Origin of the sequence: Sporichthya polymorpha DSM 43042 (genome assembly GCF_000384115.1) — a bacterium.
In the GTDB taxonomy this organism is placed as follows: Bacteria; Actinomycetota; Actinomycetes; order Sporichthyales; family Sporichthyaceae; genus Sporichthya; species Sporichthya polymorpha.
This window is the reverse complement of sequence record NZ_KB913029.1, coordinates 4,897,969-4,955,639: the sequence shown is the minus strand read 5'-3', so window position 1 is coordinate 4,955,639 and position 57,671 is coordinate 4,897,969. Positions and strand designations below refer to the sequence as shown.

At 73.3% G+C, this 57,671-nt stretch carries 50 protein-coding genes (2 of these 50 only partly in view); 37 read left to right on the top strand and 13 right to left on the bottom strand.

Going from position 1 to position 57,671, the window contains the following annotated elements:
• The 5 genes from SPOPO_RS0123905 to SPOPO_RS0123885 form a co-directional block, all read left to right on the top strand.
• Positions 1-31, top strand: partial view of an SRPBCC family protein gene (locus tag SPOPO_RS0123905; RefSeq protein WP_019877686.1) — the 3' end only. Its footprint begins 407 nt before the window's first position; 31 of the gene's 438 nt are visible here — the last part of the coding sequence; its start codon lies beyond the left edge, outside the window; the stop codon is at positions 29-31.
• A gap of 33 nt (positions 32-64) precedes the next feature.
• Positions 65-1,258: an ArsA family ATPase gene (locus tag SPOPO_RS0123900; protein WP_019877685.1), complete on the top strand. Its 1,194-nt coding sequence runs from the start codon at positions 65-67 to the stop codon at positions 1,256-1,258.
• Positions 1,255-1,605, top strand: a complete 351-nt coding sequence (locus SPOPO_RS0123895; protein ID WP_019877684.1) for a hypothetical protein — start codon at positions 1,255-1,257, stop codon at positions 1,603-1,605. The genes SPOPO_RS0123900 and SPOPO_RS0123895 overlap by 4 nt, the downstream gene beginning before the upstream one ends.
• 83 nt (positions 1,606-1,688) lie before the next feature.
• Positions 1,689-2,630 (top strand): ROK family glucokinase, encoded by a 942-nt coding sequence (locus SPOPO_RS0123890; protein WP_019877683.1) that lies wholly within the window; start codon positions 1,689-1,691, stop codon positions 2,628-2,630.
• Between the two features lie 26 nt (positions 2,631-2,656).
• Positions 2,657-3,376 (top strand): endonuclease/exonuclease/phosphatase family protein, encoded by a 720-nt coding sequence (locus SPOPO_RS0123885; RefSeq protein ID WP_019877682.1) that lies wholly within the window; start codon positions 2,657-2,659, stop codon positions 3,374-3,376.
• Between the two features lie 7 nt (positions 3,377-3,383).
• Here the strand turns inward: SPOPO_RS0123885 and SPOPO_RS0123880 are convergent, their stop codons facing one another.
• The gene (locus tag SPOPO_RS0123880; RefSeq protein ID WP_019877681.1) at positions 3,384-4,259 is read right to left on the bottom strand and encodes a hypothetical protein; all 876 of its coding nucleotides are present in this window, start codon (positions 4,257-4,259) and stop codon (positions 3,384-3,386) included.
• Positions 4,256-5,017, bottom strand: coding sequence for an alpha/beta hydrolase (locus SPOPO_RS0123875; RefSeq protein ID WP_019877680.1), 762 nt, complete (start codon positions 5,015-5,017; stop codon positions 4,256-4,258). The genes SPOPO_RS0123880 and SPOPO_RS0123875 overlap by 4 nt, the downstream gene beginning before the upstream one ends.
• Positions 5,018-5,086: 69 nt before the next feature.
• Between SPOPO_RS0123875 and SPOPO_RS0123870 the strand changes: the two genes are divergently transcribed.
• Positions 5,087-5,794 carry a lysophospholipid acyltransferase family protein gene (locus tag SPOPO_RS0123870; protein WP_019877679.1) on the top strand — a complete coding sequence of 236 codons (708 nt, stop codon included), beginning with the start codon at positions 5,087-5,089 and terminating at the stop codon, positions 5,792-5,794.
• 7 nt (positions 5,795-5,801) lie between these two features.
• Here the strand turns inward: SPOPO_RS0123870 and SPOPO_RS0123865 are convergent, their stop codons facing one another.
• Positions 5,802-7,118, bottom strand: a complete 1,317-nt coding sequence (locus tag SPOPO_RS0123865) for an MGH1-like glycoside hydrolase domain-containing protein (RefSeq protein ID WP_019877678.1) — start codon at positions 7,116-7,118, stop codon at positions 5,802-5,804.
• 128 nt (positions 7,119-7,246) lie between these two features.
• Positions 7,247-8,740 carry a glycerol kinase GlpK gene (gene glpK, locus SPOPO_RS0123860; RefSeq protein WP_019877677.1) on the bottom strand — a complete coding sequence of 498 codons (1,494 nt, stop codon included), beginning with the start codon at positions 8,738-8,740 and terminating at the stop codon, positions 7,247-7,249.
• A 91-nt stretch (positions 8,741-8,831) separates the two neighbouring features.
• Here glpK and SPOPO_RS0123855 point away from each other — a divergent pair, with 91 nt between their 5' ends.
• On the top strand, positions 8,832-9,596 hold the full coding sequence (locus SPOPO_RS0123855) for a methyltransferase domain-containing protein (protein ID WP_019877676.1): 765 nt from the start codon (positions 8,832-8,834) through the stop codon (positions 9,594-9,596).
• Positions 9,597-9,814: 218 nt separating this feature from the next.
• Positions 9,815-10,219, top strand: a complete 405-nt coding sequence (locus SPOPO_RS0123850) for a DUF3040 domain-containing protein (RefSeq protein ID WP_019877674.1) — start codon at positions 9,815-9,817, stop codon at positions 10,217-10,219.
• Positions 10,220-10,318: 99 nt separating this feature from the next.
• Here the strand turns inward: SPOPO_RS0123850 and SPOPO_RS0123845 are convergent, their stop codons facing one another.
• From SPOPO_RS0123845 to SPOPO_RS0123835, 3 genes are read right to left on the bottom strand one after another with little or no spacing between them, the layout of a single operon-like run.
• A complete protein-coding gene (locus tag SPOPO_RS0123845; RefSeq protein WP_019877672.1) occupies positions 10,319-12,763 on the bottom strand; it encodes a transglutaminase TgpA family protein in 2,445 nt (814 codons plus the stop codon).
• Positions 12,760-14,055 (bottom strand): DUF58 domain-containing protein, encoded by a 1,296-nt coding sequence (locus SPOPO_RS31395; protein WP_051098440.1) that lies wholly within the window; start codon positions 14,053-14,055, stop codon positions 12,760-12,762. Before SPOPO_RS31395 ends, SPOPO_RS0123845 begins: the two co-directional genes overlap by 4 nt.
• Positions 14,056-14,107: 52 nt before the next feature.
• Positions 14,108-15,076: an AAA family ATPase gene (locus tag SPOPO_RS0123835; RefSeq protein ID WP_051098700.1), complete on the bottom strand. Its 969-nt coding sequence runs from the start codon at positions 15,074-15,076 to the stop codon at positions 14,108-14,110.
• Positions 15,077-15,424: 348 nt separating this feature from the next.
• Between SPOPO_RS0123835 and mraZ the strand changes: the two genes are divergently transcribed.
• The 18 genes from mraZ (at position 15,425) to SPOPO_RS31380 (ending at position 34,769) form a co-directional block, all read left to right on the top strand.
• The gene (gene mraZ, locus SPOPO_RS0123830) at positions 15,425-15,856 is read left to right on the top strand and encodes a division/cell wall cluster transcriptional repressor MraZ (protein WP_019877669.1); all 432 of its coding nucleotides are present in this window, start codon (positions 15,425-15,427) and stop codon (positions 15,854-15,856) included.
• 155 nt (positions 15,857-16,011) lie between these two features.
• Entirely contained in the window at positions 16,012-16,974 is a 963-nt protein-coding gene (gene rsmH / locus SPOPO_RS0123825) for a 16S rRNA (cytosine(1402)-N(4))-methyltransferase RsmH (RefSeq protein WP_033385178.1), read from the top strand.
• Positions 16,971-17,678, top strand: coding sequence for a cell division protein FtsL (gene ftsL / locus SPOPO_RS33250; protein WP_051098433.1), 708 nt, complete (start codon positions 16,971-16,973; stop codon positions 17,676-17,678). The genes rsmH and ftsL overlap by 4 nt, the downstream gene beginning before the upstream one ends.
• A 101-nt stretch (positions 17,679-17,779) precedes the next feature.
• Positions 17,780-19,672, top strand: a complete 1,893-nt coding sequence (locus tag SPOPO_RS0123815; protein ID WP_211210954.1) for a peptidoglycan D,D-transpeptidase FtsI family protein — start codon at positions 17,780-17,782, stop codon at positions 19,670-19,672.
• A 36-nt stretch (positions 19,673-19,708) separates the two neighbouring features.
• Positions 19,709-21,277 (top strand): UDP-N-acetylmuramoyl-L-alanyl-D-glutamate--2,6-diaminopimelate ligase, encoded by a 1,569-nt coding sequence (locus tag SPOPO_RS0123810; RefSeq protein WP_019877666.1) that lies wholly within the window; start codon positions 19,709-19,711, stop codon positions 21,275-21,277.
• The gene (locus SPOPO_RS0123805; RefSeq protein WP_019877663.1) at positions 21,274-22,734 is read left to right on the top strand and encodes a UDP-N-acetylmuramoyl-tripeptide--D-alanyl-D-alanine ligase; all 1,461 of its coding nucleotides are present in this window, start codon (positions 21,274-21,276) and stop codon (positions 22,732-22,734) included. Before SPOPO_RS0123810 ends, SPOPO_RS0123805 begins: the two co-directional genes overlap by 4 nt.
• Positions 22,731-23,801, top strand: coding sequence for a phospho-N-acetylmuramoyl-pentapeptide-transferase (mraY, locus tag SPOPO_RS0123800; protein WP_019877662.1), 1,071 nt, complete (start codon positions 22,731-22,733; stop codon positions 23,799-23,801). Before SPOPO_RS0123805 ends, mraY begins: the two co-directional genes overlap by 4 nt.
• Entirely contained in the window at positions 23,801-25,258 is a 1,458-nt protein-coding gene (gene murD, locus SPOPO_RS0123795; protein WP_019877661.1) for a UDP-N-acetylmuramoyl-L-alanine--D-glutamate ligase, read from the top strand. Before mraY ends, murD begins: the two co-directional genes overlap by 1 nt.
• Before the next feature lie 26 nt (positions 25,259-25,284).
• Positions 25,285-26,544 carry a putative lipid II flippase FtsW gene (gene ftsW / locus SPOPO_RS0123790; RefSeq protein ID WP_019877660.1) on the top strand — a complete coding sequence of 420 codons (1,260 nt, stop codon included), beginning with the start codon at positions 25,285-25,287 and terminating at the stop codon, positions 26,542-26,544.
• A 10-nt stretch (positions 26,545-26,554) separates the two neighbouring features.
• Positions 26,555-27,769: an undecaprenyldiphospho-muramoylpentapeptide beta-N-acetylglucosaminyltransferase gene (gene murG / locus SPOPO_RS0123785; protein WP_019877659.1), complete on the top strand. Its 1,215-nt coding sequence runs from the start codon at positions 26,555-26,557 to the stop codon at positions 27,767-27,769.
• Positions 27,766-29,178 (top strand): UDP-N-acetylmuramate--L-alanine ligase, encoded by a 1,413-nt coding sequence (gene murC / locus SPOPO_RS0123780; protein ID WP_019877657.1) that lies wholly within the window; start codon positions 27,766-27,768, stop codon positions 29,176-29,178. Before murG ends, murC begins: the two co-directional genes overlap by 4 nt.
• Positions 29,175-29,981: a cell division protein FtsQ/DivIB gene (locus SPOPO_RS31385; protein ID WP_019877656.1), complete on the top strand. Its 807-nt coding sequence runs from the start codon at positions 29,175-29,177 to the stop codon at positions 29,979-29,981. The genes murC and SPOPO_RS31385 overlap by 4 nt, the downstream gene beginning before the upstream one ends.
• A gap of 240 nt (positions 29,982-30,221) precedes the next feature.
• Positions 30,222-31,388 carry a cell division protein FtsZ gene (gene ftsZ, locus SPOPO_RS0123770; protein WP_019877655.1) on the top strand — a complete coding sequence of 389 codons (1,167 nt, stop codon included), beginning with the start codon at positions 30,222-30,224 and terminating at the stop codon, positions 31,386-31,388.
• Positions 31,389-31,585: 197 nt separating this feature from the next.
• On the top strand, positions 31,586-32,344 hold the full coding sequence (gene pgeF, locus SPOPO_RS0123765) for a peptidoglycan editing factor PgeF (protein ID WP_019877654.1): 759 nt from the start codon (positions 31,586-31,588) through the stop codon (positions 32,342-32,344).
• The gene (locus SPOPO_RS0123760; RefSeq protein ID WP_019877653.1) at positions 32,344-33,063 is read left to right on the top strand and encodes a YggS family pyridoxal phosphate-dependent enzyme; all 720 of its coding nucleotides are present in this window, start codon (positions 32,344-32,346) and stop codon (positions 33,061-33,063) included. The genes pgeF and SPOPO_RS0123760 overlap by 1 nt, the downstream gene beginning before the upstream one ends.
• A 66-nt stretch (positions 33,064-33,129) precedes the next feature.
• Positions 33,130-33,639: a cell division protein SepF gene (locus tag SPOPO_RS35980; RefSeq protein WP_019877652.1), complete on the top strand. Its 510-nt coding sequence runs from the start codon at positions 33,130-33,132 to the stop codon at positions 33,637-33,639.
• 65 nt (positions 33,640-33,704) lie between these two features.
• Positions 33,705-33,989: a YggT family protein gene (locus SPOPO_RS0123750; protein WP_028985060.1), complete on the top strand. Its 285-nt coding sequence runs from the start codon at positions 33,705-33,707 to the stop codon at positions 33,987-33,989.
• Between the two features lie 48 nt (positions 33,990-34,037).
• A complete protein-coding gene (locus SPOPO_RS31380) occupies positions 34,038-34,769 on the top strand; it encodes a DivIVA domain-containing protein (protein ID WP_019877649.1) in 732 nt (243 codons plus the stop codon).
• A gap of 178 nt (positions 34,770-34,947) precedes the next feature.
• On the opposite strand, the gene ileS is transcribed toward SPOPO_RS31380, so the two are convergent.
• Positions 34,948-38,094 carry an isoleucine--tRNA ligase gene (gene ileS, locus SPOPO_RS0123735; RefSeq protein WP_019877647.1) on the bottom strand — a complete coding sequence of 1,049 codons (3,147 nt, stop codon included), beginning with the start codon at positions 38,092-38,094 and terminating at the stop codon, positions 34,948-34,950.
• A gap of 356 nt (positions 38,095-38,450) precedes the next feature.
• On the opposite strand from ileS, the gene SPOPO_RS0123730 reads away from it, so the two are divergent.
• A complete protein-coding gene (locus SPOPO_RS0123730; RefSeq protein WP_033387266.1) occupies positions 38,451-38,720 on the top strand; it encodes a DUF167 family protein in 270 nt (89 codons plus the stop codon).
• A gap of 95 nt (positions 38,721-38,815) precedes the next feature.
• Here SPOPO_RS0123730 and SPOPO_RS35355 read toward each other — a convergent pair whose 3' ends face one another.
• Entirely contained in the window at positions 38,816-39,262 is a 447-nt protein-coding gene (locus SPOPO_RS35355) for a hypothetical protein (protein ID WP_211210953.1), read from the bottom strand.
• Here SPOPO_RS35355 and SPOPO_RS33980 point away from each other — a divergent pair.
• The 5 genes from SPOPO_RS33980 (at position 39,243) to SPOPO_RS0123700 (ending at position 48,895) form a co-directional block, all read left to right on the top strand.
• The gene (locus SPOPO_RS33980) at positions 39,243-39,980 is read left to right on the top strand and encodes a TraR/DksA family transcriptional regulator (RefSeq protein WP_211210952.1); all 738 of its coding nucleotides are present in this window, start codon (positions 39,243-39,245) and stop codon (positions 39,978-39,980) included. The genes SPOPO_RS35355 and SPOPO_RS33980 overlap by 20 nt on opposite strands.
• A 155-nt stretch (positions 39,981-40,135) precedes the next feature.
• Complete coding sequence (locus SPOPO_RS31365; protein ID WP_019877643.1) at positions 40,136-40,756, top strand: signal peptidase II; 621 nt, start codon at positions 40,136-40,138, stop codon at positions 40,754-40,756.
• A 44-nt stretch (positions 40,757-40,800) separates the two neighbouring features.
• The gene (locus tag SPOPO_RS0123710) at positions 40,801-41,742 is read left to right on the top strand and encodes an RluA family pseudouridine synthase (RefSeq protein ID WP_019877642.1); all 942 of its coding nucleotides are present in this window, start codon (positions 40,801-40,803) and stop codon (positions 41,740-41,742) included.
• Positions 41,743-41,834: 92 nt separating this feature from the next.
• A complete protein-coding gene (gene dnaE / locus SPOPO_RS0123705) occupies positions 41,835-45,356 on the top strand; it encodes a DNA polymerase III subunit alpha (protein WP_019877641.1) in 3,522 nt (1,173 codons plus the stop codon).
• Positions 45,357-45,397: 41 nt separating this feature from the next.
• Positions 45,398-48,895 carry an ABC transporter ATP-binding protein gene (locus tag SPOPO_RS0123700; protein WP_019877640.1) on the top strand — a complete coding sequence of 1,166 codons (3,498 nt, stop codon included), beginning with the start codon at positions 45,398-45,400 and terminating at the stop codon, positions 48,893-48,895.
• A gap of 108 nt (positions 48,896-49,003) precedes the next feature.
• Here the strand turns inward: SPOPO_RS0123700 and SPOPO_RS34560 are convergent, their stop codons facing one another.
• Both SPOPO_RS34560 and SPOPO_RS0123690 read right to left on the bottom strand, forming a co-directional pair.
• The gene (locus tag SPOPO_RS34560; protein WP_019877638.1) at positions 49,004-49,156 is read right to left on the bottom strand and encodes a hypothetical protein; all 153 of its coding nucleotides are present in this window, start codon (positions 49,154-49,156) and stop codon (positions 49,004-49,006) included.
• 27 nt (positions 49,157-49,183) lie between these two features.
• Positions 49,184-51,451 (bottom strand): MMPL family transporter, encoded by a 2,268-nt coding sequence (locus SPOPO_RS0123690; protein WP_019877637.1) that lies wholly within the window; start codon positions 51,449-51,451, stop codon positions 49,184-49,186.
• Between the two features lie 202 nt (positions 51,452-51,653).
• On the opposite strand from SPOPO_RS0123690, the gene SPOPO_RS0123685 reads away from it, so the two are divergent.
• Positions 51,654-52,364, top strand: a complete 711-nt coding sequence (locus tag SPOPO_RS0123685) for a hypothetical protein (RefSeq protein ID WP_019877636.1) — start codon at positions 51,654-51,656, stop codon at positions 52,362-52,364.
• On the opposite strand, the gene SPOPO_RS0123680 is transcribed toward SPOPO_RS0123685, so the two are convergent.
• On the bottom strand, positions 52,260-52,964 hold the full coding sequence (locus SPOPO_RS0123680; protein ID WP_019877635.1) for an LON peptidase substrate-binding domain-containing protein: 705 nt from the start codon (positions 52,962-52,964) through the stop codon (positions 52,260-52,262). The two genes, SPOPO_RS0123685 and SPOPO_RS0123680, sit on opposite strands and share 105 nt — an antisense overlap.
• Positions 52,965-53,047: 83 nt before the next feature.
• Between SPOPO_RS0123680 and hisD the strand changes: the two genes are divergently transcribed.
• The 4 genes from hisD to hisH are packed head-to-tail and all read left to right on the top strand — an operon-like array spanning position 53,048 to position 56,719.
• On the top strand, positions 53,048-54,379 hold the full coding sequence (hisD, locus tag SPOPO_RS0123675; RefSeq protein ID WP_033385176.1) for a histidinol dehydrogenase: 1,332 nt from the start codon (positions 53,048-53,050) through the stop codon (positions 54,377-54,379).
• Positions 54,379-55,476, top strand: a complete 1,098-nt coding sequence (locus SPOPO_RS0123670) for a histidinol-phosphate transaminase (RefSeq protein ID WP_019877633.1) — start codon at positions 54,379-54,381, stop codon at positions 55,474-55,476. Before hisD ends, SPOPO_RS0123670 begins: the two co-directional genes overlap by 1 nt.
• Entirely contained in the window at positions 55,473-56,084 is a 612-nt protein-coding gene (hisB, locus tag SPOPO_RS0123665) for an imidazoleglycerol-phosphate dehydratase HisB (protein WP_019877632.1), read from the top strand. Before SPOPO_RS0123670 ends, hisB begins: the two co-directional genes overlap by 4 nt.
• Positions 56,081-56,719 carry an imidazole glycerol phosphate synthase subunit HisH gene (gene hisH, locus SPOPO_RS0123660; protein ID WP_019877631.1) on the top strand — a complete coding sequence of 213 codons (639 nt, stop codon included), beginning with the start codon at positions 56,081-56,083 and terminating at the stop codon, positions 56,717-56,719. The genes hisB and hisH overlap by 4 nt, the downstream gene beginning before the upstream one ends.
• A gap of 47 nt (positions 56,720-56,766) precedes the next feature.
• Here hisH and SPOPO_RS31360 read toward each other — a convergent pair whose 3' ends face one another.
• Positions 56,767-57,671 carry the 3' portion of an ABC transporter ATP-binding protein gene (locus tag SPOPO_RS31360; RefSeq protein WP_342672921.1) on the bottom strand. It continues 4 nt past the right edge of the window, so only the last 905 of its 909 coding nucleotides appear in the window; its start codon lies beyond the right edge, outside the window; its stop codon occupies positions 56,767-56,769.

Genomic DNA, 57,671 nt, shown 5'->3' with positions numbered 1-57,671 from the left:
GCGCGAGCTGAAGAAGCGCGTCGAGGGCTGATTCCATGCCCCTCACGGCCTCCGGCGCCGCCCGGTGAGGGTCCTGCTCTTCACCGGCAAGGGTGGGGTCGGCAAGACGACCGCCGCGGCGGGGACGGCGACGCTCGCGGCCGCGCGGGGCCGCAAGACCCTCGTCCTCTCCACGGACGCGGCGCACTCGCTCGCGGACGCCTTCGGGGTCCCGCCGACCGCCGAGCCGGCGGAGGTCGCACCGAACCTGTTCCTCGCGCAGGTCGACGCCCAGCGCACGTTCGAGCGGACCTGGACCGAGATCCGGCGCTACCTGCTCGGCGTCCTCGACTCCGTCGGCGTCGACCCGATCGAGGCCGAGGAGCTCACGGTCCTGCCCGGTGCCGAGGAGGTTCTCGCGCTGCTCGAGGTGCGGGACCAGGTGCGCTCGGGCCGGTGGGACGTCGTGGTCGTCGACTGCGCCCCGACCGCCGAGACGCTGCGCCTGCTCGCGCTGCCCGAGGCGCTGAACTGGTACATGGACCGCGTGTTCCCGACGGAACGGCGGATGGTGCGGGCCCTGCGGCCCGTGCTGAACCGCGTCACCGGCGTGCCGATGCCCGCCGACGGGGTCTTCGACGCCGTCGAGCGCCTGCACGCCGAGCTCGCCGCGGTCCGGGAGGTGCTCACCGACCCGGGGACCTCGGTGCGGCTCGTGCTCACCCCGGAGTCCGTGGTGGTCGCCGAGGCGCGCCGCACGCTGACGTCGCTGTCCCTGTACGGCTACCGGACCGACGCGGTGATCGCGAACCGGATCTTCCCGGCCGAGGGCGCCGACTCCTGGCGGACCGGCTGGGTGGCGGCACAGACGGCGATGCTGGCCGAGATCGAGGCCTCCTTCGCGCCGCTGCCGGTGCTGCGCTCGGGGTACCGGGCGGCCGAGCCGGTCGGCCCCGAGGAGCTCGGCGCCCTCGCCGCCGAGATCTACGCCTCGCTGCCGGCGGGGACGGACCCCGACCCGTGCGCGCTGCTCTCACAGTCCGAGCCGATGACGATCCGCGCGGTCGACCCGGGCCGGTACGTCCTCTCGCTGGCGCTGCCGCTCGCCGACAAGCGCGACATGGACCTGCGGCGCAAGGGCGACGAGCTCGTGCTCACCGTCGGCGGCCACCGGCGCCTGCTGGCGCTGCCGAGCGCGCTGGCGCGGTGCACCGTCGGCGGGGCACAGCTCGCCGGGGACCGACTGGAGATCTCGTTCACCCGGGAGACCCCGGCATGAGCGAGCGTCCGAACGGCGACGCGTTCGGCGCCGCCGCGGAGGAGGCCGCCCGGCTCGTCGACGCGCTCGGGCAGTGGCTGGCGGCCCGCGCCGCCGCGCGCCCGTCGGGCCCGATCGACCCGGAGTACCTGAACTCGCACATCGCCACCGGCTCGGCGGAGTGCACGGTGTGCCCGCTGTGCCAGCTGATCGCGCTGATCCGGACCAGCAGCCCCGAGATCGCACACCGACTCGACGAGGCGATGGAGGCCCTGCTCGCGCTCGCTCGCACGGCTCTCGACGGTTTCGAGTGCACCCGGGCCGGGAAACCGACCGGATCAGGGTTCGAGACGATCGACATCACCTGATCGTCCGGACCGCGAGCTGATCCGTCGTCAGTTGCGTTCGCTGTAACGTCAGGGCGGTCGCCAGGTTTCGGGGAGGAACGTCCGTGAGTGTTGCGGTCGGTGTCGACCTCGGGGGGACGAAGATCGCGGTCGGCGTGGTGGACGCCGACGGCGCCGTGCGGTCCGAGTCGCGGCGCGAGACGCCGGACGGCCCGGACGCGGTCGTGGCGGCGATCGCGGATGCGGTCGCCGAACTCGGGGACGAGGCGCGGGGCCGGCCGGTCGGGATCGGGGCGGCCGGGTTCGTCGACGCGGCCCGGAAGCGGGTGCTGTTCGCCCCGAACCTGCAGTGGACCGACGTTCCGCTCGCCGGGCAGCTGAGCGATCGGCTCGGGACGCCGGTGATCCTGGAGAACGACGCGAACGCGGCCGCGTGGGCCGAGGCGCGGTTCGGGGCCGGGGTGGACGCGGACTCGATGGTGCTCGTGACCGTCGGCACCGGCATCGGCGGCGGGATCGTGCTCGACGGCCGCCTGGTGCGGGGCGGCTTCGGCGTCGCGGGGGAGTTCGGGCACCTGCCGCTCGTGGCCGACGGCCGCCCGTGCGGGTGCGGCCGGTCCGGGTGCTGGGAGCAGTACGCGAGCGGCACCGCGCTCACCCGCGCCGCCCGTGACCTGGTGGCGGGCGGCGCGTCCGGAGCACTGGCCACGGCCGCCGGGGGGAACCCGGAGGCCCTGGAGGGCACGGACGTGTCGGACGCGGCGGCCGCGGGGGACCCCGCCGCCCTGGAGCTGCTCGCCGACCTCGGCCGCTGGCTCGGCCGCGGGCTCGCGGCCGTGGCCGCGGTGCTCGACCCCGGCGTCGTCGTGATCGGCGGGGGCGTCGCCGGCAACGGCGACCGACTGCTGGAGCCGGCCCGCGCCGAGTTCCGCCGGCGGCTGCCGGCCGCCGGTCATCGGCCCGAGGCCGAGATCCGGGTGGCGCGCCTCGGCTCGGCCGCCGGGCTGGTCGGTGCGGCCGACCTGGCGCGGGAGGCCGCCACCTGAGCGGTTCGGCGGCCACCGGAGTGGGAGTGCGCGTCGTCAGTTACAACGTGCGCTCGCTGCGGGACGACGCCGACGCGGTCGCGGCGATCCTGCGCGGCCTGGCCCCGGACCTCGTCTGCGTCCAGGAGGCGCCGCGGTTCCTGTTCTCGGCGCGCACGTGCCGGGCGCTCGCCGCGGCGGCCGGGCTCTCCGTGCTCGCCGGCGGGCGTTCGGCCGCGGGCAATCTGCTCCTCGGCGGCCCGCGGGTGCGGCTGGTCTCCGCGTCCCGGGTCCGCCTGCCCCGTTCGGGCCGGCGGCACCGGCGGGCGCTCGCCCTGGCGGTGGTCGAGGTGGGACGCAACGCGGACCCGGCCGACGGCGGTGCCCGTCTGCTGCTGGGCGGCACCCACCTCTCGCTCGACCCGCTGGAGCGGGAGCAGCAGACCCGGCGCGTGCTCGCGCACCTGGAGACGGCGGACGCCCCGCACCGCGTGCTCGGGGCGGACGTCAACGACGTCCCCGGCAGCCGGGTCTGGACGCTGCTGACGGGGCCGCTGCGCGACGCCTGGGCGCTCGCGCCGACCGGGGGCGAGCTCACCTTCCCCGCGCGCGGCCCGAACCGCCGGATCGACGCGCTGCTGGTCTCGCCCGGGGTCGCCGTCCGGGCGGCCGGGGTGCCGGCCGACCTCGCAGCCGACCCGGCGGCCGCCACCGACCACCTTCCGGTGCTGGCGGAGCTGGAACTACCGCTGGAACAAGGAACCTGACGAAGCGTCAGACCACGGCGCCGTTGTCCCCGTCGTCCGGGCCGTCGTCCTTCATCCGGTAGACGAGCGAGGCGAACCCGCCGACGAAGGCCGCGATGGCGAGGAACGTGGCGCCCTCGATCGGGTACCAGTCCAGCGAGGTGAACAGGACCAACAGGATCGGGCCGCCGACGACCCCGAGCCAGGAGAGCTTGGTGTAGAGGTCCATCCGCGGCAGCGGGGGAGGCGGCGGGGGCACGTAGTGCTCCTCCGGCTCCGCGGGTTCGGGCTCCTCGGTCGGGGTCGCCCCGCCGGGCAGGCCCCACGCGGCGTCCGGGTCCTCGTCCTCGCCCTCGGGACGGCCCTCGCCGCGGCGCAGCACCCGCCACGAGCCGCTCGCGCTCGGTGCGTCGGACTCGACGTCCTCGGCGGGGGACCAGGGCGCGACCGGTTGCTCGGCGGAGGTCTGGCCGTACCCGGCCACGATCGCCCGCCAGGCCGCGTCGAAGTCCTGCTCGTTCTCCTCGGCGGCGCCCGCACCCCCGGCCGCGGTGCCCGGGGGCACCACGTCGGGCGGGGCGGCGCCGGACGCGCCCCCGGGTGCCGCCGGGCCCGTCGCCGGGGCGGTCGGGGTGTCGCCGGGACCGAACTCGTCCCGGCGGGCGTCGAGCACGGCCCGGGCCGCCGTCGCCGCGCCGGCGTCGACGAAGACCCGGTCGGTCGGGCGGTTCGGGAGCTGGATGTCCATGTACGGCCCGCGGATCCCGGGTGCCGGGGAGGCGTAGGCGGCGACGCCCTCCTCCCGCAGCGCCTCCAGCAGGGCGTCCGCCAGCTGGGGCTCCAGGTCGACCAGGGGCACCCACCGCTCGGCGGAGAGCCCGTTGGTCCGGTGGGGGGTGCTCACCCCGCCGCCACCGTGGGCCGGATGCGGCGGATGAAGTCCAGGCTCTCGGCGAAGATCCGGTCGGCGTCGTTGTCGAGCGTCGCGACGTGGTAGCTGTCCTCGAGCACGATCTCGGTGACGTCGGTCGACGAGACGCGCGCCAGGACCAGGCGTGAGCTCTCCGGCTCGACGACGTGATCCTCCGCGCTGCGCAGCAGGAGCAGCGGCTGGGTGACCTTGGGCAGGTCCGCACGGACGACGTCCCAGGCCCGCCGCAGCGAGTGCAGCGCGCGCAGGGGGACGCGGGTGTAGGCCAGCTCGGACACGCCCGGCTTCTTGATGTCGCTGCCGATGCCCCCGAGCGACGGGACGACCCGCTGCAGGACCGGCAGGACCTTGAGCCGGGGGTCGAGGCCGATCACGGAGGGATTCACCACGACGACGCCGGTCAGATCGCGGCCGTGCTGTTCGGCCAGGCGCAGGCTGAGCGTCCCGCCCATCGACAGGCCGCAGACGAACACTGCCTCGCAGCGCTCGCGCAGCGCCAGGAACTCACGCTCGATGCAGGCGTACCAGTCGTCCCAGGTGGTCATGTTGGCGTCCTGCCACCGCGTCCCGTGGCCGGGCAGCCGCGGCAGGGCCACGGTGAGGCCGGCGGCGGCCAGGTGCTCGGCCCAGGGCCGCATCGACTGGGGGCTCCCGGTGAAGCCGTGGCACATCAGGGCGCCGACGGGGCCGCCCGCGTGGTGATAGGGCTCCGCCCCCGGCAGAATCGGCACGAGGGGAATGGTACGTGGCGCGGCTCTAGGCTTCCGGAGGCGACGACCGGTCTTCTGGGAGGGGCGCGGGTGCTCTACTGGTTCCTCAAGCACCTCGCGCTCGGGCCGCTGCTGCGCGTGCTCTACCGCCCGGAGGTGGAGGGCCTCGAGAACCTCCCGGTCGAGGGCCCGGCGATCCTCGCCAGCAACCACCTCTCGTTCTCGGACTCGTTCTTCCTGCCGCTGGTGGTCCCGCGGCGGATCACGTTCGTGGCCAAGGAGGAGTACTTTACGGGCAAGGGCCTCAAGGGCCGGTTGAGCGCGGGCTTCTTCCGTGGGGTCGGTCAGATCCCGATGAACCGCTCCGGCGGGTCCGCCTCCGACGCCGCGCTGAATGCAGGCCTCGAGGTCCTGCGCCGGGGCGAGCTGTTCGGCATCTACCCCGAGGGCACCCGCTCCCCGGACGGTCGGCTGTACCGGGGGCGGACCGGCGTCGCCCGGCTCGCGCTTGCGGCGGGGGTCCCGGTCCTGCCGGTCGCGATGGTCGACACCGAGAAGATCCAGCCTCCGGGGAAGGTCGTCCCGAAGATCGCCCGCGTCGGGGTGAGGATCGGGGCCCCGCTCGACTTCTCCCGCTACGCCGGGCTCGAGGACGACCGCTTCGTGCTGCGGTCGGTCACCGACGAGTTGATGTACGAGCTGATGCAGCTCTCGGGCCAGGAGTACGTCGACATCTACGCGAGCGCGGCCAAGGCGGCGTCGGCGCGTCCGTCGACCGCCGGAGGCGCCGCGACCTGACGGTGCTTCAGGCGAGCAGGTCGAGGACGAGCGCGGCGGTCCAGGAGAACTCGGTCGTCCCCGCCCCGGCGCCGGTGTCGGCGTCGTAGTACTCGCGGAATCCCTCGGCGCGGACGGCGTCGAGCAGGCCCGCGCGCAGCGCCTCGGCGCGGGCGTAGTCGCGGTGGCGGCGCAGCCCGCGAATCACCAGCCAGGTCGTGTTCGCCCAGGAGGGGCCGCGCCAGTACCGCTGCGGGTCGTAGTCCGGGCTGGTGCGGTCGAGCGTCGGCAGCAGCGCACCCGCGAAGCCGGGGCCGTCGAGGTGGGCGCGGGTCCGCGCGACCGCGTCGGCCGGCACGCCGGGCGCGAGCAGCGGAACGAGGCCGGCAACCCCGGGCACGGGGATCCGGCGGTCGCTGCGGACGTCGCGGGGGACGAACAGCCCGAGGTCGGGGTCGAAGAGCCGCTCGGCCAGGGCGGCGCCGAGGGCGGTCGCGCGCTCGGTGTGCCAGCACGAGTTCGCGCCGACGACGGCGGCGATGCGGGCGAGCGCCTCCTCGGACCAGGCGAGGACCGCGTTGAACAGCGGGTCCTCGACGACGAACCCGTGGCCGGGGAGCAGGTCGACGTCGGCGTACCCGCGGTCCCGGTAGCGGGTCGCGAGGTCGAGATAGGCCGCGTAGTCGGCGTCACCGGGCCGCTGCGTCGCGGGCACGTGGCGGAGGTCGGCGCGCGTGGTGGGCACCGCCGCGCCGGCGGCGCAGATCGCGGCGACCGCGGGGTCCCAGGCCGGGTTGTTGTCCATCCCCGACTCCCAGGGGTGGACGATCGCGGCGAGGCCGGCCCCGCCGAGGTCGCGGGCGGTCAGCAGGTAGTCGTGCCAGGCGCACAGCGGCTCGTACATCCGGCGCAGGAAGTCCGCCGCGGCGGCGCGGTCGCCGGCCCGGCGGTAGATCTCCCAGGCCGCCTGCGCGTGCACCGGGGGCTGGACGATGCCGGACGTCGCCCGGCGCGGCAGTACCGGCGCCCCGGGCGCCCAGAACCGCGGGCCGGGGAAGTACGCGTCGGCCGGGGTGTCCGGGTCGAAGACGATGTGCGGCACCCGGCCGTCCCGCCACTGCGCGCCGAACAGCGTCGCGAGTTCGAGCTGGGCGCGGTGCTGGTCGACGTGGGCGAGCCCGATCGCGATGAACGCCGAGTCCCAGCTCCACTGGTGCGGGTACAACCGCGCGGACGGCACCGTATGCCGGCCTCGCCAGTTCCCCGCCAGCACCGACCGCGCGGCCGCGACCAGGTCCGTCCCGACCGGCAGGGCGGTCGACGGGGCGGCGGGCAACGTCTCCATGACCAGACGGTAGGGACGCCCGCCCCGCCCCGCGGGCGATTTACCGAAGGGATGACGTCCCGTAGCGCGCCGTGTCGGCCCGCAGGAGGGCTGACAGGGGCCCCGTGCGGGATGTCATCCCGGGGAAGTCAGGCGGTGGCGCTCGCCCAGCCCCGCGCGCGGCGGACGGCTTCGAGCCAGCGGGCGTAGCCGGCGTCGTCGCGGGGACCGGGTTCGAAGCGGCGGTCGAGACGCCAGGTCCGCGCCAGTTCGTCCCGGGTCGACCACACGCCCGCGCCGAGGCCGGCGAGGAAGGCCGCGCCCAGGCCGGTCGTCTCGAGGATCTCGGGGCGCTGGACCGGCACACCGAGTTCGGTCGACTGCAGTTGGCAGAGCAGGTCGTTGGCCGCGGCGCCGCCGTCGACGGTGAGGACGGGGACGTCGAGGCCCGCGGCGGCGGTCATCACCTCGATGACGTCGCGGACCTCGTAGGTGATGGCCTCAAGCGTGGCGCGGACGAGGTGGGCCCGCGTGGTGCCGCGCGTGATGCCGACGATCGTCCCGCGGGCGTCCGGGTCCCAGTGCGGGGCGCCGAGACCGGTCAGGGCGGGGACGAAGACGACGCCGCCCGAGTCGGGCACGGTGCTCGCGACGGCCGCCGTCTCCGCGGCCGAGGAGATGACGCCGAGGCCGTCGCGCAGCCACTGGACCGCCGCGCCGGTGACGAAGATGGCGCCCTCAAGGGCGTAGGTCAGCGTGCCGTCGGGGTCCTGCCAGGCGACGGTGGTGAGCAGGCCGGCGTCGGAGCGGACGAGGTCGGTGCCGGTGTTGATGAGCAGGAACGACCCGGTGCCGTAGGTGCACTTGGAGTCGCCGGGGGAGTAGCAGGCCTGGCCGAACAGCGCGGCCTGCTGGTCGCCCGCGATGCCGGAGATGGGGACGTCGAGGCCGAAGAACTCCTCCGGGTCGGTCCGCCCGATCCCGCCGAACGACGGCACCACCTCGGGCAGGGCCGACCGCGGGACGCCGAGCAGCTCGCACAGCTCGTCGGACCACGCGCCGGCGCCGATGTCGTAGAGCAGGGTCCGCGACGCGTTCGAGGCGTCGGTGGCGTGAACCTGACCCCCCGTCAGACGGGCGATCAGGTAGGAGTCGACGGTCCCGATCGCGAGCGTCCCGTCGCGGACCCCGTCCCAGGTGCGGGTGTCGTGCTCGGCGAGCCAGGTCAGCTTCGTCCCGGTGAAGTACGGGTCGAGGCGCAGACCGGTCAGCTCCGCGACGCGGGGCTCGTGGCCCGCGTCCTTGAGACGGTCGCAGATCGCCGTCGTGCGCCGGTCCTGCCAGACGATCGCCGGCCGCGGGGAGCGGAGGCGCTTGCGGTCCCAGAGCACCGCGGTCTCGCGCTGGTTCGTGATGCCGACGCAGGCGATCGGGCCGATCCCGGCGGCGGCCGCGGCGTCGAGGCCGTCGCGACACGCGCGCAGCGTCGCCTGCCAGATCTCCTCGGGCACGTGCTCGACCTGGCCCGGCGAGGGGAAGTGCTGGGGGAATTCGGCGTAGCCGCGCGCGGCGACCCGTCCGTCGGGGGTGACCACCAGGGCGGTGACCCCGGTCGTCCCTGCGTCGATCGCGAGTACAGCCATGGCGCAGACCCTAGGGTGATTCCGGGGCCCGTACCGGCAACCGCCCGGCGACGAGTCCGACCGCGAGTTCCGCACCAGCGAGGAGGCACCGATGGCCGATCTGACCCGGGCCCGCAGCTCGGTGCGCACGGCCGTCGTGTGGGAGGCCCTGCGTCCCGCCCTGGACGACCTGCTCGCCGACCCCCGGGGCGGCGGCCGCACCGAGCTCGAGGTCCTCGACGTCGGCGGCGGCACCGGCGGGTTCGCGGTGCCGTTGGCCCAGTCGGGCCATCGGGTCACCGTCCTCGACCCGAGCCCGGACGCCCTCGCCGCCCTCGGACGCCGGGTCGCCGAGGCCGGCGTGGCCGCGCAGGTCCGCGCCGTTCAGGGCGACGCCGACAACCTCGCGGCCGTCGCCGCGCCCGGTTCGTTCGACCTGCTGCTCTGCCACGGGGCACTCGAGCACACCGACGACCCGGCCGCGTCCCTGGCCGCGGCCCTGACGGCCGTCCGGCCCGGCGGAGCGATCAGCCTGCTCGCGGCCAACCGCAACGCGGCCGTGTTCGCCCGGGCCGTCAGCGGCCACGTCGTCGGGGCCCGGCACGCGCTGGAGGACCCGACGGGCCGCTGGGGGAGCTCCGACCCGCTGCCGCGCCGCTTCGCGCCCGACGACCTGGTCGCGATGCTGGAGGCCGCCGGCGCCCGCGTCCTCGCCATCCACGGCGTCCGCGTGTTCTCCGACCTGGTGCCCAGCGGGGTCATCGAGGGCGAGGCCGCGGCGCGGGAGGACCTGGTGGCCCTGGAGTCCGCCGTCGCCGAACTCCCGGCGTTCCGGGCCATCGCGACCCAGCTGCACGTCCTCGCCGTTCGGCCGTGACCGTCCCGGGCGGCGGGATCCGGCCCGGATCGCGGCGTGGGATGCCTCGCGTTCGGACCCGGTTTCCGCTCGTTTTCGGCGCAATTCGGTGTGGTGCGGCAAAGATCTCTGCGCCATCCGAGGGTGGATCTGCACGGTCGGGTTACAAGCACGCGGTTCGCTGCTTATCCTGGCGGGTACGCGGTAGCCGTGGGGTGGCTGCCCAATAGGAGGATTCCGTGCCGCTCTCCGACCACGAGCAGCGCCTGCTCGAGCAGATGGAGCGGGCCCTCTACGCAGAGGACCCGAAATTCGTCTCCTCGCTGCGCGGCACTGACCTGCGCTCGCACTACCGGCGCCGGGCCCTCGCGTCCGCGGTCGGATTCCTCCTCGGCGTCGTCCTGCTGATGACCGGCGTGGTCTCCACGATCTGGATCGTGGGGATCCTGGGCTTCGTGCTCATGCTGGCCTCCGCGCTGTTCGCGGTGACCAGTTGGCGCAAGGTCTCCGGCAGCGCCGAGCCGGTCCGCTCCAACGTGACGCCGCTCAAGGGCCGGTCGAAGGGCCGCCCGAAGGGCCCGAAGCGCGGGATGACCGAGCGTTTCGAGGACCGCTGGCGCCGCCGCCGCGAGGAAGGTCGCTGACCGCTCCTCGCCGGGCCGAACCGCCCGACCGCACCACCCGGATCTTCGAGAGCCCCGGCCGCACCGGCCGGGGCTCTCGCGCGTCCCCGGGCCGGCGGGTCAGGCGCGGCGGAGGCGGAGGGTGCGCAGGACGGACCGGCGGGCGGCGACGGCGCGCTGCCGGGTCCGGAGGGCGACGCGGCCGAGGAGCGTCGCCAGCGACCGGGGGAGGAACGTCGCGCGGAGGCGGCGCTGCTTGCCCGCGGTCTCGCCGAGGTCGCGGCGGACGTCGTCGACGGCGGATCGCAACTCGTCCCGGCTCGGGCCGGCCGGGGCGCCGGCGCCCGTGGGGGCGTAGCGGACCCGCTCGACGTGCTGGGTGATCATCGCCAGGGCGTCGGCGGCGCGGGGGCCGAGCTTGCCGTCGCCGACGAGCTCCGCCGAGGTCTGGCGCGGGGTCCGGGCCTCGGGCCAGGTGTAGCCGAGGTCGACGGTGCTGTCGCGCAGCTCGGCCCACGCCCACTCGGCGGCGGCGCCACCGGCGCCGGCGGTGCCCGCCAGTGCCCAGCGGCGGCGCCGGACGGCCTCGCGGGCGGCCCAGGGCACGAGCAGGAACACGAGGCCCAGCAGGACCGGCAGGACCCACGTCAGCCAGCCCCAGCCGCCGCCGGAGCCCGAGGTGAGATCCGTGTCGTCCGGGGGCGGCGGGAGCTCGGTGCAGGGCACGTCCGGGTCGGGCGGGCACGCGGTGGAGGTCGGCGCGGCCGCCGGGTCCGGCGGTGCGGTGGCGCCCGGGGCGTCGGTCGGCTCCGGGTCCGGGGTGGTCTCCTCGACCGGGCCCTCGTCGCCGCCGGGGGTCTCGTTCTCGGGCTGCGGGGCGAGCCAGTTCGGCACGTCCGGGTTCGACTGGGCGCTGCCCGGGGTCGGCTCGAAGCGCGTCCAGCCGACGCCCGGCAGGTAGAGCTCGGGCCAGGCGTGCGCGTCGTGGGCGCTGATGATGCGGCTGCCGTCGGCGGCGGGGGAGCCGGGGGTGAACCCGACGTTCACGCGGGCCGGGATGCCCAGGTGCCGCGCCATCACGGCCATCGTGGACGCGAACTGCTCGCAGTAGCCCCGGCGGTCGTTGAGGAACGCGAGGATCGCGTCCTTGCCGGTGCCGGGCCGCTGGCGCAGGTCGTAGGCGAACTCGTCCGGGTCGCGGAACCACTGCTGCAGGGCGATCGCGCGGCCGAGGACCGTGTCCGCGCCGCGGGCGACGCGGTCGGCGAGTTGCTTCACCCGGTTCGGCAGGTCGGCCGGCAGCCGCAGGTACGGCTCCAGGTACGGCTCGAGCTGGATCGAGGGCAGGACGTCCGTCGGCTGCGGGCTGATGTCGTAGCTGCGCACCGAGTAGGTCGACCCGGAGATCTGCTTCGGCCCGTCGTGGCTGACGACGTTGCTGGTCAGCGGGTCGACGCGCCAGCCGCCCGCGATCTCCAGCCGGGTCGCCGGGAACGGCATCGGGACGTAGTCGGACTCCAGGGCGTCCAGCGCCTCGACGGTCGTGGTGACCGCCGCGGTCGCGAGCGCGTCCGGCAGGCCGACCGGCTTGGGCAGGCCGGTCTCGAAGCGCCGGACCTCCCGGCGCCCGGCGCGCCACTCCTCGCCGTCGAAGGTGTCGAGGGTGACCGCGCGCAGATAGAGCTCGTCGGCGTTGACCGAATCGGTCCGGACCCGCATCAGGTCGACGTCCTGCGGCCGGACCAGGTCGCGGCGCATGCTCACGAGCGGGTTCAGCGTGGAGATCGTCCCGCCGCCGTCGGGGTCGTTGCCGATCCCGCCCGACCCGAAGGCGCCGTCGGACAGGCGCGGCGCCAGGGCCGGGATCACGATCGAGAGCGAGAGCACCGTGACGCCGATCCGGCGCGTCATCTGCCCGAGCTCGCCGGACGCCCGGGTGGCGCGGGCCCCGTCGGCCCGCCCGGAGACGGCGACACCCCACCGCAGCAGCCGTTCGCGGCTGTCGGTGATGAGCAGCAGCAGGTAGCCCAGCGCGGGCAGCAGGAACAGCGCGCCGTGCAGGCCGTCGGGCAGCACGGCCGCCGGGACGATGTACAGGACGAGCAGCGGGATGCCCGCCAGCGCGGTCTGGCGGAGCCCGGCGGCCAGCAGGTCGACCACGATCGCCATCGCGGCCACACCGGCGACGACGAGGAACGTCAGCGACTCGGACGGGGTCAGGGGCGGCGTGACGGTGTCGATCTCGGTGAACGCGGCGTCGGCGAGGTCGCCGAGCGTCCGCAGCGTCGTCTCGCCGGGCAGCCAGCCGCCCTTCGCGTCGTCCGGTGCGTAGGTGGACGTCAGGTAGACGAGCACCCCGGCGACCTGCAGCAGCGGGACCGAGAACCCGGGGAAACGGCCGGCGCGCGCGAGCGCCCCGATGCCGAAGACCAGCACGATCCCGCCGACGCTGCGGGCGAACCACTCGTCGCCGTCGAAGACCGAGTACAGCAGCGACGTGGTGAGGACGCACGCGACGAAGCCGGCGAGCGTCAGCTTGAGGGCGGTGCGCAGGTCGGTCTTCACGCGACCCCCACCGGCCGGATGCCGGTGATCGGGCCGCCGCGGGCGACCCCGAGCCAGACGTCCGGCAGCCGGTCGCCGGCCGAGACCGGGACCGCGCGCCAGCCGCCGTTGCGCAGCAGTGCGATGTTGTGCTCGAACCGGCGCTGCTCCTCGGTCTGCGCCTCGGCGCCGCCGGGCGTCCAGCTCAGCGGGCGCAGCATCAGGGCGATCGCGGTCTGGGTGCCCTGCCGACGCCGGCCCAGGGCGGCCGCGTCGGCCTCGGTGAGGTCACCGAGCAGGGCGATCACCAGGCTGTCGCTGCCGGCCCGGTGCAGGCCGCGCAGGGCGTCGTTGAGCGTCGGGGTGTGCGAGGGCGTCAGCATCGCGAGCGCGTCGAGCAGCAGGCCCTCGACATCCGGGGCGGGGGAGACGATGTCCCCGGCCATCCCGGCGAGCGGCTGGCCGGTCTCGGTCAGCAGGCGCAGGGAGAACCCGCGCCGGATCAGGTGGATCGACAGCGACGCGGCGGCCGAGACCGCCCACTCCAGCGAGGAGTGCAGCCCCTCGCCGGCGTGTGCGTCCGCGCGGACGTCGACCAGCAGCGTCGCCTGGCTCTGCCGGGGGTGCTCCTCGCGGCGGACCATGAGCTCGCCCCGGCGCGCTGTCGAGCGCCAGTGGACGCGGTGCAGCGCGTCGCCGTGGCGGTACTCGCGGGTGCCGATGTCGTCCTCGCCGGCGGAGGGGATCGAGCTCGGGTGGCTCTCGGTGCCGCCGGTCCACTCGCCGCCGAGCACCACGAACGGCACGGGCTCGACCACGGGGATCACGATCAGGTCGTCGGTGCCGGCGTAGGAGCGGGAGATCTCGCACATGCCGAACGGGTCGGCGAGGCGCAGCCGCAGCGGCCCGATCGGGAACTTGCCGCGGACCTGGCTGCGGACCCGGTAGAACACCTCGCGCTTGCCGCGCGGCTCGAGCCGGTCGATGACGAACCGCGGCCGCGCGCTCATGCCGCGCGGGAGGCTGTCCTCCGCCAGCAGCAGGCCGCTCGGGGCCAGCGAGGTGTTGTGGACGCGCAGGGAGACCCGGGCCTCCTCGCCGGCCGGCACCCGCACGGGCTCGATGACGCGGGAGGTCGAGAGCTTGTGCTGCGTGCGGAACACGACCGCCGCGCACACCAGGGGCAGGCTGATCAGCAGGATCGCGACGCGCAGGACGTCCTGCTGGCCGAGCACCAGGGCACAGCCCAACGCCGCGACTCCGGCGACCAGGAAGCAGCGGCCGCGGAGCGTCAGCCCGGAAAATATCCGCACGGTTGCGAAAGTACCTGCCGTCGTGGTCGGCGGGGGTCGGCCGCGGAGGCTCTCAGCGTCCCGGAAGCGGGACGCTGCGAACGATGTCGCGGACGATCGCCGCCGCGGTGCGGCGGGCGATCTGGGCCTCGGCCGTGGTGATCAGCCGGTGCGCGAGCACCGGCATCGCCAGGGCCTGGATGTCGTCGGGGAGCACGAAGTCGCGTCCGTCGAGCGCCGCCGCGGCCCGGGCGGCCCGGACCAGGTGCAGCGTCGCGCGCGGTGACGCCCCGAGCCGGAGCTCGGGGGAGGAGCGCGTGGCGCCGACGAGGTCGACCGTGTACTGCTTCACGGCCGGCGAGACGTGGACGGACCGGACGATCTCGATCAGCTTGACGACGGTGTGCCCGTCGGTGGCCGGCTCGAGGAAGTCCAGCGGCGACGCGGCGCCGTGGTTGTCGATCATGTCGAGCTCGGCGGTCCCGTGCGGGTACCCCATCGAGATCCGCGCCATGAACCGGTCGCGCTGGGCCTCGGGCAGCGGGTACGTGCCCTCCATCTCGATCGGGTTCTGCGTGGCCACGACCATGAACGGCGCCGCCAGCTCGTAGGTCACGCCGTCGACGGTGACCTGGCCCTCCTCCATGCACTCCAGCAGCGCGGACTGCGTCTTGGGGGAGGCGCGGTTGATCTCGTCGCCGATCACGACGTTGGCGAAGATCGCGCCCGGCTTGAACTCGAAGTCGCGGCGCTCCTGGTTGTAGATCGAGACGCCGGTGATGTCCGAGGGCAGCAGGTCCGGCGTGAACTGGATCCGGCGGACCGAGCAGTCGACCGACCGCGCCAGCGCCTTCGACAGCATCGTCTTGCCGACGCCGGGCACGTCCTCGACGAGCAGGTGGCCCTCCGCCAGGAGGACCACCAGGGCGAGCCGGACCGACTCGGGCTTGCCGACGATCACCCGTTCGACGGTCGCCCGGATCCGGCCGGCGACCTCGGGGACGCTCAGTCCCGAACCCAGCCCTCCCGCACCGACCGGCACCGAGTAGGAGATCCCGCCTGGCGGGTTGCCGTGCGGAGCGGTCACGAATCCTCCAGGCCGTGCGATCGGTCGTGGGCAGTCATTCTCCACCCGCCGCCGCGATCTGCGGCAGGGGTTCGCCGGAGACAGCGCCGACCGGGTGAGGTCACCCCCGCTCGCGCACCCCGGATTCCGGCGCCAGATCGGACTTCCCACCACGAATCGGCCCGCAACCCTCCCGATCCCGGTCCGGCGGGCGCGAGTCGGGCCACAAAACCCCTGGTTTGGCGTTGACCGTGGAGTGAAGTGGAGTACCGTGGAGCCCAGTGGAGGAAAATGGGCTCCACGGGCGGTTGGAGGGGTGGAGAGGTGTTCCTCGGCACCCACACACCGCGGCTGGACGACAAAGGGCGGCTGATCCTCCCGGCGAAGTTCCGGGACGAACTGGCGGAGGGGCTCGTGATCACGAAGGGCCAGGAGCGCTGCCTCTACATCTGGCCCCGGCCCGAGTTCGCCCGGATCGCCGAGCAGCTCCGGACCGCTCCGGTCACGTCCAAGGGGCCCCGCGACTTCATGCGCGTCCTGTACGCGGGCGCCTCCGACGAGGTGCCCGACAAGCAGGGCCGCGTCACGATCCCGCCGCAGCTCCGGGCCTACGCCGGGTTGGAGCGCGAATGCGTGGTCATCGGCGCGAACGCCCGGGTCGAGGTCTGGGACTCCGCCGCCTGGGACCGCTACCTCGCCGCCCAGGAGCAGGCCTTCGCCGACCTGTCGGAGGAGGTGTTCCCCGGCCTCATGTAATTCCCGCGCCCCGACGTGGCGCGAGGTCTCCCCCCGCTCCAGGACTCCGGCTCACCTTCCCCGGTGCCGGAGACCGAGCGGGCGGGGACCTGGCCCCACGTCCCGTGTACCTCCCGCACGACCCCAGCAGCACACGAGCACGAAGGACGCGCACCGTGACCAGTAGTGGGCCCGCCGACCGGCACGTGCCGGTGCTGCTGGACCGGGTGCTCGCCCTGCTCGCGCCGGCGCTGGAGACCCCCGGTGCGGTCGTGGTCGACGCGACGCTCGGGCTCGGTGGCCACAGCGAGGCGATGCTGCGCCGGTTCGACGGGTTGCGTCTGGTCGGGCTGGACCGCGACCCGAACGCCCTGGAGCTCTCCGCGTCGCGGCTGGCCCCGTTCGGCGAGCGGGTCACGCTCGTCCACGCCGTCTACGACGAGCTGCCCGACGTGCTCGCCCGCCTCGGCCTGCCGCGCGTGCAGGGCGTGCTGTTCGACCTCGGCGTCTCCTCGATGCAGCTCGACGAGGCCGACCGCGGCTTCGCCTACGCGCAGGACGCCCCGCTCGACATGCGGATGAATCCGACGACGGGCCCCACGGCCGCGGACGTGCTCAACACTTACGGAGCGGGGGACCTCGCCCGGGTCCTGCGCGCCTACGGGGAGGAGAAATTCGCGAAGCGCATCGCCGACGCCGTGGTGCGCGAGCGGGCCCGGGAGCCCTTCACGACCTCCGCCCGCCTCGTCGAGCTGATCCGGGCGGCGATCCCGGCGCCGGCCCGCCGGACCGGGGGCAACCCCGCCAAGCGGACGTTCCAGGCCCTGCGGATCGAGGTCAACGGCGAGCTCGCGGCCCTGGAGCGGGCGATGCCCGCCGCCGTCGCCGCGCTGGCGGTCTCCGGGCGCATCGTCGTCCTCACGTACCACTCGTTGGAGGACCGCATCGTCAAGCGCGTCCTCGCCGCCGGAGCCACCGCCGGCGGCCCGCTCGACCTGCCGGTCGAGCTGCCCGGCACGGCCCCCGTCCTGCGTCTGCTCGCCAAGGGCGACGTTCCGGACGAGGCCGAGACCGCCGCCAATCCCCGCGCCGCGTCGGCGCGGGTGCGGGCGGCGGAGAAGGTGCGGGAGGCAGCGTGAGGTCCGCGCTGCAGTCCCCGCGGCCCGTGCCGCCGCGCACCACCCGGGCGGGGAACGCCGTCCCGACGCTGGCGGCGGTCCCCGACCGCGTGCCGCGGGCCGGGCGCGCCTCGTTCGTGATGCTGCTCCTGCTCGTCCTCTCCGGCGGACTCGCGGCGCTGCTCGGGTTCAACACCGCGCTCGCGCAGGGCTCCTTCACGGCGAGCAAGCTCCAGAAGGAGGCGACGGCCCTCGAGGACCGCAGCCAGAGCCTGGAGGAGGCGCTCGCCCGAGCCGCCGCTCCGGACCGGCTGGCCAAGGCCGCGCGGGACATCGGCATGGTCCCGGCGCCCGGCGTCTCGTTCGTCTCCCTCGCCGACGGCACCGTCACCGACGGCGCGGTCCCGGCGCCGGCCGCCCCCAAGCCGCTGACGCCGGAGGAGCGGGCCGAGCTGGAGGCCCGGCAGAAGCTCGAGGCCGAGCAGGCCGCCGCCGAGAAGCAGGCGCGCGCCGAGCGGGTCACGGCGCGCCAGGAGCGCGCGGCCGCGGCCGCCGAGGCCGAGCGGGCGCGCGTCGCGGCCGAGCGGGCCGCCGCCGCGCAGCAGGCCGCGCAGGAGAAGGCCGAGAAGGAGTGGAAGCGCAAGCTCGCCGAGCAGGAGAAGGGCGGCTCGCGTGCCGGGGGCGAGCAGGTCGTCGAGCCTCCCTCCGGCACCTGGTCCAACTGAGCCTGAGAACTGACGGGGAATCAGTTCGATCGGTTCGGCGTGGCGGACACCCGAGTCAAAGCTCTGAACTGCACGATGGTGCTCGTGGGACAGGAGTGCACGTGACTGGCCGTCGGGAACCACCGGCCCGTCGAGGTGCGGCGGCGCGCAAGCCCGCGCCCCGCAAGTCGGCGCCCCGTCAGTCGGCGCCCCGTCAGCCCGCCGCCCGCAGACCCGCGGCGACGGGGCCGCGGCGGCCGCTGCCCCCGCGCCGGGGGACCAAGCTGGGCAACCCCGGTCGCCGGCTGCAGGCCGCGTTGCTGTGTCTCTCGCTCGTCGTCGCGTTGCTGATCGGGCGGCTGCTGCAGGTCCAGGGCTTCGAGGCGAGCAGCTACGCCGCGGTGGCCCAGAACGAGCGCCTGCGCACGGTGGCGGTCCCCGCGACCCGGGGCGTCATCTTCGACCGCGACGGCGACGTGCTCGCGCGCTCGGTCGAGGCGCGCACGGTCACCGCGGACCCGACGCTGATCTCCGACCCCCGCGCCTACGCCCACGTGCTGGCGCCCAAGCTCGGCGTCGACGAGGAGTGGCTCGCCGCCCGCCTCGGCGACCGCCCGCGCCGTTACGTCGTCCTGGCCCGCAACATCGACCCGGACCGCTGGCGGGACATTGCCGCGACCCTCGACCCCGGCACCGGCAAGCCCGTGATGGGGATCTTCGCCGAGGTCACGAGCAAGCGGGTCTACCCGGCGGACACCCTGGCCGCGAACATCCTCGGCTTCCTCAACGCCTCCGGTCAGGCCGGCGGCGGCATCGAGCGCGAGTTCGACGCGCTGCTCTCCGGCGTCGACGGCGAACAGACCTACGAGCGCAGCAGCAACGGCGGCAAGATCGCGACCGCGGGCATGCGCAACCGCGAGCCCGTGTCCGGTCAGGACCTGCAGCTCACCATCGACCGCGACATCCAGTACGCCGCTCAGCAGGCCATCGCCGCCAAGGTCCGCGAGACGCGTGCCCAGAGCGGCACCGTGATCGTGCAGGACGTGAAGACCGGCGAGATCCTCGCGATGGCGACCGCGCCGACGTTCAACCCGAACAACCCCGGCAAGGGCTCGGACGACAACCGCGGCAACCGGGCGCTGTCCCAGATCTACGAGCCCGGCTCGATCATGAAGGCGCTGACGATGGCGGCCCTGATCGAGCAGGGTGTGGTCAAGCCGACCGACAAGTTCAAGGTCCCCGGTGAGCTGCGCCGCGCCGGCCACGTGCTGCACGACAGCGATCCGCACGGCACCGAGCGCTGGACGCTCGCCGGCATCCTGGCGAAGTCCTCCAACATCGGCACCGTGCTCGCGGCCGACAAGGTTTCCGCCCAGGTCCTCCACGACTACTTCAAGGCGTTCGGCGTCGCCGAGCCCACCGGGCTGCAGTTCCCCGGGGAGAGCCGCGGCCTGCTGCCGAGCGTGGAGAAGTGGGTCGGCACGACCCGCTACACGATCCCGTTCGGCCAGGGCTACTCGATGAACACGGTCCAGGCGGCCTCGGTCTACCAGGCGATCGGCAACGGCGGCGTCCGGATCGCACCGACGCTGGTGCGGTCCTGGACCGACGCCGACGGCGTCACCCACACGCCGCAGCCGCCCGAGGTGCGCCCGGTCGTCAGCGCGGCCACCGCCGCGACCGTGACGAAGATGCTCGAGCAGGTCACCGCCCCGGGCGGGACCGCGCCGCACGTGAAGATCGACGGCTACCGGATCGCCGGCAAGACCGGTACCGCGCAGTTCGCCGACTCCGAGTGCCGGTGCTACCGCGGCTACACCGCGTCCTTCGCCGGGTTCGCGCCGGCGGACGACCCGCGCATCGTCGTCTCGGTGACGCTGCAGAAGCCGGTCCGTGGTCACTACGGCGGCATGCTCGGCGGCCCGGTGTTCGTCGACGTCATGACGTTCACGCTGCGCACGATGGGCATCCGGCCGACCGGCGCCAAACCGGCTCGCCTGCCACTGACCTGGTGACGGAGGGCGGCCGCCGCCTGACTACCCTGACTCGCCGTGCCCCCCTCCTCCCCGACGCCGGCTCTGCGCCCGCAGAAGTCGGTCCCGCGGACCGTGGCCGAACTGGGCACGCTGGTCGGCGCCGAGCTGCCCGATCCGGCGCAGCGGACCGTGACGGTCACCGGTCTCACCCACGACTCCCGGCAGGTCCAACCGGGTGATCTGTACGCGGCGATGATCGGCGAGAACGTGCACGGCGCCGAGTTCGTGCGCCAGGCCGCCGAGGCCGGGGCGGTCGCGATCCTCACCGACCCGCTCGGCCGGGAGCGCTCGCGGGTGGCCGACCTGCCGGTGCTGGTCGTCTCCGACGCCCGCGCCTCGCTCGGAGCGCTCGCCGCCGCGATCTACGGCGACCCGGCCGCGGGCATGCTCACGCTCGGCGTGACCGGGACCAACGGGAAGACGACGACCGCGTTCCTGCTCGAGGCCGGCCTGCGGGCCGCCGGGCGCAGCACCGGCCTGTTCGGCACGGTCGCCACCCGGATCGGGGACGAGGCGCTGCCGAGTGCCCGCACCACCCCCGAGGCCCCCGACCTGCACGCGCTGCTCGCCGTGATGAAGGAGCGCAAGGTCGACGCGGTGGCGATGGAGGTCTCCAGCCACGCGCTCGACATGCACCGCGTGGACGGGATCGTCTACGACGCGGCGCTGTTCACCAACCTCTCGCAGGACCACCTGGACTGGCACTTCACGATGGAGGCGTACTTCCAGGCGAAGGCCGCGCTGTTCACGCCGGCCCGGGCGAAGGCCGGCGTGGTCAACGTCGACGACCCGTACGGCAAGCGGCTGGCCGCGAACCGGCAGATCCCGATCACGACCTACTCGGCGACCGGGGACCCGGACGCCGACTGGCGGGCCGTCGCCGTCGAGCTGGGTCCGGCGTCCTCGACGTTCACGATCCAGGGCCCCAAGGGCGTGGGCACGACCGCCTCGGTCGGGCTTCCCGGGGCCTTCAACGTCGCCAACGCGCTCGGCGCGATCGTCGCGCTCGTGACCGCGGGGGTCCCGCTCGAGGACGCCGTCCGCGGCGTCGGGGAGTGCCCCGGCGTCCCCGGCCGCATGGAGAAGGTCGACGCGGGTCAGGACTTCCTCGCGGTCGTCGACTACGCGCACACCCCGGACGCGATCGAGACCGTCCTGACCGCGCTGCGCCCGGTCGCGACCGGGCGCCTGATCGTCGTGCTCGGCGCGGGTGGCGACCGGGACCGGTCCAAGCGGCCGCTGATGGGCGAGGTCGCCGCCCGACTCGGCGACGTCGTCGTGCTCACCGACGACAACCCGCGCTCGGAGGACCCGAAGGAGATCCTGGCCGCGGTCCGCGCCGGCGCGGAGTCGGTCGCCGCCGCGGAGCGGGCCGAGATTCTGGTCGAGCACGATCGCGCGAAGGCGATCGCGCTGGCGGTCGGGCGCGCGCAGGCCGGGGACGCGGTCGTCGTCGCCGGCAAGGGTCACGAGCAGGGCCAGGAGTCCGTGGACGGACAGGGCACGCGCGTCGTGAAGCCGTTCGACGACCGGGAGGTCCTCGGCGAGGCGTTGCTCGAGGCACTGGAAGGCAAGGGCACGTGATTCCGCTGTCGCTGGCCGAGGTCGCGGCGGCGACCGGCGGGCGGATCGACGGCGGGGCGGCCGGGGCGGACCCCGACCTGCCGGTCGACGGTCCCGTCGTCGTGGACTCCCGGGAGGTCGCCGCCGGCGCCCTGTTCGTCGCGGTGCCCGGGGAGCGCGTGGACGGCCACGACTTCGCCGGGGCCGCGATCGCGGCGGGCGCGCGCGCCGTGCTCGCGACCCGCCCGGTCGGGGTCCCGGCGGTGATCGTGGACGACACCGTGGCGGCCCTCGGCAAGCTCGCGGGCGTGGTCGTGCGCCGGCTCGCGACGTCCGACGGGCTCGCGGTCGTCGGCGTCACCGGCTCGCAGGGCAAGACCAGCACCAAGGACCTGATCGCCTCGGTCCTGGAGACGGCCGGCGCGACCATCGCCCCGCCGGGGTCGTTCAACAACGAGATCGGCCTGCCGCTGACCGCGCTGCGCGCCGAACCGGCGACCCGTTTCCTCGTGATGGAGATGGGCGCGCGCGGCATCGGCCACGTCCGCTACCTGTGCGACATCGCCCCGCCCCGCATCGGCGTCGTGCTCAACGTCGGCGTCGCGCACGTCGGCGAGTTCGGCAGCCGCGAGGCGATCGCCCAGGCGAAGGGCGAACTGGTCGAGGCCCTGCCCGCCGACGGTGTCGCCGTGCTGAACGCCGACGACCCCCTGGTCGCCGCGATGGCGAGCCGGACGAACGCCCGCGTCGTCACCTACGGGCTGGGGGACGGCCCGGGGAATGCTGCCGACGTGCGTGCCGCGGACGTCACCCTCGTCGACGGCCGGGCGCGCTACACGCTCGTCACACCGGTGGGCAGCGCCGAGGTCGCGCTCGGACTGCACGGCGCCCACCACGTGCCGAACTCGCTCGCGGCGGCCGCGGTCGCCCTCGAGCTCGGGCTGACGCCGGCCGCGATCGGCGCCGCGCTGACCGCGGCCACGCCCCGCAGCCGCTGGCGCATGGAGGTCACGACCCGCCCCGACGGGGTCACGGTCGTCAACGACGCCTACAACGCGAACCCGGACTCGATGCGAGCCGCGCTGGAGGCGCTGGTGGCCATCGCGGGGGAGCGGCGGAGCTGGGCCGTGCTGGGCGAGATGCGCGAACTCGGCGAGTCGTCCGCCGCGGAACACGCGGCGGTGGGCAGGCTGGTCGCCGACATGAACATCTCCCGGCTGGTCGTCGTCGGTGACGGCGCCCGGGCCGCCCACGACGGCGCGCTCGGAGCGCGCGCGTGGGCGCAGGACCCGGTGTTCGTCCCGGACACCGCAGCCGCGACGGACCTGCTGGCCCGCGAACTCGCACCCGCGGACGTCGTCCTGGTCAAGGCCTCCCGGGCCGCCGGACTGGAGCAGGTCGCCGCGGCGCTGCTGGCGGGCGGAGCACCGGGCGGAGCACCGGGCGAATCAGCAGGCGAATCAGCAGGCACCGCATGAGAGGCGTCCTCGCGGCGGCCGCCGTCTCGCTGATCATCACCCTGCTCGGAACCCCGATCGCGATCCGGATCCTGGTCCGACAGGGCTACGGCCAGCTCATCCGGGACGACGGCCCGACCACGCACCAGACCAAGCGCGGTACGCCGACCATGGGCGGCGCGGTCATTCTCATCGCCGTCCTGTGCGGCTACCTGGCCGCGCACCTGGTGCTGCGGGACAAGTCGCCGACGGCGCCGGCGCTGCTCGTGCTGTTCCTCATGACCGGGCTCGGGCTCGTCGGCTTCCTCGACGACTACATCAAGGTCTCCAAGCAGCGCAGCCTCGGCCTGCGCAGCAAGGCCAAACTCGCGGGCCAGTCGGTCGTGGCCCTGATCTTCGCGGCCGGGGCGCTCCGCTTCGAGGACTACCGCGGCTTCAGCCCCGCGTCCACCGAGATCTCGTTCATCCGCGACACCGGCTTCCAGCTCGGGACGATCGGCTTCGTCGTCTTCGCGTACCTGATGATCGCGGCGACCTCGAACGGCGTGAACCTCACCGACGGACTGGACGGCCTGGCCACGGGCGCCTCGGCGATGGTGGCCGGCGCCTACGTGCTGATCGGGATCTGGCAGTCGGGCAACTCCTGCCTGCCGAACCCGGCCGTCCCGCAACCGCAGTGCTACGAGACACCGGCCCCGTTGGACCTGGCGATCGTCGCGGCTGCGGTGATGGGCGCCTGCTTCGGCTTCCTGTGGTGGAACGCGTCCCCGGCGAAGATCTTCATGGGCGACACCGGCTCGCTCGCCCTCGGCGGCGTCATCGCCGGTCTCGCCATCACGACCCGCACCGAACTGCTGCTGGTCCTCCTCGGCGGCCTGTTCGTCCTCATCACGGTCTCGGTGATCGTCCAGGTCGGGTTCTTCAAGCTGACCCGCCGCCGGGTGTTCCGGATGGCGCCCCTGCAGCACCACTTCGAACTCGTGGGCTGGCAGGAGGTCACGATCGTCATCCGCTTCTGGATCATCGCGGGCCTGTTCGTCGCCGGCGGCCTCGGCGTGTTCTACGCCGAGTGGGTGGCGGGCGTCTGATGTCCCGCGTGTCCGGGCTGAACCGGGACGCCGACTGGTCCGGCGTCTCCGTCGTGGTCGCCGGCATCGGCGTCTCCGGCTTCGCCGCCGCCGACGCCCTCCTCGGCCTCGGTGCGACGGTCACGGTCCTCGACGGCAAGGCGGACGAGGTCGCGCGGGAGCGCGCCGGCGTCCTGGAGGCCCTCGGCGCGACCGTGCGGCTGGGGGAGGCGGACACCCTCCCCGCCGGGGCGGACGTCGTCGTCACCTCGCCCGGCTGGAAGCCGTCCTCGCCGTTGCTGGTCGCCGCCCTCGACGCCGGCCTGGAGGTGTGGGGCGAGGTCGAGCTCGCCTGGCGGCTGCGCCCGACCACCGGCGCCGCGCCCTGGCTCGCGATCACCGGCACCAACGGCAAGACCACCACGGTGCGGATGCTCACCTCGATGCTGGGGGCCGGCGGCTTCCGCGCGGTGGCCGCGGGCAACGTCGGGACCCCGCTGCTCGAGGTCGTGATGGCCGAGCAGACCGCCGGCCGGCAGCGCTACGACGTCCTCGCCGTCGAGCTCTCCAGCTTCCAGCTGCACTGGTCGTCCTCGCTGCGCTGCCACTCCGCGGCGGTGCTCAACGTCGCCCCGGACCACGTCGACTGGCACGGCGACCTCGACGAGTACGCGAAGGCCAAGGGGAAGATCTATCAGGGCGTCGAGCACGCCTGCGTGTACAACGTCGCGGACCCGGTGACGGAGCGACTGGTCGCCGAGGCCGAGGTCACCGAGGGTGCCCGCGCCGTCGGCTTCACCCTCGGCGCCCCGGGCCTGTCGATGCTCGGCGTCGTCGACGACCTGCTCGTCGACCGCGCCTTCACCGACGACCGGCGCACCGCGGCGGTCGAGCTCGCGAACGTCGCGGACGTCGTCCCGAACGCGCCGCACAACATCGCGAACGCGCTCGCGGCCGCGGCGCTCGCCCGCGCGTTCGGCGTCGAGCCGGCCGCGATCCGCGAGGGGCTGCGCCTGTTCCGGCCGGACGCGCACCGCATCGCGGACGTCGCGACGGTCGACGGCGTCCGCTACATCGACGACTCCAAGGCCACCAACCCGCACGCCGCCGCGGCGTCGCTGGGGTCGTACGACCGAATCGTCTGGATTGCGGGGGGCCTGGCCAAGGGCGCCACGTTCGACGAGCTCGTCGCGGGCGCCGCGAGGCGGTTGCGGGGCGTCGTGCTGATGGGCGCCGACCGGGGTGAGATCGCCGCCGCACTCGCGCGACACGCCCCGGATGTGCCCGTTCACGAGGTCGCGGCGACCGACACTGGAGCGATGGCCGCGGTGGTTGCGGCCGCGGCGTCACTCGCCGAGGCAGGGGACACCGTCCTGCTCGCCCCGGCGTGCGCGTCGATGGACATGTTCGCCAACTACGGCGAGCGCGGGGACCGGTTCGCGGCCGCCGTGCTGGAGCTGGCGGACCGTCCGGGTTAGGCAGCACGAGCTTCGGGGGAGGGGCGATGGCCGTCACGGTCGATCAGGCCGGTTCCTCCCGTGGTCTGTCCGGGGCCGGCGTGGCCGCTCGGCTGAAGGCGCTGGACCGCCCGCTCACCTCCTACTACCTCGTGCTCACCTCGACCCTGCTGCTGGTCGGGCTCGGCCTGGTGATGGTGCTCTCGGCGTCGAGCGTGGAGTCGTACCGGACGTCGGGCTCGGTGTTCTCGGTCGTGCAGAAGCAGGCGATCTGGGTGACGGTCGGCCTGCCGCTGATGTGGGTGACCTCCCGGATGTCGGTCACCGCCTTCCGTCGCCTCGCCTTCCCGGCGATGGCGGTCTCGCTCGCCGGGCTGGCGGCGGTCCTCGTCCCCGGCGTCGGCCACGAGGTGAACGGCAACCGGAACTGGATCCACGTCGGCGGGCCGTTCCAGCTGCAGCCGTCCGAGGCGGCGAAGCTCGCCCTCGTCCTGTTCGGTGCCACCGTCCTGGCCCGCAAGCAGCGGCTGCTGGACCGGTGGAGTCACCTGATGATCCCGCTGGTGCCGATGGCGGCCGCGGTCATCTTCCTCGTCATGCTCGGTGGCGACCTCGGCACGACCGTGGTCCTGCTCGCGATCCTGCTCGCACTGCTGTTCTTCGCCGGGACGCCGATGCGCTTCTTCGGGTTCTTCGGCGGTGTCGCGGGCGCGCTCGTGCTGCTGCTGATCTGGACCGAGCCCTACCGGATGCGCCGGGTCACGTCGTTCCTGGACCCGTTCGCGACCTACCACGACAGCGGGTGGCAGGGCGCGCAGAGCATCTTCGCGCTCGCCTCGGGCGGACTCACCGGCGTCGGTCTCGGGGCGAGCCGGGAGAAGTGGGGCTACCTGCCGGAGGCCCACACCGACTTCATCTACGCGATCATCGGTGAGGAGCTCGGGCTGATCGGCGCCCTCGCCGTGCTGGCGCTGTTCGCCGCCCTCGTGGTCGCCGGTTTCCGGATCGCCGCCCGCAGCCGCGACATGTTCGTCACGCTCGCCGCCTCCGCCATCACGGCGTGGATCGCGGTGCAGGCGCTGGTGAACATGGGCGCGGTCCTGGGAGTCCTCCCGATCACCGGGATCCCGCTGCCGTTGGTGTCGTACGGTGGCTCCGCCCTGCTCCCCGTGATGGCGGCGCTGGGCATGCTGCTGTCGTTCGCGAGACAGGAACCCGGGGCCCAGGCCGCGCTCGCCGCGCGCGGTCCGGGCCCGCTGCGCCGGGCCATGGCGTGGCTGGGTTTCGGGCGCTCGCCCCGCACCTGAGGGGATCGGATTGCCGCCCAAGGACTCCGCCGGCGTTCCCGCTGGTGCTGCCGGTCTCTCGGTCGTCGTCGCCGGCGGCGGCACGGCCGGGCACATCGAACCGGCGATGAACCTGGCCGACGCGCTGCGCCGCCGGAACCCGGACATCACCGTCACCGCGCTCGGCACGCCGACCGGCATGGAGAACACCCTCGTGCCCGCCCGCGGCTACGAGCTACGGCACGTCCCGCGGGTCCCGCTGCCGCGCCGCCCGAACCTCGACCTGATGCGGCTCCCGGCCACCCTGCGCGGGGCGGTGCGGGCGGCGGGCCGGGCGCTCGACGACGTCGGCGCCGACGTGGTGGTCGGCTTCGGCGGCTACGTCTCCGTGCCCGCCTACCTCGCGGCCCGGAAGCGGAAGCTGCCGATCGTCGTCCACGAGGCGAACGCCCGGCCGGGCGTCGCCAACCGCCTCGGGGCGCGGCTCACGCCGTTCGTCGCGGTCACCGCCCGCGCCGACGACCTGCGCGGCGCCCGCCTTCTCGGCATCCCGCTGCGCCGCACGATCTCGACACTCGACCGCGGCGCCGCCCGCGCCGAGGCCCGCAAGCACTTCGGGCTCGAGGAGGACCGCCCGACGCTGCTGGTCTTCGGGGGATCGCTCGGGGCGCGGCGGCTGAACGAGGCCGCGACCGGTGCCGCCGCCGCGCTGCGTGCCGCCGGGATCCAGGTGCTGCACTCGGTCGGCCGCGAGCACGCGGAGTCGATCTCGGTGCCGGCCGAGCCGGGCCGCGCGCCGTACGTGGTCGTGCCCTACCTCGAGCGGATGGACCTCGCCTACGCGGCCGCGGACGTGGCCCTGTGCCGCGCCGGGGCCATGACGTGCGCGGAGCTCGCGGCGGTGGGCCTGCCGGCCGTCTACGTGCCGCTGCCGATCGGCAACGGTGAACAACGCCTGAACGCGCTGCCCGTCGTCGAGGCCGGCGGCGGCATCGTGGTGGAGGATTCCACCGTGAGCGCCGCCTGGATCTCCGAGAACGTCGTGCCGCTGATGGGTGACCCGGCGCGCATGACGGCCATGGGCGCGGCCGCCGCCGCGCACGGTCGCCGCGACGCCGACGAGGCCCTCGTCGACCTCGTGCTGGAGGCCGTCGCCTCCCGGGCGGCCGGCGCCGAACACCGCGGAGCCGATGACCGCGGAGCCGATGACCGCGGAGCCGATGACCGGAGTGTGGGGGAGAAGTGATCGACATCCCGGACCGGATCCCGGCCGCCGAGGAGCTCGGCAAGGTCCACTTCGTCGGCATCGGCGGCGCCGGCATGTCCGGCATCGCCCGGATCCTGCTCGCCCGTGGCGTCTCCGTCTCCGGCAGCGACGCGAAGGACTCGACCGCGCTCGCGGCCCTGCGGGCCCTCGGCGCCACGGTCCACGTCGGCCACGAGGCCGAGCAGCTCGGTGCGGCCGACACCGTCGTGGTCTCGACCGCGATCCGCGAGTCCAACCCCGAGCTGCGCGCGGCGCGCGAGGCGGGCAAGCTCGTGCTGCCGCGCGCCGCGGCGCTGGCGTCGGTGATGTCGGGCCGCCGCGCGGTCGCCGTCGCCGGCACGCACGGCAAGACCACGACGACCTCGATGCTCACCGTCGCGCTGCAGCACTGCGGCGCGGACCCGTCGTTCGCGATCGGCGGCAGCCTCAACGAGTCCGGCGCGAACGCCCACGACGGCAGCGGTGACGTCTTCGTCGCCGAGGCCGACGAGTCCGACGGCTCGTTCCTGCTCTACCGGCCGGACGCGGCGATCGTCACCAACGTCGAGGCCGACCACCTCGACCACTACGGCACCGCCGAGGCCGTCGAGGACGCGTTCGTGAAGTTCAGCGGGCGCATCGCCCCGGACGGCTTCCTCGTCGTCTGCGCCGACGACCCCGGCTCCCGCGCGCTCGGGCTCGCCGCCGCGGCGAACGGCGTCGACGTCCGCACGTACGGCCTGGCCGAGGACGCGGACGTGCGCCTCGAGGGCCTGACGGTGACCTCCGGCGGCGGGTACGCGTTCGAGTCCGTCGCCAAGGGCCGCCGCCTCGGGGCGATCGAGCTCCAGGTGCCGGGCGCGCACAACGCGCTCAACGCCGCGGCCGCGCTCTCCGTCGGCATCGGGCTGGGCTACTCGGCCGCCGACCTGCGCGAGGGCCTGAGCGGTTTCACCGGCACCCGGCGGCGCTTCGAGCTCAAGGGCACGCGCGCCGGCGTCCGCGTCTACGACGACTACGCCCACCACCCGACCGAGCTCGAGGCTGTCCTCAAAGCCGCCCGCGAGGTCGCGCTCGGCGGCCGGCTCGTCGTCGCCTTCCAACCGCACCGCTACTCGCGGACCGCGGCGTTCACCAAGGAGTTCGGTTCGGCCCTCGGCCTCGCCGACTCGGTGGTGGTGATGGACGTCTACGCGGCGGGGGAGGACCCGATCCCGGGCGTCAGCGGCGCGGCCGTCGCCGCCGCGGTGCCGCTGCCCGCCGGCGACGTCGTGTTCGAGTCCTCCTGGACGCAGGTCGCCGCCCGGCTCGCGGAGCGCGCCGGCGTCGGGGACCTGGTGCTCACGCTCGGGGCCGGTGACGTCACGATGATCGGGCCCGAGGTCCTGGAGTTGCTGGGGCCCGCGTGACCCTCTCCTCCCGCCCGCCGGTCTCGCGTCCCGCCGGAGGACGCACGATTCCGCGGCCGTCCACACCGGCGGCCGCGGCGGCCGAGGCCGCCCGCTTCGCCGAGCGGGCCCGGCAGCGGCGCCGCACGCGGTGGATCCGCACCGGCATCGGCCTGCTGGTCGCGGCCGTGGTGCTCGCCGCCGGCTGGGTCGTGCTCTTCTCGGACGTGTTCGCGGTCCGGTCCGTGCAGGTCGCCGGGGTCCAGCGGCTCACCGCCGAGCGGGTCGAACGCGTCGCGCAGGTGCCGGCGGGGGAGCCGCTCGCCCGGCTCGACACGGCCGCGATCGCGGCCCGGGTTCGGACGCTCGCGCCGGTCGCGGACGTCGACGTCGCGCGCAAGTTCCCGAACACCGTGAAGATCACGGTGACCGAACGCACGCCGGTGGCGGTGCTCGACACCCCCGAGGGCCGGCGACTCGTCGACGCCGAGGGCGTGGCGTACGCGCCGGCGGGGGACGCGGCCCGCCGCTTCCTGCTGGTGAGAAGCTCCAACCCGGCCCTGACGCCCGAGGACCTGAGGTCCATCCAGGCCGTCGTCGCCGCCCTGCCGGAGGCGATCCGGGAGAAGGTCGAGGCCGTGCAGGCCGACACGACGGCGGACCTCACCGTCTCCCTCGACGGGGGCCGGGAGATCGTCTGGGGCGCCCCCGAGCAGGCCGAGTTCAAGGCCCGCGTGCTCGACGTCCTGTGGCGGGAGAAGTCCACCCGCGGCGCGAAGCGCTACGACGTCAGCGTCCCCGAGGCGCCCACCGTTAAGCGCTGACCCGCCCCCGTCCGCGGCCGTCCGGGCGACGACCGATCCGAACTCTGACGGGGCGTCAGGTTTCCGCGGCGCGACACGCCACGGATGTCCTAGGTGCGGATGTGCCTCCGCCCTACCTTCATGTCCATCGCAGGTTGACATAACTCTAAACCTCTAGTTGAGGTGGAGAGTTGAGGGAGGGCCTGCGACACGCACCACCCAGCGCACGATCAGAAATTTCCGACGCGAGAGGCACCGGCCGTGGCAGCTCCGCAGAACTACCTCGCAGTGATCAAGGTGGTCGGCATCGGGGGCGGTGGCGTCAACGCCATCAACCGCATGATCGAGGTCGGCCTCAAGGGCGTCGAGTTCATCGCGATCAACACCGACGCGCAGGCCCTGTTGATGAGCGACGCCGACGTCAAGCTCGACGTCGGTCGCGAGCTCACCCGGGGCCTGGGCGCCGGCGCCAACCCCGAGGTCGGCCGCAAGGCCGCCGAGGACCACCGCGACGAGATCGAGGAGGTGCTCCGCGGCGCCGACATGGTCTTCGTCACCGCCGGCGAGGGTGGCGGCACCGGTACCGGTGGCGCCCCGGTCGTCGCGAACATCGCGCGCTCGCTCGGTGCGCTGACCATCGGTGTCGTCACGCGCCCGTTCAACTTCGAGGGCCGCCGCCGCAGCACGCAGGCCGAGGACGGCATCTCGCGGCTGCGCGAGGAGGTCGACACCCTCATCGTCATCCCCAACGACCGGCTGCTCTCGATCAGCGACCGGCAGGTCTCGGTGCTCGACGCGTTCAAGTCGGCCGACCAGGTCCTGCTCTCCGGCGTTCAGGGCATCACCGACCTGATCACCACGCCGGGTCTGATCAACCTCGACTTCGCGGACGTGAAGTCGGTCATGAGCGGCGCCGGCTCGGCACTCATGGGCATCGGCTCGGCGCGCGGTGAGGACCGCGCGATCGCGGCGGCCGAGGCGGCGATCTCCTCGCCGCTGCTGGAGGCCTCGATCGACGGCGCGCGCGGGGTCCTGCTCTCGATCTCCGGCGGCAGCGACCTCGGCCTGTTCGAGATCAACCACGCCGCCCAGCTGGTCGCGGAGGCCGCGCACCCCGAGGCGAACATCATCTTCGGTGCGGTCATCGACGACGCGCTCGGCGACGAGGCTCGCGTGACCGTCATCGCGGCCGGCTTCGACGGTGGCGAACCCCAGCACTACCGCGAGCCTGCCAAGCGTCCGGAGACCGCACCCGCCGAGGGCGCGGTTCCCGCGCCGACGGCCGAGGAGAGCACCGAGGCCGAGCCCGAGCGGATCGGCACCCTCGGCGAGGTCCCGCGCCAGGGCGGCGCCCCGGTGCCGGCCCCGGTCGCGCGCCCGGCCGGCGACTCGCTCGACGACCTCGACGTCCCGGACTTCATGAAGTAACAGTCGGGGGGCTCCGCCCCCCTCCCCCCCCGACCCCCCCGACCCCCCCGACCCCCCCGACCCCCCCGGGTCCCCCCGAAAGCGCAGAACCGTACGCCGAAACCCCCCGTTCCGCGTACGGATCTGCGCTTTCGTGGTGGGTGGGGCGGTGGGGACGGCCGGGCGACGCCGGAGAGGCAGGAGAGGACACTGGACACGTGATCCCGTTGCTGATGCCGTCGTGGCCGCCCGGGGTGCGCGGGGTGTTCACGACGCGGGCCGGCGGGCAGTCGATCCCGCCCTACGCCGAGCTCAACCTCGCGACGCACGTCGGGGACGACGCCCGCACCGTCGCAGCGAACCGTGTCCTGGTCGCGGCGGCGGTGGGCCTGTCCCCGGAGCAGCTCGTCTTCATGGACCAGGTGCACGGCAACGACGTCGCGGTCGTGGACGGGCCGGTGGCCGTACCGCCGGTCGCCGACGCGCTGGTGACCTCGGCCCCCGGGCTCGCGCTGGTCGTGCTGGTCGCCGACTGCGTGCCGGTCCTGATGGCCGATCCGTACGCCGGGGTGGTCGCCGCGGCGCACGCCGGCCGTAAGGGTGTCGAGTCGGGGGTCGTGGCCCAGGCCCTCCGGGTCATGCAGGACCTCGGCGCCGAGCCCGGACGCGTCCGCGTCCAACTCGGACCGTCGATCAACGGCTGCTGCTACGAGGTCCCGGAGTCGATGCAGCGCGAGGTGGCGGCGGCGGCGCCGGGTGCGGTCGCGGGCACCGGCCGGACACGGGCGGGTACGCCGTCGCTCGACCTGCGGCCGGGGCTGGCCGAGCAGTTCGCCGCTCTCGGCGTCCGCGACGTCGGCCTCACCGGCGGCTGCACCCACGACGACCCCGACTTCTTCTCCTACCGCCGGGACGGCGTGACCGGCCGCTTCGCCGGGCTGATCTGGCGGGAACCGGACCCGGCGAGCCGCACCTGATGGAGCGTCGGGAGGAGCTCGCGGCCAACCTCGCCGCGGTCCGGGAGCGGATCGCGGCGGCGTGCGCGGCCGCCGGCCGGGACCCGGCGGACGTGACGTTGATCGCGGTCACCAAGACCTGGCCCGCCTCCGACGTGGAGCACCTGGCCGCGCTCGGGGTCCGGGACGTGGGGGAGAACCGGGACGCCGAAGCCGCCGAGAAGGCCGCAACGGTGTCGGATGCCGGGGTGAGCGACCTGACCTGGCACTTCGTCGGCCAGGTGCAGACGAACAAGGCCCGTTCGGTGGCCCGCTACGCCGATGTGGTGCATTCGGTCGACCGTCCGCGGCTGGTGCGCGCCCTGTCGGCCGGCGCGACCGAGGGCGGCCGTGAGCTGGACGCCCTGATCCAGGTCGACCTCGCGCCGCCCGCTCGCGACGGGTCGTCGAGCAGCCGGGGCGGCGCCGCCCCGGCTGACGTCCGCTCCCTGGCCGACGCGGTGGCCGCCGCCCCGGGCCTGCGGCTGCGCGGGGTGATGGCGGTGGCGCCCCTCGGGGCCCCGCCCGGACCGGCCTTCGAGCGCCTCGCGGCCGTCGCCGCGGACCTGCGTGCGGCCCACCCCGAGGCCCGCTGGATCTCCGCCGGGATGAGTGGAGATCTGGAAGTGGCGGTAGGTGCTGGCGCGACACATGTGCGTGTCGGCTCCGGGTTGCTCGGTAACCGGGCCCTGCGCCCCTAACCTCATTGAACAAGGGGAATTGCTTCTCTAGTGGCTGTGCAGACGCACTCCGGAAGGCAGGCTTCAATGGCCGGCGCGATGCGCAAGATGGGCGTCTATCTCGGGCTGGTCGAGGACGACGAGCGCGACGAGTACTACGACGACCACGTCGAGGAGGAGCGCCGCTACGAGCGCCCGCAGCCGGCCACGCGACAGCCGATGGAGCCGGTCGCGCGCACGGATGTGCGGGTTCCGCAGCGCCGGATCCCGGCCCCTGCCGCCGCGCCGACTCCGGCACCGTCGCCGGTCGTCGCGGACCCGTACCGCATCATCACGCTGCACCCGCGGACGTACAACGAGGCCCGCCAGATCGGCGAGGAGTTTCGTCAGGGCGTTCCGGTCATCATGAATCTCACGGAGATGGACGACACGGACGCGAAGCGCCTCGTGGACTTCGCCGCGGGACTCGTGTTCGGGTGCCACGGGGCCATCGAACGGGTGACGCAGAAAGTGTTTCTGCTCTCTCCCGCGAACGTCGATGTGAGTGCCGAGGACAAGGCCCGCATCGCTTCCGGTGGCTTCTTCAACCAGAGCTGAGTGGCGTCCGATAAGGTCGCCCTCGTTACTCTGCGTAAGAATCTTCGAAGGGGCGGTGACCTGCGGTGAGTCCAGTGGCGCAGGTCGTGTACTTCGTCCTGTTTGCTTTTCTCATCCTTCTGGTCGCACGCCTGGTGATGGAGTACGTCTTCCTCTTCGCCAGGTCGTACGAACCGAAGGGCGCAGTGGTGGTGGTGCTCGAGGTGATTTACTCCGTGACCGATCCGCCGCTGAAGTTCTTGAGGCGGTTCATTCCGCCGTTACGTTTGGGAGGGGTGTCACTTGACCTATCCTTCCTTGTGTTATTTGTCATCGTCACCATCGGGCTGTCACTCGTGCAGCAAGCGTGACGCGGTACGGTCTATCCCGAACGTCGACGATCACTCTGAGGTGACAGGATGCCGCTGACCCCCGAGGACGTGCGGAACAAGCAGTTCACGACCGTCCGTCTGCGCGAGGGCTACGACGAGGATGAGGTTGACGCCTTCCTCGACGAGGTCGAGACCGAGCTTCGACGCTTGATCCGGGAGAACGACGAGCTACGAGCCAAGCTCGCCGCCGCCACCCGGGCCGCGTCGGCGGCACCGGCCGCTTCCACGACCGCGCCCCAGCCCGTCGTCAAGGCGCCGGAGCCCGCGCCCGAGCCCCCGAAGCCCGCTCCCGCTCCGCCGCCCCCGCCGGCGCCGGCCGCCGAGGCCAGCTCCTCGGACAGCGCGGCGCGCGTGCTGGCCCTGGCTCAGCAGACCGCTGACCAGGCCATCGCGGAGGCCCGGACGGAGGCGAACAAGATCGTCGGTGACGCGCGGCAGCGCGCGGAGGCCATCGAGCGCGAGGCGCGCTCCAAGGCCGACGCCCTGGAGCGTGACGCCCAGGACAAGCACCGTTCGATCATCGGCGTCCTGGAGACGCAGCGCACTGCGCTGGAGACCCAGCTCGACCAGCTCCGTCAGTTCGAGCGCGAGTACCGCAGCCGCCTCAAGAGCTTCCTCGAGGGGCAGCTCCGGCAGCTGGAGAACAGCGCCGAGGGCGAGAACCTCTCGAACGGCCCCCGATCGGCGGCCGCCCGGCCCGCGGCGACCACGCCGCGTCAGCCGATGCGCGGTTTCCTGATCGACGAGGACGAGGGCTGATCACCCCCGTACGACCTCGCTAGTCGACGTCGAAGGAGCCCGGCCCACCAGGGCCGGGCTCCTTCGCGTCTGCGCTCGTCCGCTCCGGCATCACCCGCGGGATGACGTCCCGGGCGCCCGGGGTGTCAGCCGGCACGAGGGCTGACAGGCACCCCGTGCGGGACGTCATCCCGCGGGGTCAGGCCTTGGCGATCCGGAAGGTCAGGCCGAGCTCGGCGTCGGTGCTGGTGACCCCGTCGCCGGACGGGGCCTCGGTCAGCTCGGCGACGGAGGTCGCGAGGACCTCGCCGGCGACCAGGTCCGCGTGCTCGCGCAGGGCCGCGACAGCCTCCTCGCCGGTCGCGTGCCACTCCAGGGCGATCCGGTCGGCGACCTCCAGGCCGGAGGTCTTGCGGGCCTCCTGGATGACGCGGACGGCCTCGCGGGCCAGGCCGGCCCGGCGGAGCTCCGGCGTGATCGTCAGGTCGAGCGCGACGGTCTCGCCCTCGCGGGCCACCGACCAGCCCTCGCGGGGCGTCTCGGTGATGACGACCTCGTCCGCGTCGACGGTGATCTCCTGCCCCTCGACGACGATCGTCGCCGGGCGGCCCGCCCGCAGGTCCGCGGCCAGCGCCACCGGGTCCGCCGCGGCGATCGCGGCCGCGACCGGTTGGGTGCCCTTGCCGAACCGCTTGCCGAGCGCGCGGAAGTTGGCCTTCGCCGAGTAGTCGACGAGGTCGCCGCCGGCGTCCGCGAGCGACTCCAACCGGGTGACGTTCAACTCCTCGGCGATCTGGGTGCGCAGGTCGTCGGAGAGCGTCGACCAGCCGTGCGCGCCCACCAGGGCCCGCGAGAGCGGCTGACGGGTCTTCACCCCGCTGTCGGCCCGCGCCGCGCGCCCGAGCTCGACCAGGCGTCGCGCGAGGGCCACCTGGGCCGCGAGGTCGTCGTCGATCAGCGCGTCGTCGACCACCGGCCACGTCGCGAGGTGCACCGAGTCCGGCAGCTCGGGGCCGGTGACGCGGAACAGGTCCTGCCAGACCCGCTCGGTGATGAACGGGGTGATCGGGGCCATCAGCAGCGTCACGACGTACAGGCACTCGTGCAGGGTCGCGAGCGCGGCCGGGTCGCCCGCCCAGAACCGGCGGCGGTTGCGCCGCACGTACCAGTTCGAGAGGTCGTCGACGTAGGCCGCGAGCAGCCGCCCGGCCTTCTGGGTGTCGAAGTCCTCCAGCGCGGCGTCGACCGCCTGGGCGAGGCGGTGGGCCTCGGAGATCGCCCACCGGTCCAGCGCCGGCCGCTCGGCGACCGGGGGAGCGGGCGTGACGCCCGGCTCGAAGCCCGCCGTGCGGGCGTAGAGCGACTGGAAGGCGACGGTGTTCCAGTACGTCAGCAGCGACTTGCGGACGATCTCCTGCAGGACGTTGTGGCCCACGCGCCGGGCCGACCACGGCGAGCCCGAGCAGGCCATGAACCAGCGCAGGGCGTCCGCGCCGTGCTGGTCCATCAGCGGCATCGGCTCGAGGATGTTGCCGAGGTGCTTGGACATCTTCCGGCCGTCCTCGGCGAGGATGTGCCCGAGGCAGAGCACGTTCTCGTACGAGGACCGGTCGAAGACCAGCGTTCCGACCGCCATCAGCGTGTAGAACCAGCCGCGGGTCTGGTCGATCGCCTCGCAGATGAACTGCGCCGGGTAGGCCTTCTCGAACTCCTCGCGCCCGGTGTGCGGGTAGCCCCACTGCGCGAACGGCATCGAGCCCGAGTCGTACCAGGCGTCGATCACCTCGGGGACGCGGCGGGCCTCCTGCCCGCAGGTCTCGCAGGCGAAGGTCACCTCGTCGATGTACGGCCGGTGCGGGTCGACGTCGGACAGGTCGCGCCCGGCGAGCTCGCCGAGCTGCGCCATCGAGGCGACGGCGCGCAGGTGGCCCTCCTCGCAGCGCCAGATCGGCAGCGGCGTGCCCCAGTAGCGGTTGCGGGACAGGGCCCAGTCGATGTTGTTGTTCAGCCAGTCGCCGTAGCGGCCGTGCTTGATGGTGTCGGGGTACCAGTTCGTCCGCTCGTTCTCGCGGAGCAGTTCGTCCTTCACCTCGGTGGTGCGGATGTACCAGGACGGCTGCGCGTAGTAGATGAGCGCCGTGTGGCAGCGCCAGCAGTGCGGGTACGCGTGCTCGTACGCGACGTGCTGAAACAGCACACCGCGGCTCTGCAGGTCCGTCACCAGGTCCTCGTCGGCCTTCTTGAAGAACTGGCCGCCGACGAGCGGGACGTCCGCCGAGAAGTGCCCGTCGGAGGTGATCGGGTTGACCACCGGCAGCCCGTAGGCCTTGCAGACCCGGAGGTCGTCGGCGCCGAACGCCGGCGCCTGGTGGACCAGGCCGGTGCCGTCCTCGGTGGTGACGTAGTCGTCGAGCACGACGTAGTGGGTGTCGGCGCCGTCCGGGAACGCGATCAGCTCGAAGGGGCGCGTGTAGTGCCAGCGCTCCATCTCGGCGCCGGGGAACGACGCGAGTACCTCGGCGCCCTCGCCGAGGGCATCGGTGACCAGCGGCTCCGCGACGACGACGGGCGTCGAGCCGTCCGCCGGCCGGGCCAGCACGTAGGTGACGTCGGCGCGGGCCGCGACCGCGGTGTTGGACACCAGCGTCCACGGAGTGGTCGTCCAGACCAGGAGGTCCGCGGCGCCGGCGTGCGGGCCGGAGGTCAACGGGAAGCGCACGTAGACCGACGGGTCGACGACGGTCTCGTAGCCCTGCGCCAGTTCGTGGTCGGACAGGCCCGTGCCGCAGCGCGGACAGTACGGCGCGACGCGGTGGTCCTGGACCAGGCGGCCGTCGTCGAAGATCTTCGCCAGGCTCCACCAGACGCTCTCGATGTAGGCGCGGTCCATCGTCCAGTACGCCGAGGACAGGTCGACCCAGTAGCCCATGCGCTCGGTCATCTGCGCGAAGGCGTCGACGTGGCGGTGCACGGACTCGCGGCAGCGCGCGTTGAACTCCGCGACGCCGTAGGCCTCGATGTCGCCCTTGCCCGAGAACCCGAGTTCCTTCTCGACCGCGAGCTCGACCGGGAGGCCGTGGCAGTCCCAGCCCGCCTTGCGGGGGACGTGGTAGCCCTTCATCGTCTTGAAGCGCGGGAAGACGTCCTTGAAGACGCGCGCCTCGACGTGGTGGGTGCCCGGCATGCCGTTGGCGGTCGGCGGGCCCTCGTAGAAGACCCACAGAGGGCCCTCGGCCGTGGCGTCGATGGTGCGCTCGAAGACCTTGGCGTCGGCCCAGAACGCGAGGACCTCGCGTTCGAGCGCGGGCAGGTCCACCTGGGGCGGCACGGCGCGGTACTGGCTCACCGGGAACTTCCTCCGGACGTTGACGATGCGACGCCGGAGGGACGAGCGCCCCGGACGCCGGGGACCCCGCGGTACCACCCTCCTTGGCCGCGGCTGCCTCCCGAAGGAGACGAGCGCGACCCTCTCGTGGGCCTGCACCACCGGGTCTACGCGGCGCGCTGCGGACGCAGAACGCCGTTTCTTCCGGCAACTCCGGGGTGATCTCACGCCCGCGCACACCGTCCGGGCTCGCACCGTCCCCGGATCGCTCATCGGCTGCGTACGGGCGGCGCTGTCCCCATCGACGCCTCGTGCAGACCGCTCAGCCTACCGGCGGACACGACCGGGGGACGCGGCAGACTTCCGGCGTGACCGAGCTGCGGGTGGCGATCCGCGTCCGGCCGGGGTCCTCCCGGGCCGGCGTCGGGGGCACGCACGGGGAGTCGCTGGTCGTGAAGGTCAGCGAGCGGGCCGTCGACGGCCGCGCGACGGAGGCCGCGCTGAGAGCCCTCGCCCGGGCGCTCGGGGTCCCGCGGCGCGAGATTCGCCTGGTCAGCGGCACGACGAGCCGCGACAAGGTCGTCGCCGTCGAGGGCGACGAACAGACCCTGACGGCCGCCCTGGAGCGCCTCCGCGACGCGCCCTGATCTTCGGGGCGGGGGTTCGAACTTCCGGCGTGTCCGGTCGGTACGGTGGGCCCGCACCGTGACGAACCGTCAGCCAACGGTCGGTGATCGCCTGGCTACGGATCGTGTTCACGGCCTGGTGACGGACGAGAAGGGTCCGCAATGGTGAGGAGCGGAGGGCCGGCAACGAAGGCGGCCTCGGCGAAGCGAGCCGCGCCGGCGACGAAGACCCCGGCCGCGAGGAAAGCTGCGCCCGCGAAACAGTCCGCCCCGGTGAAGGCCGCCCCAGTGAAGAAGGCAGCGCCGGCGAAGAAGGCCGCGGCGACGAAGGCGGCGCCGGTGAAGAAGACGGCCGCCACGAAGGCTGCGCCCGCCAAGAAGACGGCCGCCACGAAGGCTGCGCCCGCGACGAAGACCGCCGCGAAGAAGACCGCCGCGAAGAAGGCCCCCGCGAAAACGGCGACTCCGATCGCGAAGAAGACCGCGGCCAAGAAATCGGCGCCCGCGAAAAAGGCGGCGCCCGCGAAAAAGGCGGCGCCGGCGGTGAAGAAGGCGACGGCCAAGAAGGCCCCGGTGAAAAAGCCGGCCCCGGTGAAAAAGGCCGCGCCCGCCAAGAAGACCGTGGTGAAGAAGGCGGCTCCGGCGAAGAAGGCGGCTCCGGCGAAGAAGGCGCCGGAGCAGAAGACCGGCACGCTCGCTCGCGCGGCGACCCTGGCCCGGCGGGCGACGGCTCCCGCGCGCAAGGCCGCGGCGATCGCCCGGCAGGTCGCCGCTCCCGCCGCGACGAATCCCGCCCCGGTGCAGGAGGCGCAGACCGCTCCGGCCCCCGCGAAGGCTCCCGCGAAGGTTCCCGCGAAGACCCCCGCCGCGAAGAAGCAGCCGACCGGCAAGCTCGCGGTCCGGGAGGGGGAGTCGGCCTGGACGACGGAGGAGCTCAAGGAGGTCCGGACCGAGCTCGGGAAGGACGTCGACCGGCTCCGGGCCGAGATCGCCGTCGCCCACGCGGACCGGGAGGCGCTGCTGCGGGACTACGGCGACGGCTCCGGGGAAGACCAGGCGGATGCCGGCACCAAGACGCTCGAGCGCGAGCAGGAGATGTCGCTGGTCAACAACGCCCTCGACATGCTCCAGCAGGACGAGCGGGCCCTCGCGCGCCTCGACGACGGCACCTACGGCCAGTGCGAGTCCTGCGGCGACCCCATCGGGAAGGCGCGTCTCCAGGCGTTCCCGCGGGCGACGCTCTGCGTCGCCTGCAAACAGCGGGCCGAGCGCCGGTACTGACCGCGGCGCGCGCCCCCGTCTAGCGGTTGCTCTTCGTGATCATGAACGGCGGATGAACGGCGGGGCTCCGCGCTCCGGACGGCTGAGCGTCGCCTTACCGAAACGTGAGGATTCGGACATTTCGGGCCAGGTGCTCCGCGTGAGACTCTGCTGCGATGTCCGAGACGGCGCTTGATCCCGGCCCGGTCCGGGACCTCCTGGCGCCGTCACCGAGAGTCACCGAACCGGCGGCGCCGCCGGCCCGGGCCCGGCACGCGGCTCCGGTCTACATCCCGCCCGCGGCGATCCGTCGGAGCCGCCTCGCGCTCTTCGGCGGGGTCGCGGCGCTCGTGTACCTGTTCGACCTCGTCACGAAGATCGCGATCGTCGCGTTCCTGACCGAGGACGACCCGGTGCCGATCGGCGGCACCGGCGTCTCCCTGCGGCTGATCCGCAACCCGGGCGCCGCGTTCGGGGTCGGGGTCGACCTCACCGTGCTGTTCACGGTCATCACCGGCTGCGTCGTCGCGGCCGTCCTGACCAGCTCCCGGCGGCTCGGCAGCACGCCGTGGGCGCTCACGCTCGGGCTCCTCCTCGGCGGCGCGCTCGGCAACCTCACCGACCGAATCGCGCGGTCACCGGGGTTCCTGTCCGGGCACGTCGTCGACTTCGTCGAGATCCCGGGCTGGCCGATCTTCAACGTCGCGGATTTCTCGATCTGCGTCGCCGGCGGCCTGATGGTCGCGCTCGCCTGCCGCAACGTCCCGCTCGACGGCCGGCGCTGCCGCCGGTACTGAACCGGTCCGCGGACCGGGCCGGGCGGTAGACCACACTGAGCCCCGTGAGTTCCGACCTGCGCGCGCTGCCGGTGCCCGACGGCCTGGCCGGGGAGCGGGTCGACGCGGGGCTCGCGCGGCTGTTCGGGCTGTCCCGGACGCGGGTGGCCGAGCTCGCGGCCGCGGGGTGCGTCCGGATGGACGGCGCGACCGCGGGGAAGAGCGACCGCCTGGTGGCGGGCGCGTGGCTGGAGGTCGAGCTCCCCGCCGTCGAACCGGCCGGGGTGGAGATCGTCGCCGAGCCGGTGCCCGGCATGAAGGTCGTCCACGACGACGAGCACCTGGTCGTCGTCGACAAGCCCGTCGGCGTGGCGGCGCACCCGAGCCCGGGCTGGACCGGCCCGACCGTCATCGGAGGCCTGGCCGCCGCGGGCTTCCGGATCTCGACGTCCGGCGCCGCGGAGCGCGCCGGCATCGTCCACCGACTCGACGTCGGCACCAGCGGCCTGATGGTCGTGGCGAAGTCGGAGCGGGCGTACACGCTGCTCAAGCGCGCGTTCAAGGAGCGGACGGTCGAGAAGATCTACCACGCGCTGGTGCAGGGTCACTTCGACCCGACGCGGGGCACCGTGGACGCGCCGATCGGGCGCCATCCGGTGCACGACTGGAAGTGGGCGGTGATCGCCGAGGACGCCGGCGGCAAGGCGAGCGTCACGCACTACGACACGCTCGAGGCGTTCCGCGCCGCCAGCCTGCTGACCATCAAGCTCGAGACGGGCCGGACCCATCAGATCCGCGTGCACATGTCCGCGCTGCGCCACCCGTGCGCGGGCGACCTGACCTACGGCGCCGACCCGACGCTCGCCGAGCGGCTGGGTCTGGAGCGACAGTGGTTGCACGCGGTGTCGCTGGGGTTCGAACACCCCGACACCGGCGAGTGGGTCGCGTTCTCGAGCGACTATCCAGCCGATCTCGCGCGCGCCTTGCGGGTTGTCTCGGAAGGCTGACCACACACTGAGACTGCCGAGCGTTTCGTCGGTGGCGCGGCCTAGGCTGCGAGCAGCGCGCAAGGGGAGGTAGTTCGGTGAGTTCGGCAGGCATGAACGACTCGTTCGTCCACCTGCACGTCCACACCGAGTACTCGATGCTCGACGGCGCGGCGCGCCTGGACGATCTCTTCCGCGGCTGCAACGAGATGGGCATGCCCGCCCTCGCGATGACCGACCACGGCAACGTGTTCGGCGCCTACGACTTCGTGAACAAGGCGAACGCGGCGGGTGTCAAGCCGATCGTCGGCATGGAGGCGTACCTGGCGCCGGGCACGCACCGGTCCGACCGCACCCGCGTCCGGTGGGCCGACGGCGGCGAGGACGACGTGTCCGGGTCCGGCTCGTACACGCACATGACGCTGCTGGCGACCGACAACGACTCGATGCACAACCTGTTCCGCATCTCGTCGCTGGCGAGCTTGGAAGGATTCTTCTACAAGCCGCGCGCGGACCGCGAACTGCTGCACCGCTACGGCAAGGGCCTGATCGCGACGACGGGCTGCCCGTCGGGCGAGATCCAGACCTGGTTGCGCATCGGCGACTACGAGAAGGCGCGCGCGTCGGCCGGAGAGTTCCAGGACATCTTCGGCAAGGAGAACTTCTTCTGCGAGCTGATGGACCACGGCATCGGCATCGAGAAGCGCGCGCACGACGGGCTGATGCGCCTGGCCAAGGACCTCAACCTGCCGCTGGTCGCGACCAACGACCTGCACTACGCCGCGGCCGAGGACGCGTCCGCGCACGAGGTGCTGCTGTGCGTGCAGTCCGGCAAGACGCTCGCGGACCCGAACCGGTTCAAGTTCGACGCGACGGACTTCTACCTCAAGAGCCCGGCGGAGATGCGCGAGCTCTGGCAGGGCCGCTACGGCCTGCGTGAGGCCTGCGACAACACGCTGCTCATCGCCGAGCGCTGCTCGATGTCGTTCTCCTCGCGCAACCTCATGCCGCGGTTCCCGGTGCCCGAGGGGGAGACCGAGGAGACCTGGCTGCGCAAGGAGGTCGAGCGCGGCCTCGCCCAGCGCTTCGGTGGGAACGTCCCGCAGACGCACATCGATCAGGCGGCCTACGAGGTCGACATGATCATTCAGATGGGGTTCCCGGGGTACTTCCTCGTCACCGCGGACCTCGTCCAGTACGCGAAGGACAACGGCATCCGCGTCGGCCCGGGCCGTGGGTCGGCGGCCGGTGCGCTGATCGCCTACGCGCTGGGCATCACCGAGCTCGACCCGCTCGCGCACGGCCTGATCTTCGAGCGGTTCCTCAATCCCGAGCGTGTGTCGATGCCCGACATCGACATGGACTTCGACGAACGTCGTCGCGCCGACATGATCCGCTACGCCACCGAGAAGTACGGCGAGGAGCGGGTCGCGCAGATCATCACCTACGGCACCATCAAGGCGAAGGCGGCGATCAAGGACGCCTCCCGCGTCCTCGGCTACCCGTTCGCGATGGGCGACCGCATCACCAAGGCGATGCCGCCGGCGGTCATGGGCAAGGACATCCCGCTGTCCGGGATCTTCGACCCCGACCACAAGCGCTACGCCGAGGCCGGCGAGTTCCGCGCGCTGTACGAGTCCGACCCGGACGTGAAGAAGGTCGTCGACACCGCCAAGGGCCTCGAGGGCCTGAAGCGACAGTGGGGCGTGCACGCCGCCGGGGTGATCCTCTCGAGCGAGCCGTTGCTCGACGTCATCCCGATCCAGCGTCGCGAGCAGGACGGCGCGATCATCACGCAGTTCGACATGGGGGCCTGCGAGTCCCTCGGACTGCTGAAGATGGACTTCCTGGGGTTGCGGAACCTCACGGTCCTCGACGACTGCCTGATCAACATCGAGTCCAACCGGGGCGAGAAACTCGTCCTCGAGGACCTGGAACTGACGGACCGTAAGGCGTACGAGCTGCTGGCCCGGGGCGACACCCTCGGCGTCTTCCAGCTCGACGGTGGGCCGATGCGTGCGCTGCTGCGCTCGATGGTTCCCGACAACTTCGAGGACATCTCCGCCGTCCTCGCGCTCTACCGGCCCGGTCCGATGGGCGCGAACGCGCACAACGACTACGCGGACCGCAAGAACGGCCGCAAGCCGGTGGTGCCGATCCACCCCGAGCTCGAGGAACCGCTGGCCGACATCCTGGGCGACACCTACGGGTTGATCGTCTACCAGGAGCAGGTCATGGCGATCGCCCAGAAGCTCGCGGGCTACTCGCTCGGCGCCGCCGACCTGCTGCGGCGCGCGATGGGCAAGAAGAAGAAGGAGATCCTCGACAAGGAGTACATCCCGTTCTCGGACGGGATGAAGCAGAACGGGTACTCCGAGGCGGCGATCAAGACCCTGTGGGACATCCTCGTCCCGTTCTCGGACTACGCGTTCAACAAGGCCCACACCGCCGGCTACGGCCTGGTCTCCTACTGGACCGCCTACCTCAAGGCGAACTACCCGCAGGAGTACATGGCGGCGCTGCTGACCTCGGTCAAGGACGACAAGGACAAGTCGGCCCTGTACCTCAACGAGTGCCGGCGCATGGGCATCAAGGTGCTGCCGCCGGACGTCAACGCCTCGGACGCGAACTTCACCCCGCGCGGTGAGGACATCCGCTTCGGCCTGACCGCGATCCGCAACGTGGGCGCCAACGTCGTGACCGGGATCGTCGAGGCGCGGACCGAGCAGGGCGCGTTCGCCGACTTCGCCGACTTCCTGCGCAAGGTGCCGGCCCACGTCTGCAACAAGAAGACCGTGGAGTCGCTGATCAAGGGTGGCGCGTTCGACTCGCTCGGGCACACCCGGCGCGGCCTGATCCACGCGCACGAGCGTGCGATCGACGCCATCATCGACATCAAGCGCAACGAGGCCATCGGGCAGGACTCGCTGTTCGGCGCGTTCGACGACGACGGCGACGCCACCGACACCTCGTTCGACATCGAGATCCCGACCGGGGAGTGGGACAAACCCGCGCTGCTCGCCTACGAGCGCGAGATGCTCGGCCTCTACGTCTCCGACCACCCGCTGCTCGGCATCGAGAACGTCCTCGCCGCCGCGGCCGACTGCGCGATCACCACGCTGACCTCGAGCGAGGACCGCGCCGACGGGTCGATCGTCACGATCGCGGGACTGATCACGGGCCTGGCGCGCAAGGTCACGAAGAAGGGCGACACCTGGGCGATCGCCACGGTCGAGGACCTCGGCGGCGCCATCGAGTGCATGTTCTTCCCGGGCTCGTACCAGCAGTTCGGCACGGTGCTCGCGACGGACACCGTCGTCGCGGTCAAGGGCCGCCTGCGCCGCAACGAGGACGAGATCTCGTTGATGGCCTCGGACCTGCAGATCCTCGACACGACGAAGTCCTCGAGCGGGCCGGTCGTGGTCCGGCTGCCGGCGATGCGCTGCACGCCGCCGCTGGTCGAGCGGCTGAAGTCGGTCCTGGCGGACCACCCGGGCCAGAGCGAGGTGCACCTGCAACTCGACTCCCGGGCGCGGACGATCGTCATGCGGCTGGAGCGGGGCCCGTTCGTCGCCCCGTCCCCGGCGCTCTTCGGCGACCTCAAGGCCTTGCTCGGCCCGTCGTGCCTGGGTTGACCCCGGTGAGTTCACTCAGGGTGCCGAGGTAGCGTCGCTCAGTGACCAGCCGGACCGTGACCGCGAGAAGACTTCGCGGCCCGGCGACCTGGTGGTGTCTCGCCGGCGCCCTGCTCGCCTCGGTCGGCTTCGCCGTCGGCGCCTGGACGGCCGGCCGCCTGGCCGAACGGCCCTCGGGGACCCTGATCGTGCTGCTGGCCGTCTGCCTGATCGGGGCGGGCGTGCTGGACATGATCGGGCGCGCGGTGTGGTCGACGATCGTCGACCGCGCGGAGGGGCGGCTGCGCGCGGACCTGCTCGCCGCGGCGCTGCACCAACCCCTGCCGGCGCTCTCGGAACAGGCGGTCGGGGAGGTCCTCGACCGCGTCGACGACGACACGCACCAGCTCGGTGAGCTCCTGCGCGAGGTCGGCTGGGAGGCGGGCCGGACGCTGCTCGCGGCGATCCCGATGTGGGTGGTCGCCGGTCTGACGTGGTGGCCGGCGTGGTTCCTGTTCCCGGTGGTCGGCCTGCTCGCGGCCGCGGTGGTCCGGCCGCTGACCGAGGCCGTCACGCGCGCCAAGGTCGCGGAGGAGATCGCCTGGACCGACCACGCGGCGGTGCTGGAGGAGGCCGTCGCGGCGCGGGACGACCTGCGCGCGAGTCGGGGCCAGGCCTTCGTGCTGCGGCGTTGCGCCGAGGCGTCCGCGGTCGTGCACCGGCGGGTCCGCACGACGGTGCGCGCGGCCTCGCGTCTGGGCCGGCGGGCCGGGATCGTGCTGCACGTCGTGCTCGCGGGCATCGCGGTCAGCGGCATCCTGCTCGTCGCAGCAGGCCGGCTCTCGACCGCCGCGCTCGTCACGCTGTACCTGGTCAGCATCTCGTTCGTCGGGCAGGTCGACGTGATCTGCCGCTACCTGCCGGACCTGCAAGCGGGCCTGGGTGCGCTGCGGCGGATCCGGACCCTGCTGGAGGCCGACAGCGAGCCCACCGGCGGGGCGCCGGTGCCGGCCGGGCCGCTGGACGTCCGGATCGAGCGGTTGCACTTCGCGTACCCGCAGGGCACGTTCGCGCTCTCCGACGTCAGCCTGGCGATCCCGGCGGGCCAGACGCTCGCGCTCGTCGGCCGGACCGGGTCGGGCAAGTCGACGCTCGCGGCGCTGCTGTCGCGCGCCATCGACCCGCCGCCGGGGTCGGTGTTCCTCGGCGGCGTCGACGTGCGGGACCTGAACCTCGACGACCTGCGGCGGACCGTGGGCGTCGTCGGGCAGCGCACGGAGATCCTGGTCGGGACGCTGGCCGAGAACATCGCGCTGTTCGCCGATGTCCCGCGCCCGGTCATCGAGCGCGCGGTCGAGGAGCTCGGCCTCACCGCCTGGGTGGCCGGGCTGCCCGAGGGCCTGGACACCCAGCTCGGGCCGGACGGCACGACGCTGTCCGCGGGCGAGGAGCAGCTGGTCGCGTTCGCGCGGCTGCTGGTCCGGGACGTCCGCGTCGTCGTGCTCGACGAGGCCACCGCGCGCATGGACCGGCACACCGAGGCCCGGGTCGTCGCCGCGACCGCGCGACTGCTGGCCGGGCGGACGGGCATCCTCATCGCCCACCGGATGTCGACGACCACGCGCGCGGAGGCCGTCGCGGTGCTCGACGGCGGTCGCGTCGTCGCGCACGGCCCGCGCGTCGAGCTCGCCCGTACCCCGGGGCCGTACCGCGACCTGCTGCGCGCTGCGGGCGACGACGGCGAGGCCACGGTCCGCGGCCCGGCGCCCCGGTTCGCGGTGCCGACGCAGCGGCTGCCCGCGGCCCGGGCCTCGCGGGCGACGATCCCGGGCCCGCGCCGGACGGCGGAGGCCCCGCCGGAATGGGACCCCGGGACCGGGCCGGGTCTCGCCCGGTCGATCGTCAGCGCGCTGCGCATCCACCCGCGGTGGGGAATCGCGGGGGCGGTGCTGTTCCTGCTGTCGTCCGTCGTCGGGCCCTACGGCGTCGTCACCGGTCTGGTGTGGGGGAAGGTCGTCGCGAGCCTCGTCGCGGGCGGCGAGGTCGGGGCGACGACGCTCGCGTTCGCGGGCAGCCTGATCGCGGGCCCGGTCCTCGTGTTCGCCGCGATGCCGCTGTACATGCGCTGGTGGTGGGCCGTGCACCTGCGGGTGCGGCTCGCCGTGCTGCGCGGGCAGACGTTGCCGCGGCGGTTGCCGCCCACGCCACCGGGCGAGGTCGTCGCGCGGGCGATGGACGCCGACCGCTTCGTGCAGTACGCCGACCGTTGGGTGGACTTCGTCAACGGCGTCCTCGTCGTCCTGCTGACGGTCCTGCTCGCGCAGAGCCTGCTCGCGGGTGGGTTGCTGCTGGCGGTGACGGTCCTGACCGCGCTCACGGCGCTGGTGGGTGCGCCGATCGCGGGCCGGTCGGCCGCGCGGGCGTCGGAGACCCGGGCGCAGTTCGGGCGGTCGCTGGTGTCGACGCTGGACGCCGCGCGGACCGTGAAGCTCGCGGCCGCGACGCCGCAGCTGCACCGCCACCTGCTCGGCGTCGACTCGCCCCGCGTCGGCGCGGCGATCCGCGAGCACCGGGTGCGGGCGGTGCTCGACTCCGTGCCGCCGCTGCTCGTGCAGTGCGGGATGGTCCTGTGCTGGCTGATCTACCTGACCGGCGGCTGGGGCCTCGCGACCGCGCTGCTGGTGACGACCGCGCTGGAGGGCTTCGACTTCTTCGGGCGGGTGACGGCTGCGGTGGTGACCGAGGCGCCGGGGGTCCGGGCGTGGAAGGACGCGACGAGCCGCCTCGCCGCCGGCGCCAACCTGATGACGCAGCCGGACGGGGTCGATCTCGTGCACGGCCGGGCGCCGGCCCCGGACGCGCCGCCGCGGGTGCCGTTGTCCCGGCTCGACCTCGACGACCTGACCGTCGTCCACCCGGACGGGACGGTCGGGGTGGCGCACGTGAACCTGACCGTCTCGCGGGGCCAGCTCGTCCTGGTCGTGGGGTCGGTGGGCTCAGGGAAGTCCAGCCTGCTCGCAGCGCTCGCGGGGCTGGCGCACTACCAGGGCGGGGTGCGGTGGAACGGGGTGGAGGTCTCCGACCCTGAACTGTTTCTGAGGCCTAGTCAGGTGTCGTACGTGGCGCAGGTCCCGCGCGTGCTGTCGGGGACGTTCGCCGACAACGTCCGACTCGACCACGCCGGCCACAGCGTCGAGTCCGCGGTCGAGGACTCGCGCCTCGCGCTCGACGTCTCCGCGGCCGGGGGACTGCAGGCGCTCGTGGGGCACCGCGGCGTCCGCCTCTCCGGCGGCCAGGCCCAGCGCGTCGCCTTCGCCCGGGCGCTGGCCGCCAACGCTGAGCTCGTCGTCGCCGACGACGTCTCCAGCGCCCTCGACGCCCGTACCGAACTCGAGCTCTGGCGGGCCCTGCGGATGCGCGGCTCCACCGTCGTCGCCGCGACCTCCAAGGCCGCCGCGCTGGCCCAGGCCGACCTCGTCGTCGTCCTCCACGCCGGCAGCGTCGTCGCCGTCGGGACCTGGGACACCCTCGCCCCCGACTGGGCCCACCTCGCCGGCTGATCCCCCGTTACGTCAGCGGGATCGCGCGCAATAGCGCTCGTTCTCGCTGACGTTACGGCTGCAGTGGAGATGACATCTCGAGTGCAGGCGAGGACCCTGGCGACCGCGTCAGTCGGTGGCGTCGGGAGGGCGTCCGAACCAACCCGGGCCCTCGTTGTGCAGAGTGAATTCGCGGTACACGACCTGACTGTGCTCGGTCCGCTTCGGCGGTAGACCCACATCGACCGAGCCGGACATCGGCAGCGGCACGTACGTCGCCATCCCACGTATCGTCCGAGGAATCGCGCGCTATGACGCGCCATTCCCCGGACGATGCGACTGCAGTGGAGATGTCATCTCCAGTGCAGGCGAGGTCGGGGTCTCGCCGTGCTCGAGCTGAGGCAGGATCCGGTCGAGCCAGCGGGGGCACCACCAGTTCGCGCGGCCGGCGAGCTTCATGAAGGCGGGGACGAGGCACGCCCGCATGATCGTGGCGTCGATGAGGACGGCGGCGGCGAGGCCGAAGCCGAGTTGCTTGATCTCCGGAGCGGGGCAGATCATGAAGGCGCCGAAGATCGCGATCATGATCAGCGCGGCGGAGGTGATGACGCCGCCGGTCTTGGCGAGGCCCGCGGCGATGGCTTCGGTGTTGCTGCCGGTGCGGAGGTACTCCTCGCGGATGCGGGTGACGAGGAAGACCTCGTAGTCCATGGAGAGGCCGAACAGGATCACGAACAACGTGAGCGGCAGCCAGGCCTGCAGGTAGCCGGGGGAGGAGAAGTCGAGCAGGCTCTCGCCGTTGCCCTCCTGGAAGACCCACACGGTCAGGCCCATCGCGGCGGCGATGGACAGCAGGTTCATGATCACGGCCTTGAGCGCGAGCACCGGGCTGCGGAGCATGACGAGGAGCAGCAGGAAGCACAGCGCGAGGGTCGCGATGACGATCGGCGGGGTCTTGTCGAGCACCTGGTCCGCGTAGTCGATGCTGCGCGCGGTGGTGCCACCCACGTCGGCGTCGGCGGCGGAGCCGAGTTCGGCATCGAGGCGGGTGCGCGCGGACTTCACGACGTCCTCGGCGTCCTTCGAGTCGTCCGGGACCGTCAGGTTGCCGGTGACGAGGAACGAGTCCGTGCTGAGCTCCTGCACGGCGACTCCGGTGAGCCGCGGGTCCTCGGCGAGCACACGCTGGGCGGTCGCGGCCGCGGCGCTGTTCCCGGTCACGGCCACCTCGACCCGGCCGAGCGTGATGCCGGGGAACGCGGACGACAGCGTCGTCAGCGTCCGCACCGACGGCTCGTCCTCGTACGCCCGCACGTTCAGGTCGATGCCCTGCTTGACGTCGATCAGGGGCGCCGCGGCGCAGATCAGCACGCACGTGCCGACGGTCAGCACGGCCGCCGGCCACTTCATCACCCAGCGCGCGAGTCGCCCCCATCGGTCGGACGCGCCGCCGGCGTCGAAGCCGCGCTCCCGCATTCGCTTCAGACGGACCGTCAGGGCGCGATCGCCCATCGCCGCCAGCAGCGCGGGCAGCAGGATCAGCGCCATCGCGACCGAACCCGCCACACCGAGCAGACCGGCGAGCGCGTACTTGCTCAACGTCGGCACGTCGATCAGTGCCATCGGCAGCAACGCGACCATGACGGTCAACCCGGAGAACGCGACGGTCCGGCCCGCCGTGGCCATGGTCGTCGCGAGCGCGGTCTCGGCGTCGGCGCGCGTGCGCTCCTCGCGGTAGCGGCGCACGATCAGCAGCGCGTAGTCGATGCCGACCGCGATGCCGAGCATCACGACACCGTTCTCGGCGAAGATGTCGAACTCGGTCCAGAAGCTCGCCGCGCCGAGGATCCCCAGCGCGACCACCGCCCCGGCTAGACCGGTCAGCACCGGCAGCCCGGCCGCCAGGATCGACCCCAGCGTCAGGAACAGGATCAGCATCGCCAGCGGCAGGCCGATCGCCTCCGCCATCGCGAGCCCCTCCTCCTCGGAGTGGAGGAGGTCGACGAAGAACGGGCTCTCGCCCGACAACCCGATCTCGATGTCGGGACCGCCGAGCGGTGAGGAGTCCAGCTCCTCCAGGTCGTGCTTGAGCTCCTTGGCCGTCTTCTGCCGGTCACCGGCGTCGCCGGACAGCAGCACCGTGCGGTACTCGACCCGGCCGTCGTCCGAGACGCGGCCGCCGAGATCGGCCGGCGGCACGTCGACCACGCCGTCGTTCCCCCGGACCACGGCCAGCGCGGCGTCCATCGCCCGGGTGAACGTCGGGTCGGTCGACGTGCGCCCCGTCGAGGACAGCACCAGCAGGACCGCCTCCTGCGCCCCCAGCGCCTGCTCGACCGCCGCCGTGGCCCGCGCGGACTCCGACCCGGGGGTGTCGTAGCCGATGCCGAGCACCCGCGCGAGGAACACCGGCGTCAGCGCGGCGAAGGCCACCACCGCGACGAGCGCCGCCGTGAGCACCCGGCGTGGCCGGCGGGCGACGAACCCGCCCCAGTTCCGGAGCGCCTCCCGACGCGGCGCCGGGGCCGGTGGCGCGGGCGCAGCTGCGGGCGGCCCGGGGTCCGCGGTGATCGCCATGGCCGCTCTCGGCCTCCTCGCCGTGGGGACCCACGTCGTCGTGGGCTGCGGAAATCTGTAGCACGGCGTCTCACAATCCCTCCACAACCCGCGCACAGGCGTTCGGCAAAGGGCCGGTACAGGGCGTCCAGACAGGCGTTCCAGCCCCGGACGGACGCGGGGGAATCGCGAACCCCACCACCGGCTGCGAGATACTGAGCACGTGGGGACCCGGGCGAAACCGTCACCGCGCCCGGAGGAGGGCGCCGGGCCGCGCCTGCTCGCCCAGCTCCGGCCGGCCGCGCTGGCGTTCCTCGTCCCGCTGCTCGCGGCGCCCTACATCGGCATCGTCTGGGAGTGGATCGCCCCGAAGCCGACCTACATCAACCTCAGCGGCGAGGTGTACCTCAACAACCAGGACACCTCCGAGTTCATCGCCGCCGACGGCTGGTTCCTGATCCTCGGCCTGCTGCTCGGCATCGTGACCGGTGCGCTCGGCTACTGGCGCCGCCGCGGGGACCTCACCCTGATCGTCGCGCTGACCGGATCCTCGATCCTCGCCTCGTTGATCGCCCGGGAGGTCGGGGAGGCCTTCGGGCCGGCCCCGATCCAGCAGACCGCCCTCACCCTCACCGACGGGCAGACCATCTCCGGCTCGTTGGAGCTCGCCTCCGACGGGATCCTGTTCGCCTGGGGCGTCGGGATCCTGCTCACGTACCTGTCGCTGATCGTCGGGCTCGAGCGCGGCGCGACCGAGGACGGGACCGATGACGAGGCCGACGCGCCTCCCGCGGGGAGCGACGTCGACACCGACGAGCTGGCCGAGGCCTCAGTTGGGGCTCGGGGCCTCGCGGGCGAGGTCGGCGCCGGGCAGCGACGGCAGGTGGGCGAGCATGACCCGCTCCCGGCGGAGCAGCGCGACCTCGGCTCGTAGCCGGGCGGCGGCGTCCGGCGCCTCCAGCAGAACCTGCTTGTCCGAGCGGTCCAGCACCATCGCCGCGGCCACCAGGTAGGAGAGCACGATCGGGTCGGGGGGCAGCGGTCCGCGCACGCGCGGCGCCTGGCCCTGCAGTGTGAGCAACTGGTCCCGGTAGGCCGCGAAGTGCCCCGCGACGGACCGGGCCAGCACCTCGGCGGAGGAGTCGCCGGCCTCCTCGGGGAGATACTCGACCTCGCCGGTCAGGTACGGCGCCGCGTGCTCGTCCACCTTGAGCAGCCGGAACCGGCGCGTGCCGGTCGTCACGAGGTCGAACCGGCCGTCGGCGAGGGCATCCACGCGGCGGATCTGGGCCACGCAGCCGATCTCGTGGAGCTCGGCGACGCCGTCCGCCCCGACCTCCCGGCCCGAGCGGATCGCGATCACGCCGAACTCCGGCGCCCCCGCCTCGGGCAGCTCGCCGTCCAGGCCACCGGTCAGGGCCGCGACCAGGACCCGGTAGCGCTCCTCGAAGATGTGCAGCGGCAGCAGCAGACCCGGGTAGAGCACCGTCCCCAGCGGGAACAGCGGCAGCCGAGCCGTCCGGGGAGCCGTCACGCGCGCAGCCTATTGCGCGCCGCCGGTCCGGGGCGGGGCGCACGGCGGACGGGGGTCCGCGCTGCGGCGACTAGACTTCAGAGGTGCTTTCCGTCCTTGACCTGCGTGGATCTGCGCTGACGCCGGCGGCGTTGCGGAGCGTGCTGCCCCGCGCCGCGGCCGACGTCGCGGCGACGCTGGACGCCGTGCGCCCGATCTGCGACGAGGTGCGCGACCGGGGGAGCGCGGCCCTGCTCGACTTCGCCGAGCGCTTCGACGGCGTCCGCCCGGCCGCGATCCGGGTTCCCGCCGAGGTGCTGGACAAGGCCCTGATCGACCTCGACCCGGCGGTCCGGGCCGCGCTGGAGGAGGCTGCCCGACGCGCTCGCCTCGTGCACTCGGCCCAGAAGCACCCCGACGCGGTCGTCCAGGTCAGCCCCGGCGGCACGGTCACCGAGCGCTGGATCCCGGTCCGGCGCGTGGGCCTGTACGTCCCCGGCGGTGTCGTCGCCTATCCGTCCAGCGTCGTGATGAACGTCGTCCCGGCGCAGGTGGCCGGCGTCTCCTCGATCGCGGTCACGTCCCCGCCGCAGCGGGACAACGACGGTTGGCCGCACCCGGTCGTGCTCGCCGCGTGCGCGCTGCTCGGCGTCGACGAGGTCTACGCGGTCGGCGGCGCCCAGGCGATCGCGATGTTCGCCCACGGCACCGAGGACTGCGCCCCCGCCGACCTGGTCACCGGCCCCGGCAACGTCTACGTCGCCGCCGCCAAGCGGCTGCTCAAGGGCATCATCGGCATCGACGCCGAAGCCGGCCCCACCGAGATCGGCATCCTCGCCGACGCCACCGCCGACCCCGTCCACGTCGCGGCCGACCTGATCTCCCAGGCCGAGCACGACGAGAACGCTTCCTGCCTGCTGATCACCGACGCCCCGGCGCTGGTCGAGCAGGTCCAGGCCGAGGTCGAGCGTCAGCGCGGCGTCTCGCTCAACCAGAAGCAGGTCGACGCGGCGCTCGCGAACCAGTCGGCGATCGTGCTCGTGGACGACCTGGAGGCCGGCCTCACCGTCGTCGACGAGTGGGCCGCCGAGCACCTGGAGATCCTCACCGCGGACGCGTCGGCCCTGGCGCGCCGGGTCCGGAACGCGGGCGCGATCTTCGTCGGCCCGTACGCGCCGGTCAGCCTCGGCGACTACCTCGCCGGCTCCAACCACGTCCTGCCGACGGGCGGCACCGCGCGGCACACCGGCGGTCTGAGCGTCCACTCGTTCCTGCGCAGCGTCCACGTCGTCGAGTACGACCGCGCGGCGCTCGCGGAGGTCGCCGGGCACATCGACGCGCTCGGCGGGGCGGAGAACCTGCTCGCCCACGTCAACGCGGTCCGGGTGCGCGTGCCCTCGGAGCAGAGCCCGCGGGAAGACCGGGACCAGGACTGATGGACACCTTCCTCCCGCTGCGCGACGACCTGCGCGGCCGGTCGGCCTACGGTGCGCCGCAACTGGACGTGCCCGTCCGGCTCAACACCAACGAGAACCCGTACGGGCCCTCGCCGGCGCTGGCCGCCGACCTCGCCGCCGCCGTGGCGCTCGCCGCGTCCGAGCTCAACCGCTATCCGGACCGGGACGCGACCGCGCTGCGCGCCGACCTCGCGGCCTACCTCGGGCACAACCTGACCCCCAATCAGATCTGGGCCGCCAACGGGTCGAACGAGGTTCTGCAGCAGCTGTTGATGGCCTTCGGCGGCGCCGGCCGCAAGGCGATGGGCTTCGAGCCTTCGTACTCGATGCACCGTTTGATCTCGCTCGCCACGCAGACCGACTGGGTCGAGGGGTACCGCGAGAACGACTTCAACCTCGACCCCGAGCGGGTCGTGGCCGACGTCTCGACGGCCCAGCCCGACGTGGTCTTCCTGACCTCGCCGAACAACCCGACCGGCACCGCGCTCGACCTGTCGGTGATCGAGGCGGTCTACGAGGCGGCGACCGGGATCGTCGTCGTCGACGAGGCCTACGCCGAGTTCGCGCGCGACGGCGTCCCCAGCGCGCTCACGCTGCTGCCGGGCCGCCCGCGGCTGGTCGTCACCCGCACGATGAGCAAGGCGTTCTCGATGGCCGGCCTGCGCCTGGGGTACCTCGCCGCCGACCCGGAGCTCGTCGACTGCCTGCTGCTGGTCCGCCTGCCGTACCACCTCTCCGAGCTCACGCAGGCCGCCGCACGCGTCGCGCTCAAGCACGCCCCGGACCTGCTGAACACCGTCGGCACCCTGCGCGCCGAGCGCGACCGCCTGGTCGCCGAGATCACCGCGCTCGGCTGCCGGGTCGTGCCGTCCGACGCGAACTTCGTGCTGTTCGGCGGGCTCGGGGACCAGACCGTGACCTGGCAGGGCCTGCTCGATCGCGGGGTGCTCATCCGCGACGTCGGGCTGACCGGCTGGCTGCGCGCCACCGCGGGCACACCGGAGGAGAACGACGCGTTCCTGGCCGCGCTGGCCGACGTGCTGAGAGAGCAATTGCTGAGGGAGAGTCAGACATGAGTCGGACGGGACGCGTCGAGCGCGTCACCAAGGAGTCCAACGTCCTCGTCGAGATCGACCTGGACGGCACCGGGCGCACCGAGGTCTCGACCGGCGTCGGGTTCTACGACCACATGCTGTCCCAGCTCGGCCGCCACGGTCTGTTCGACCTCACCGTTCAGACCGAGGGCGACCTGCACATCGACCCGCACCACACCGTCGAGGACACCTCGATCGCGCTCGGCACCGCGTTCCGGCAGGCGCTCGGGGACGCGAAGGGCGTGCGCCGCTTCGCGAACTCGCTGGTACCGCTGGACGAGGCGCTCGCGCGCGTCGCCGTCGACCTCGCCGGCCGTGCGTATCTCGTGCACACCGAGCCCGAGAACCTCGCGCCGATGATCGGCGAGTACGAGACCGCACTGACCCGGCACATCTGGGAGTCGTTCGTGAACTCCGCCCAGATCTGCATGCACATCGACGTGCTGCGCGGCCGCAACGCCCACCACGTCGCCGAGTGCCAGTTCAAGGGCGTGGCCCGGGCCCTGCGTGACGCCGTTGCGTTCGACCCGCGCGAGACCGGTGTGCCCTCCACCAAGGGCACCCTGTCCGCCGACACCCGTTCCTCGTGAGTCCGCGCGTCGTCGTTCTCGACTACGGGTCGGGCAACCTCCGCTCCGCCGAGCGCGCGCTCGAGCGCGCCGGGGCGGACGTCACCGTCACCGCCGACCGGCGGGCGGCCCAGGAGGCCGACGGCCTCGTCGTCCCCGGCGTCGGGGCGTTCGAGGCCTGCATGAAGGGCCTCGAGCAGGTCCACGGGCCCGAGATCATCGGCCGTCGCCTCGCCGGCGGCCGCCCGGTGCTCGGCATCTGCGTCGGTATGCAGATTTTGTTCGAGTACGGCGTCGAGCACGGCGTCACGACCCGCGGCTGCGCCGAGTGGCCCGGCACCGTCGAGCGGCTCCACGCGCCGGTGCTGCCACACATGGGCTGGAACACCGTGAACGCCGCCGAAGGTTCACGCCTGTTCGCGGGGATCGAGGACGAGCGGTTCTACTTCGTCCACTCCTACGCGGCGCGGGCCTGGACCCTCGACGTCACCGGGCCGTTCAAGCCGCCGCAGGTGACGTGGGCCGAGCACGGCGAGCCCTTCGTCGCCGCCGTCGAGAACGAGGCGCTGTCCGCGACCCAGTTCCACCCCGAGAAGTCGGGCGACGCCGGCGCGGCGCTACTGCGGAACTGGCTGAAGACCCTGAACGCTGCCTGAAAAGGGTGACACCCCTTTTTGACAGGGGTGGCGGTGCTGACGGTCCGTCAGTGGCCGTAGACCGGGTCCGGCGGGAACAGGTCGTCGAGCTCGGTGTGGAGGCCCTCGGTGTGGAGGCCCTCGGCGTCGAGGTCCTCGGGGGCGGGGCCGTCGGCGACGTAGCGGTGCCGGCTGCCGATCGGGACGACGAGCGGGCTCCCGGAGACCGGGTCCGGGATGACGCGGGCCTCGAGGCCGAACACGTCGGCGAGCAGCTGCTCGGTGAGCACCTCGCGCGGGGGACCGGCAGCGACGATGGACCCGGCCTTCATCGCGATCAGGTGGTCGGAGTAGCGGGCCGCGAGGTTCAGGTCGTGCAGGACCATGAGCACGGTCCGGCCGGCCTCGCGGTTGAGACGCTCGACGAGGTCGAGGACGTCGACCTGGTGGGCCAGGTCGAGGAAGGTCGTCGGCTCGTCGAGCAGCAGTAGGTCGGTGCCCTGCGCGAGCGCCATCGAGATCCACGCGCGCTGGCGCTGACCGCCCGACAGCGTGTCGACGCTGCGCTCGGCGAGGTCGGCGATGCCGGTCCACTGCAGCGCGGCGGCGACGGAGTCCTCGTCGTCGGAGGACCACTGCCGGTACCAGGCCTGGTGCGGGTGCCGACCGCGTGCGACGAGGTCGGCGACCGTCAGACCCTCGGGCGCGATGGGCGCCTGGGGGAGGACGCCGAGCGTGCGCGCGACCTCCTTCGTCGGCACCTTGTCGATGCGCTTGCCGTCGAGGATCACGTGGCCGGCTCGCGTCGGCATCAGCCGTGCGAGCGCCCGCAGCACGGTGGACTTGCCGCAGCCGTTGGGGCCGATCACCGCGGTGACCGCACCGGCCATCAGGTCGAGGTCGAGGTTCTCGACGATCACCTGCTCGCCGTAGCCGAGGCGGATCCCCTCGGCGCGCAGGCGGGACGGACCCC

What these genes read in the sequence shown, in the direction of transcription:
- SPOPO_RS0123895 (WP_019877684.1), top strand. Translation starts at nt 1,255, where the DNA reads ATGAGCGAGCGTCCGAACGGCGACGCGTTCGGCGCCGCCGCGGAGGAG.
- SPOPO_RS0123865 (WP_019877678.1), bottom strand. Translation starts at nt 7,118, where the DNA reads ATGGAGACGTTGCCCGCCGCCCCGTCGACCGCCCTGCCGGTCGGGACG.
- glpK (WP_019877677.1), bottom strand. Translation starts at nt 8,740, where the DNA reads ATGGCTGTACTCGCGATCGACGCAGGGACGACCGGGGTCACCGCCCTG.
- SPOPO_RS0123855 (WP_019877676.1), top strand. Translation starts at nt 8,832, where the DNA reads ATGGCCGATCTGACCCGGGCCCGCAGCTCGGTGCGCACGGCCGTCGTG.
- mraY (WP_019877662.1), top strand. Translation starts at nt 22,731, where the DNA reads ATGAGAGGCGTCCTCGCGGCGGCCGCCGTCTCGCTGATCATCACCCTG.
- murD (WP_019877661.1), top strand. Translation starts at nt 23,801, where the DNA reads ATGTCCCGCGTGTCCGGGCTGAACCGGGACGCCGACTGGTCCGGCGTC.
- ftsW (WP_019877660.1), top strand. Translation starts at nt 25,285, where the DNA reads ATGGCCGTCACGGTCGATCAGGCCGGTTCCTCCCGTGGTCTGTCCGGG.
- SPOPO_RS0123760 (WP_019877653.1), top strand. Translation starts at nt 32,344, where the DNA reads ATGGAGCGTCGGGAGGAGCTCGCGGCCAACCTCGCCGCGGTCCGGGAG.
- SPOPO_RS35980 (WP_019877652.1), top strand. Translation starts at nt 33,130, where the DNA reads ATGGCCGGCGCGATGCGCAAGATGGGCGTCTATCTCGGGCTGGTCGAG.
- SPOPO_RS31380 (WP_019877649.1), top strand. Translation starts at nt 34,038, where the DNA reads ATGCCGCTGACCCCCGAGGACGTGCGGAACAAGCAGTTCACGACCGTC.
- SPOPO_RS31365 (WP_019877643.1), top strand. Translation starts at nt 40,136, where the DNA reads ATGTCCGAGACGGCGCTTGATCCCGGCCCGGTCCGGGACCTCCTGGCG.
- dnaE (WP_019877641.1), top strand. Translation starts at nt 41,835, where the DNA reads ATGAACGACTCGTTCGTCCACCTGCACGTCCACACCGAGTACTCGATG.
- SPOPO_RS34560 (WP_019877638.1), bottom strand. Translation starts at nt 49,156, where the DNA reads ATGGCGACGTACGTGCCGCTGCCGATGTCCGGCTCGGTCGATGTGGGT.
- SPOPO_RS0123690 (WP_019877637.1), bottom strand. Translation starts at nt 51,451, where the DNA reads ATGGCGATCACCGCGGACCCCGGGCCGCCCGCAGCTGCGCCCGCGCCA.
- SPOPO_RS0123670 (WP_019877633.1), top strand. Translation starts at nt 54,379, where the DNA reads ATGGACACCTTCCTCCCGCTGCGCGACGACCTGCGCGGCCGGTCGGCC.
- hisB (WP_019877632.1), top strand. Translation starts at nt 55,473, where the DNA reads ATGAGTCGGACGGGACGCGTCGAGCGCGTCACCAAGGAGTCCAACGTC.